At 67.8% G+C, this 50,588-nt stretch carries 33 protein-coding genes; 17 read left to right on the top strand and 16 right to left on the bottom strand.

Going from position 1 to position 50,588, the window contains the following annotated elements; genetic code table 11:
• From trpA to HUV06_RS01200, 3 genes are all read right to left on the bottom strand, one after another.
• Positions 1–731: tryptophan synthase subunit alpha (gene trpA, locus HUV06_RS01190; RefSeq protein ID WP_174299440.1), on the bottom strand; the 731-nt coding region annotated here is incomplete at its 3' end.
• Positions 728–1,966: a tryptophan synthase subunit beta gene (trpB, locus tag HUV06_RS01195; protein ID WP_174299441.1), complete on the bottom strand. Its 1,239-nt coding sequence runs from the start codon at positions 1,964–1,966 to the stop codon at positions 728–730. The genes trpA and trpB, both read right to left, overlap by 4 nt.
• Before the next feature lie 44 nt (positions 1,967–2,010).
• Positions 2,011–2,655 (bottom strand): phosphoribosylanthranilate isomerase, encoded by a 645-nt coding sequence (locus tag HUV06_RS01200; RefSeq protein WP_174299442.1) that lies wholly within the window; start codon positions 2,653–2,655, stop codon positions 2,011–2,013.
• 112 nt (positions 2,656–2,767) lie between these two features.
• On the opposite strand from HUV06_RS01200, the gene HUV06_RS01205 reads away from it, so the two are divergent.
• Both HUV06_RS01205 and HUV06_RS01210 read left to right on the top strand, forming a co-directional pair.
• Positions 2,768–3,016 carry a DUF6356 family protein gene (locus HUV06_RS01205; protein ID WP_174299443.1) on the top strand — a complete coding sequence of 83 codons (249 nt, stop codon included), beginning with the start codon at positions 2,768–2,770 and terminating at the stop codon, positions 3,014–3,016.
• A 122-nt stretch (positions 3,017–3,138) separates the two neighbouring features.
• Positions 3,139–4,152, top strand: a complete 1,014-nt coding sequence (locus HUV06_RS01210) for a hypothetical protein (protein WP_174299444.1) — start codon at positions 3,139–3,141, stop codon at positions 4,150–4,152.
• On the opposite strand, the gene HUV06_RS01215 is transcribed toward HUV06_RS01210, so the two are convergent.
• Complete coding sequence (locus HUV06_RS01215) at positions 4,120–6,153, bottom strand: capsular polysaccharide biosynthesis protein (RefSeq protein ID WP_174299445.1); 2,034 nt, start codon at positions 6,151–6,153, stop codon at positions 4,120–4,122. The two genes, HUV06_RS01210 and HUV06_RS01215, sit on opposite strands and share 33 nt — an antisense overlap.
• Complete coding sequence (locus HUV06_RS01220; RefSeq protein ID WP_217433582.1) at positions 6,150–7,535, bottom strand: hypothetical protein; 1,386 nt, start codon at positions 7,533–7,535, stop codon at positions 6,150–6,152. Before HUV06_RS01220 ends, HUV06_RS01215 begins: the two co-directional genes overlap by 4 nt.
• A gap of 234 nt (positions 7,536–7,769) precedes the next feature.
• Here HUV06_RS01220 and HUV06_RS01225 point away from each other — a divergent pair, with 234 nt between their 5' ends.
• The 5 genes from HUV06_RS01225 (at position 7,770) to HUV06_RS01245 (ending at position 16,130) form a co-directional block, all read left to right on the top strand.
• Positions 7,770–9,425 carry a glycosyltransferase family 2 protein gene (locus HUV06_RS01225; RefSeq protein ID WP_174299447.1) on the top strand — a complete coding sequence of 552 codons (1,656 nt, stop codon included), beginning with the start codon at positions 7,770–7,772 and terminating at the stop codon, positions 9,423–9,425.
• Between the two features lie 98 nt (positions 9,426–9,523).
• Entirely contained in the window at positions 9,524–12,679 is a 3,156-nt protein-coding gene (locus HUV06_RS01230) for a glycosyltransferase family 4 protein (RefSeq protein ID WP_174299448.1), read from the top strand.
• Between the two features lie 2 nt (positions 12,680–12,681).
• Positions 12,682–13,605, top strand: a complete 924-nt coding sequence (locus HUV06_RS01235) for an NAD-dependent epimerase/dehydratase family protein (RefSeq protein ID WP_254600817.1) — start codon at positions 12,682–12,684, stop codon at positions 13,603–13,605.
• Positions 13,606–13,611: 6 nt separating this feature from the next.
• Entirely contained in the window at positions 13,612–14,253 is a 642-nt protein-coding gene (locus HUV06_RS01240) for a hypothetical protein (RefSeq protein WP_174299450.1), read from the top strand.
• Complete coding sequence (locus tag HUV06_RS01245) at positions 14,238–16,130, top strand: glycosyltransferase (protein ID WP_174299451.1); 1,893 nt, start codon at positions 14,238–14,240, stop codon at positions 16,128–16,130. Before HUV06_RS01240 ends, HUV06_RS01245 begins: the two co-directional genes overlap by 16 nt.
• A gap of 26 nt (positions 16,131–16,156) precedes the next feature.
• Here the strand turns inward: HUV06_RS01245 and HUV06_RS01250 are convergent, their stop codons facing one another.
• The 4 genes from HUV06_RS01250 to HUV06_RS01265 all read right to left on the bottom strand — a co-directional run bounded on the left by HUV06_RS01250 (position 16,157) and on the right by HUV06_RS01265 (position 20,896).
• On the bottom strand, positions 16,157–17,632 hold the full coding sequence (locus tag HUV06_RS01250) for an LTA synthase family protein (RefSeq protein ID WP_217433583.1): 1,476 nt from the start codon (positions 17,630–17,632) through the stop codon (positions 16,157–16,159).
• Between the two features lie 17 nt (positions 17,633–17,649).
• The gene (locus tag HUV06_RS01255; RefSeq protein ID WP_254600815.1) at positions 17,650–18,510 is read right to left on the bottom strand and encodes an SDR family oxidoreductase; all 861 of its coding nucleotides are present in this window, start codon (positions 18,508–18,510) and stop codon (positions 17,650–17,652) included.
• Positions 18,447–19,736: a capsule biosynthesis protein gene (locus HUV06_RS01260; protein ID WP_174299454.1), complete on the bottom strand. Its 1,290-nt coding sequence runs from the start codon at positions 19,734–19,736 to the stop codon at positions 18,447–18,449. The genes HUV06_RS01255 and HUV06_RS01260 overlap by 64 nt, the downstream gene beginning before the upstream one ends.
• 62 nt (positions 19,737–19,798) lie before the next feature.
• Positions 19,799–20,896: a hypothetical protein gene (locus HUV06_RS01265; RefSeq protein ID WP_174299455.1), complete on the bottom strand. Its 1,098-nt coding sequence runs from the start codon at positions 20,894–20,896 to the stop codon at positions 19,799–19,801.
• Between the two features lie 145 nt (positions 20,897–21,041).
• Between HUV06_RS01265 and HUV06_RS01270 the strand changes: the two genes are divergently transcribed.
• The 6 genes from HUV06_RS01270 to cysN all read left to right on the top strand — a co-directional run bounded on the left by HUV06_RS01270 (position 21,042) and on the right by cysN (position 34,777).
• A complete protein-coding gene (locus tag HUV06_RS01270; protein ID WP_174299456.1) occupies positions 21,042–28,289 on the top strand; it encodes a type I polyketide synthase in 7,248 nt (2,415 codons plus the stop codon).
• A complete protein-coding gene (locus HUV06_RS01275; RefSeq protein WP_174299457.1) occupies positions 28,286–29,659 on the top strand; it encodes an aminotransferase class I/II-fold pyridoxal phosphate-dependent enzyme in 1,374 nt (457 codons plus the stop codon). Before HUV06_RS01270 ends, HUV06_RS01275 begins: the two co-directional genes overlap by 4 nt.
• 304 nt (positions 29,660–29,963) lie before the next feature.
• Entirely contained in the window at positions 29,964–30,326 is a 363-nt protein-coding gene (locus tag HUV06_RS01280) for a hypothetical protein (protein ID WP_174299458.1), read from the top strand.
• A gap of 65 nt (positions 30,327–30,391) precedes the next feature.
• Complete coding sequence (locus HUV06_RS01285; protein WP_174299459.1) at positions 30,392–31,588, top strand: NAD-dependent epimerase/dehydratase family protein; 1,197 nt, start codon at positions 30,392–30,394, stop codon at positions 31,586–31,588.
• A 292-nt stretch (positions 31,589–31,880) separates the two neighbouring features.
• Positions 31,881–32,816 (top strand): sulfate adenylyltransferase subunit CysD, encoded by a 936-nt coding sequence (gene cysD / locus HUV06_RS01290; protein WP_174299460.1) that lies wholly within the window; start codon positions 31,881–31,883, stop codon positions 32,814–32,816.
• A gap of 26 nt (positions 32,817–32,842) precedes the next feature.
• Positions 32,843–34,777: a sulfate adenylyltransferase subunit CysN gene (cysN, locus tag HUV06_RS01295; RefSeq protein WP_174299471.1), complete on the top strand. Its 1,935-nt coding sequence runs from the start codon at positions 32,843–32,845 to the stop codon at positions 34,775–34,777.
• 86 nt (positions 34,778–34,863) lie between these two features.
• Here cysN and HUV06_RS01300 read toward each other — a convergent pair whose 3' ends face one another.
• From HUV06_RS01300 to HUV06_RS01310, 3 genes are all read right to left on the bottom strand, one after another.
• Positions 34,864–36,255, bottom strand: coding sequence for an APC family permease (locus HUV06_RS01300; RefSeq protein ID WP_174299461.1), 1,392 nt, complete (start codon positions 36,253–36,255; stop codon positions 34,864–34,866).
• Complete coding sequence (locus HUV06_RS01305; protein ID WP_174299462.1) at positions 36,252–37,406, bottom strand: helix-turn-helix transcriptional regulator; 1,155 nt, start codon at positions 37,404–37,406, stop codon at positions 36,252–36,254. The genes HUV06_RS01300 and HUV06_RS01305 overlap by 4 nt, the downstream gene beginning before the upstream one ends.
• 430 nt (positions 37,407–37,836) lie before the next feature.
• Complete coding sequence (locus HUV06_RS01310; RefSeq protein WP_174299463.1) at positions 37,837–38,349, bottom strand: hypothetical protein; 513 nt, start codon at positions 38,347–38,349, stop codon at positions 37,837–37,839.
• 514 nt (positions 38,350–38,863) lie between these two features.
• Between HUV06_RS01310 and rplJ the strand changes: the two genes are divergently transcribed.
• Both rplJ and rplL read left to right on the top strand, forming a co-directional pair.
• The gene (gene rplJ / locus HUV06_RS01315) at positions 38,864–39,403 is read left to right on the top strand and encodes a 50S ribosomal protein L10 (RefSeq protein WP_174299464.1); all 540 of its coding nucleotides are present in this window, start codon (positions 38,864–38,866) and stop codon (positions 39,401–39,403) included.
• Positions 39,404–39,460: 57 nt separating this feature from the next.
• Positions 39,461–39,847, top strand: a complete 387-nt coding sequence (gene rplL, locus HUV06_RS01320) for a 50S ribosomal protein L7/L12 (protein WP_174299465.1) — start codon at positions 39,461–39,463, stop codon at positions 39,845–39,847.
• Between the two features lie 67 nt (positions 39,848–39,914).
• Here rplL and HUV06_RS01325 read toward each other — a convergent pair whose 3' ends face one another.
• Genes HUV06_RS01325 through HUV06_RS01335 form a run of 3 tightly spaced genes read right to left on the bottom strand, consistent with a single transcriptional unit; the run spans position 39,915 to position 41,004 of the window.
• Positions 39,915–40,379 carry a hypothetical protein gene (locus tag HUV06_RS01325; RefSeq protein WP_174299466.1) on the bottom strand — a complete coding sequence of 155 codons (465 nt, stop codon included), beginning with the start codon at positions 40,377–40,379 and terminating at the stop codon, positions 39,915–39,917.
• A gap of 9 nt (positions 40,380–40,388) precedes the next feature.
• A complete protein-coding gene (locus HUV06_RS01330; protein ID WP_254600816.1) occupies positions 40,389–40,748 on the bottom strand; it encodes a DNA-binding transcriptional regulator in 360 nt (119 codons plus the stop codon).
• Positions 40,723–41,004: a BrnT family toxin gene (locus tag HUV06_RS01335; RefSeq protein WP_174299467.1), complete on the bottom strand. Its 282-nt coding sequence runs from the start codon at positions 41,002–41,004 to the stop codon at positions 40,723–40,725. The genes HUV06_RS01330 and HUV06_RS01335 overlap by 26 nt, the downstream gene beginning before the upstream one ends.
• Positions 41,005–41,327: 323 nt before the next feature.
• Here HUV06_RS01335 and rpoB point away from each other — a divergent pair, with 323 nt between their 5' ends.
• Positions 41,328–45,419, top strand: a complete 4,092-nt coding sequence (gene rpoB, locus HUV06_RS01340) for a DNA-directed RNA polymerase subunit beta (protein WP_174299468.1) — start codon at positions 41,328–41,330, stop codon at positions 45,417–45,419.
• A gap of 200 nt (positions 45,420–45,619) precedes the next feature.
• Entirely contained in the window at positions 45,620–49,810 is a 4,191-nt protein-coding gene (rpoC, locus tag HUV06_RS01345) for a DNA-directed RNA polymerase subunit beta' (RefSeq protein ID WP_174299469.1), read from the top strand.
• Between the two features lie 217 nt (positions 49,811–50,027).
• On the opposite strand, the gene HUV06_RS01350 is transcribed toward rpoC, so the two are convergent.
• Positions 50,028–50,267, bottom strand: coding sequence for a hypothetical protein (locus HUV06_RS01350; RefSeq protein ID WP_174299470.1), 240 nt, complete (start codon positions 50,265–50,267; stop codon positions 50,028–50,030).
• Positions 50,268–50,588: the final 321 nt, after the last annotated feature.

Below are 50,588 nucleotides of genomic sequence, written 5' to 3' on the forward strand. Positions count from 1 at the left end.
GCCGCCACGATCTCATCGACCAGGGCGGAGCCCACCACCGCCGCATCCGCCACTCGGGCGATGGCGGCGGCGCGCTCGGGCGTGCGGATGCCGAAGCCCACCGCCACCGGCAGCCCGGTGGCCACGCGCACCCGCTCCACCGCCGGCGCGACGGAGGCCGCGTCCGCCTCCTTGCCCCCGGTTACCCCCGCCACCGAGACATAGTAGACGAAGCCGCCAGTGCGGTGCGCCACCACCTTCAGCCTCTCGGCGTCGGTTGTGGGGGTGGCCAGGCGGATGAGGTGCATCCCCTGCGCCTCCAGGGCGTCGGACAGGGGGTCGGCCTCCTCCGGCGGGCAGTCCACCACGATCAGGCCGTCCACCCCCGCCTCCGCCGCATCGCGGGCGAAGCGGGGGAAGCCATAGGCCTCCAGGTTGTTCAGATAGCCCATCAGCACGATGGGCGTGGCGTTGTCGCCCTGGCGGAAGTCGCGCACCAGCTCGATCGTGCCCCTCAGCCGCATGCCGCCGGCGAGCGCCCTCTGCGCGGCGCGCTGGATGGGGACGCCCTCGGCCATGGGGTCGGAGAAGGGAAAGCCCAGTTCGATGATGTCCGCCCCCGCCCCGGGCAGGCCGCGTAGGATATCCAGCGAGGTCGCGCGGTCCGGGTCGCCCGCCATGACGTAGGCGATGAAGGCGGCGCGCCCCTCACGCCTCAGGGCGGCGAAGCGCACGTCGATGCGGTTGGTCAAATGGTCCGCCCCAACTCGGCGGCGACGGTGAAGATGTCCTTGTCGCCGCGGCCGGAGAGCGACACGGCGATCAGGCCATCCTTCCCCAGCTCCCGCGCCAGATCGCCCAGCTTGGCGATGGCGTGGGCCGTCTCCAGCGCCGGGATGATCCCCTCCAGTTCGGCGCACAGCTTGAACGCCTCCAGCGCCTCGGCGTCGGTGCAGTCGCGGTACTCCGCCCGGCCGACGTCAAACAGGAAGGCGTGCTCGGGCCCAATGCCGGGATAGTCCAGTCCCGCCGAGATCGAGTGCGCGTCGGCGATCTGTCCGTCCTCGTCCTGCAGCAGGTAGGTGCGGTTGCCGTGCAGCACCCCCGGCCGCCCGCCGGTCAGCGAGGCGGCGTGCTTGGCGGTGTGCAGCCCGTGGCCGGACGCCTCCACGCCCACCAGCCGCACGCCCTCGTCGTTCAGGAAGGGGTGGAACATGCCGATGGCGTTGGAGCCGCCGCCCACGCAGGCCACCACCGCATCCGGCAGCCGGCCCTCCGCCTCAAGCATCTGGGCCCGCGTCTCGCTCCCGATCACCGACTGGAAGTCGCGCACCATGGCCGGATAGGGATGGGGGCCCGCGGCGGTGCCGATGATGTAGTAGGTGTCGTGGACGTTGGTCACCCAGTCGCGCATGGCCTCGTTCATGGCGTCCTTCAGGGTCGCCGCCCCGCTGGTCACCGGCGTCACGGTCGCCCCCAGCAGGTTCATGCGGAACACGTTGGGCTTCTGCCGCTCCACGTCGACCGCGCCCATGTAGACGAAGCACGGCAGGCCGAAGCGGGCGCAGACGGTGGCGGTGGCGACACCGTGCTGGCCGGCGCCGGTCTCGGCGATGATGCGCGTCTTGCCCATGCGGAGCGCCAGCAGGATCTGGCCCATGCAGTTGTTGATCTTGTGCGCGCCGGTGTGGTTCAGCTCCTCGCGCTTGAAGTAGATCTTCGCCCCGCCGAAATGCTGCGTCAGTCGCTCGGCGAAGTAGAGCGGGCTGGGGCGCCCGACATAGTGGGTGAGGAAGCCTCGCAGCTCGTCCTGGAAGGCCGGGTCGGTCTTGGCCCGGGCGTATTCGCGCTCCAGCTCCAGCACCAGAGGCATCAGCGTCTCGGCCACGTAGCGGCCGCCGAACTCGCCGAAGCGGCCTCGAGCGTCGGGATAGGCGCTGTAGTCGTTCGGCCGCATCGCAGGCGTGGGCTTGATCGGTGCGTTCATGCTCTTGGGAACCCGCGGGGCCTCCGGGCGATCCGCCGCCGTCCTCAGGCTCTGCGGACGGCCTCCAGGAAGGCCCGGATCAACGCAGGGTCTTTAACGCCCGGAGCGCGCTCCACGCCAGAGGAAACGTCCACCCGGGAGGCCCCCGACGCCGCCACGGCCGCCGCCACGTTGCCCGCCTCCAGCCCCCCCGCCAGGAACCAGGGGCATGCGAAGGTCCACCCAGCGAGGATCGAGGCATCGAATCCTGCCCCGTTGCCCCCGGGCAGGATTGCGTCCGCAGATGGCTTGGCGTCGAACATCAGCTGGTCGGCCACGTCCTCAAACGCCCGCGCGGCCTCCAGGTCGGCGGGCTCCGACACCCGCAGCGCCCGGATCACCCCGACCCCGGTGCGCGCCCGCACCCCGGCCACCCGCGCAGGCGTCTCGTTTCCGTGCAGCTGGATCAACTCGGGCGCGAGCGTGGCCATGATCGCATCCAGCTCGGCGTCCGATGCCTCCACCGTCACCGCGACCGCCTTCACCCCCGCGGCCCGCGCGGGACGGGCGAGTTCGGCCGCCTGTGCGGGCGCGAGGTTGCGCGGGCTCTTGGTGAAGAACACGAACCCCACATAGGCCGCTCCCCCCTCCACAGCCGCCTGGACGTCCTCGGGCGTGGATAGGCCGCAGATCTTGGTGGCGACGGGCATGGGTGGAGTCGGCTTCCTTAAGGACGCGTGCGCCGGCGGCATGCGGCCATCTGTGGGGTCGACTTGCACCACCAGTCGGCTAGTGTTCAACGCAGAATCAAGGAGCCTGGGTTTGGAAAGGCTGTTTCTCTCCCACCCGCGCTCGGTAGGCGAGACCTATTTCGAGCATCAACGGGCGGCGCTCGGGGTGGCGGCGGTCCTCTTGGGGGCCTTTGTGGCCTGCCTGGTCCACGCCATCGTGCCGCATCTGTTCCAGGCCACCGCGAGCGAAAAGATCAACAGGCTCCACCTGCAGCTGTCGGAGCGTCGGCGGTCGGCGCTTCTGGATGCGGGTCCACGCCACGGCGAGCGCATCGTCTGAGCCTCGGCGACGGGGTTGCGGGTCGGCGGGCGGGATTGGACCGCAAATCCGCATCGTCGGCCCCGTATGGGATCGCATCAAGGCTGAGGGCGAGCGGTCGGTCCGCACCCTTCCGCCGTGTGGTGGCGGTCTGCAATGGGCCGAACCCCTCGTTCGACTACTATCTGGCGCCTCGGCTCGCCGCCGCGACTGGACTGGACGTCACGCTGGCCGAGCTTCGGCGGCCCTGGGCGCTGAAGGACGACGCCCTGGACGACGCCCTGGTCCTGTTCTGCCGCTACGTCAGCGCGAGCTGGCTGGGGCGGCTGGAGCGCCGCCCGCCATCCGCCTGCGCCCTGTTCCTGGATGACGACTTGGCAGCCTTGGCCATCGACCCGGCCACGCCCCCCGCCTACCGCCGACGGGTCTGGCGTTGGGGGCCCTCGCAGTGGCCGAGCCTGGCGCGCCGGCTGCACTGCCTGATGGTCTCCACCCCTGTGCTGGCGGAGCGGTTCGCCGGCTGTGGGCCCGTGGTGCTGCCGCCGCTGGCGGGGACTGACGAGCTGCGTCTCCGGTCTTCGGGACACTTCGAGGCGCCGAAATTCGGCTTCCACGCCACAGCCGTCCACGTCGCCGAACACCGATGGCTTGCACCGATCGTTCGGGCGGTCCTGGACGCGACGCCCGGCTTGCAGGTCGAGGTGGTGGCCAACGGTTCGGCGGCTCGGTTTTGGGACCATCCGCGGGTCCACGTGGCGCCCCAGAGGCCTTGGCCCGAATACAAGGCGCGACAGCTGGACGGGGCGCTGGACCTGCTGCTGGCGCCGCTGCTCCCGGGACGCGCCAACCAGGCCCGGGCGGCGGTCAAGCGCATCGACGCGGCGCGGGTGGGGGCCGCCCTGGTCGTGTCTGACGCGGAGATCTATGGCGTGACCCGGGCGGAGCGGGAGGAGGGCATGCACCTGCCCCTGGACGCGAACGCCTGGATCGAAGGGCTGACGGCGCTGGCCGGGTCTCCGGACCGGCTGCGCCGTCTGGCGGCGCTGAACCGCCAAGTGCTGTCGGAGGAAAGGTCGCGGGCCAGGCCCCTGGTGGAGCCCGCCGGAGCGGAAGGTTGGTGGCGGCTATCCTCGCAGGACGAGCCGGGCCCAGCCTAGCAGGCGCCCGGCGTTCCACACGGCCTGCATCTTTGCGGGCGCGCCCTGCTGCAGCAGGTCTACGGCGTCCTCCGCCTCGATCGGCAGGCCCGTCCGGGGATCGACATAGAGCGGATAGAGCAGCAGCGCCGCCGCCACCAGGGCGTCCAGGACCAAGGGCCGCCTGGCGCGCGGCCATGCCAGGCTGTCCTGGGTGAGGCCGAGGCCGGCATAGAAGGGAAGGCCGTAGGTCGCCACCTTGCGCCCTCGCAGCAGCGCTTCGAAGCCCAGGAGAGAGGTGAGGGTGTGGACCTCGTCGGCGACCTGCAGCGCCGCCGATGCGCTCCAGCCGTCCAGGACCATGTCGGCGGCGGCCACGGCGTCCGCACGCGGGACCCGGCCCGGCCGATGGCCGCTCTCCACCTCCGGATGGGGCTTGTAGAGGATGCGCGCATCGGGGTGCGCGGCGCGGACGGCGCGCAGCAGGTCGAGGTTGCGGGAGAGGCCAGGCGCGCTCCATCGGATGGAGCCGTTCGTCTCCACCTGACCTGGAACAAGCACGACACGCCGGCTGTCGGGGATGAAGTCGTGCGCGACGCCGGCCAGGTCGTACTTGCCAGGGCCGGTGTCGACCAGCCGGCCGCGCAGCCGGGCCGCTCGCTCGAGCAGCGCCGGCGTGAACGTCGTCTCCGCCAGGATCCGCTCCAAACGGCTGTCAGCACGGGTGTCGTGATAGATGCCGACATCGTCCAGGACGAAAGACACGGCCTGGCGGAAGTCGGACCCGAGCCCGAGGGATCGAAGGAAGCCGTCCTCCATCCGCAGCAAGGGCAGGCGCAGCCCGCCCGCCCGGTCGGCCAGCCCGGCAGGCTCCCGAGGCGCCCAGACCGCCACCGCCGCGCCAGCCTGCGCCGCCCAGCCGAGGGCGCGCCGCTCCGATCCCTGGAAGCGCACCTCGCGGGCCGCCCGCTGGAGGAAGGGCAGGAGCTGGGGGCGTTTCCAATGCTGCAGTCCGAGCGCCACGATCCGCTCTCGCCCGGGCCTGCGGCGGGCGGCGACCAGGCGGCGCCCCGTGATCAGTCCGTCGCAGGCGACGCCCCGGACGGGATCGAGGTAACGGGGATAGCGATGGTAGGCGGCGGCGAAGACCTGCTCCAGGCTTGGCCGGGCCCGGCGGCGAGCGCTCGCCAGGTGGTCCTGCGTCAGGCCCCAGCCGGCATAGAAGGGCAGGCCGAAGCAGCTTACCGCCGCGCCTGCGACCAGGGCCTCGAAGCCCCCCAGGCTGGTGACGGTATAGACGCGCAACGCCCGGCGAGCCTGCTCGGGCCAGTTCGCCCCCTGCGAGTCGAGCTCCACGCCCCGCCGGTGGGCCAGCTCGGTCAGATAGGCGCGGCGTCGCCCGGCGATGACGTCCGGATGGGTTCGGACGAGCACGCGCGCGCCGGGGTTCTCGGTTATGGCGGCGTCGAGCATGGCCTCGAACGTCTCCACGCCGGCCCCGCCGGCGGAAACGGAGATGTCGCCGCGGGTCTGGTCCAGCACGTACACGGTCGAAGGCGTGGAGGTTTTGCTTCCGCCGTGGAGTGGCGCGTCCTCATTGTACTTGGTCAGCCGCTCGGCGCGCACCAGCTGGAGCAGCTCGAGGGCGTTGGGGCCCGGTTCGAGCCCCGCCTCGATCAGGGCTTCCAGACGGGAGGGCGTGGAGGCGTCGTAATGGACGCCCACGTCGTCGACCAGCAGGCTCCAGGGCTGCGCGCCGGTCACGCCCAGGCCGGCCGAACGCAGGAAGCCGTCCTCAAGCGCCAGATAGGGCAGACCCAGCCGGGCCGCCTCCTTCCGGGCGCGGGACGCGGTGGGGCGATGGCCCCAGCCGGCGATCGCCGCAAGCTCGCCCACGCCGCGTCCGACCATGCCGACCGGTTCGCCCCAGGGCTCCAGGAAAACCGAAAGTCCGGGCGTGCGAAGCAGCTTCCGCGAGAAGACGCCGACCTTGGCCCGTCGCGAGCCCGAAACCGGCGTCACCGCTCCGCGTCCTGCAGGAACTCGGCCCGGAGCGCCATGAGCGTGTCCAGCAGGGCGGAGGCGTCCTCGTGCAGAGCGTAGGGCAGCAATCGTCCGGTGGAGAGCCGGCGCAGCCGGGCGGCGATGGCGCCGATGTCGAAAGCGATGGCGAACAGGCCGTGGCGCAGCACGTGGGTCAGGGTGAACGACCAGGTCTCCGGCCAGATGGCCGGAAAGAAGGTGGCGTGGGGCGCTATCTGGTCCAGCAGCTCGGCCACCTGACCCTCGGCATACCGCCCGTGCACGGCGACGCCTTCGCGGCGCAGGGCGCGTGCGCCCGAACTGTCGCCGAGCAGGGTCAGTCGGATCGGCGCGCCGGTGAGCCGTATGCGGCGGGCGAGCCGAAGCACCACGTCATAGCCCTTGGGCTGGTTGAGGCCGCCGAGAATGACCAGGTGCAGGGCTTCTCCGGCGAGCAGGCGAGGCCTTGCCGGGAGCGTCGCCGGGTCCGCCTCAGGCTCCCAGACCTCGATCGCGACGTCTTTGAAGACGCGCTGCAGGCGAGTCGCCAGATCAGTGCTCGGCGCACTGACCCGCACGGCGCCGGTGAGCAGTTCGTTCGCTCCCGCCCGCCATGACTGCCTCGCCGCGCCTCCCGGGCAACCTGCACAGGCTCGGTCCGGCAGATCGCAGAAGCGGCCTTCCGCATCCACCAGGTTCACGCGCGGACAGGCCAGATAATAGTCGTGCAGCAGGACCTCGTACTCCAGTCCCAGGCCGGACGCCCACGCCTTGGCCCAGGCGAAGGCGCCCGGCGGGAGGTCGATCAGGTGGTTGAACACCACGCGTTCGACGCGAAGGGACGCCATCAGGTCGGCGCTGTCCTTCGACAGCAGTTGAGAGCGCTGCGTCCCGTCTGCGTCGGCGATCACATACAGCGGCCGCCGCGCGCCGATCCGGCGGGTCCGCAGCGGGCGAAAACCCTCCGCGACGAGGCGGGCCGAGTAGTGATCGAGATATCCCGTGCTGCCGCCGCCCCGGGCATGGTCCAGGATCAGGGCCGCCGGCCGATCGGGCGTCCCGACCAGGGCGAGCGAGGGCGCCGGCTCCCGTCCCGCACTGCGACCCGTCCTCAGATAATGCAGGTAGGGCGCTCCCGGCGGGACGCCGCGGCTGGACTGGCGGTAGTGACGCGGATCGAAGTGCAGGGCCGGCGAGAAGCCCTGGCGGTGTCCGAGCAGGAGGTAATGCAAGGCCGGGTCCCGGGCCGCCATTGCGGCGAACCGAGCCTTGTCGAACTGCAGAAGGTAGAAGTCCGGCTCGAAACAAGGCTCCAGCAGGCGAAGGTCGCGCGCGTGGATCGCTCGCAGCCGCGCGCGAAGCCAGGGTGGCCGGCCGAACACCAAGTCCCGAACAAGACCTCGCCACGACCGGACCAGGCGCTGGGTCGCCGGACGGCTCCAGCGGTCCAGTCCCCCTGACCCGCTCGCCCCCATGATCCGACGATGCCGCAGAACCCGCCTCCCCGCGACACACATAGGCTGCGCCTGGAACGGGCTCCAGTGGTACACCGCCGCACGTCGAGTTGGTTCGGGGAAAGCAGGTCCTTGCCGCCGCGCTCCAGAAGTTTCCGCAGCATGGCCGTCCGGTTGCGACGCCTCGTGCCGGTCCTGGCCGAGCGCCTCCGGCGCAAGCGGCCCGCCCTCGCGCGCGCGGGGATCGCCGCGCCGCTGATGCGGAGCCTGGCGGACCGCCTGCTGCGCTCCGGGCTGTTCGACGCTGCAGCCTATGCCCGCTCACTCGCCCGTCCGCAGGCCACTCCCCTGGCCTGCGCGCTCCACTATCTGCGGGAGCCTTCCCCGGCCGTGCAGGCGGCCCAGCCCCGGTTCGACGCCGCGCGCTACCGCGCCGCGAGCGGGCTAGGCGGTCGGGATGACCTGCTGACCTATTTCGCCGTCCGGGGTCGCCACCCGGAGGCGGCGCTGGTCGGGTTCGATCCGGCCGCATACCTGCAGGCCAATCCCGACCTGAGGCTGCAGGGGTGCGACCCCATCCGCCATTACCTGCAGCGGGGCCGCTGGGAGAACCGCTGGTCTGCTGGACCCGAGCTCGAGCTCGAGGGCGATGGCCCGGACCCGAGCTGGATCGCAAGCCTGCAGCCAAAGACCGCCGCCCCTCCGCAGGTCTGGGTGATCGTGCCGGTGCATGACGCCCGAGCGAAGACGCTGCTATGCCTGCGCAGCCTCCTGAGCGCCGCCTGCGAGCTTCCCCACCGGGTTCTGGTGGTGGACGACGCCTCGTCCGACCCGCAGCTTCGGGCGGAACTGGCGGCGCTGGCGCAGATCGCCCGCATCGATCTGGTCACCAGCGACACCAACCTTGGCTTCTCCGCGGCCGTGAACCTCGGTCTGAAAACCTGCGCAGGCTGCGACGTCGTCCTGCTGAACAGTGACACGGAGGTTTTCGACGGCTGGCTGGACCGGCTGCATCGGGTCGCCCGCTCACACGCGCGGGTCGGAACGGTGACGCCCTTGTCCAACTCGGCCACTATCCTCTCCTACCCGATCCAGCTGCGCGACAACCCCGCGCCGCTGGAGCTCGGCTGGGCGGCGCTCGACGGCATCTTCGCGAGCCGGAGCCATGCTCCCCTGGAGGCGCCCACGGCCGTCGGCTTCTGCATGTACATCACCCGGGCCTGCCTGGCGGAGACGGGCGGATTGGACGGCGAGGCTTTTCCGCACGGCTATGGCGAGGAGAACGACTTCTGCCTGCGCGCCGCCGCCGGGGGCTGGCGGCACATGGTCGCCGCCGACACCTTCGTGGCCCATCACGGAGCGGCCAGCTTTGGATCGCGTCGGCCGGGCCTTGTCGCGGCCGGATTGAAGATACTGTCGGCCCGCTATCCCCATTATCGCTCGCAGGTGGACGATTTCATCGCCCGCGATCCCCTGGCCGCGCTCCGCCTCGATGCGGATGTCCTGCGGCAAAAGGCGCGCTACCCAGCTGGAACGGCCCTGCATTGTGTACGGGAGCGGCGCGAAACGGGCGGACTCCAGCTGGTCTTTGATCCCACCCGGGGCGAACTGCTTCTCTTTAGTCCTTCAGCTCCCGTCATGCCCAATCTGCCCGCGCTGGATGTTCTGCGCCGTCCAGCTCAGGCAGCTGAACTCTTGCGCCGACTGGGCGCCACCCGCCTGATGCTGCAGGATCAGCGCTGGATCGGACCTGAACGGACGCGTGCGTTGACCGAGCTCGCCCGCGGCTCAAACCTTGAGATTTCGGCTGATGGCTGAGCACACGATGCAAATTGACGCTGACGCGGCGCTGGGTCGCTGGGGTGGGTCCAAGCAGGTTGCCGCCAGGGCGCGGGCGGCCTAAGCCGGGACTCGCTATGACTGCTTCCATCGATGGTCTCCTTACCGGCGCTGACGCCTCCCATGCGGAGGTCCACGTCAGCGAGCTTGAACGGCTGCTCTGCGCGCCGGACGCCATCGGCTCGATCGACCGGCTCATCCCGCGCGTGGCGGATGCATGGAGCCTGCAGTTTCCGGGCCTCAACTCCTTACCCCGGATGGACGGGGCCTTTCGGCCGCTGCGCATCTGCATCGCCACCGAGGATATCGTCGGCCCTGTCCGCAACGGCGGGATCGGCACCACCTATGCCGCCCTGGCCGAACTCCTGGCGTCGCTCGGCCACGACACCACGATCCTCTATCTCAAGGGAAGGGAGGTGGAGACCGAAAGTATCGAGCACTGGATCAACTACTACGCCGAGAAGGGCGTGCGCTTCGTCCCGGTCCCGAACTACGCCGCCGCCGACCAGTTCCGCACCAGCTCGGACCGGTGGCTCCAGGCGCCCTACAACATGCTCCGTTTTCTGCTCGCGACACCCATGGACGTGGTGCACGTCTCCGAATGGCGGGGTTCGGCCTATCTGAGCCTGCTGGCCAAGCGCCAGGGACTGGCGTTCGCGGAGACGCTGTTCGTGGTGAAGACCTCCTCGCCCTGGATGTGGAACCGGCTCTATGGCTCCCAGCCTCTGGAGCGCATCGAGGACCTCGCCAAGGTGCATGCCGAGCGCCAGAGCGTGGAACTGGCCGACATGGTCATCGGCGGCAGCCTGCACCTGCTGCGCTGGATGGCCAGCCAGGGCTACGACATCCCTCGGCGGCGCACCTTCGTGCAGCCCAACGTGGCCAGCTTCGACAAGCTCTCGCCGCTGATGAGCCATCGCTCGCTCACGCCCGGGCAGCGCACGCCGATCGACGAGATCGTCTTCTTCGGGCGCCTGGAGGCCCGCAAGGGCCTCTTCATCTTCTGCCAGGCGGTGAAGCGGCTGCGGCGCATGGGCGTGGCCCTGCCGCCAAAGATCACCTTCATGGGCAAGCCCGGCGCCAAGCTGACGGCGCGGCCGGACCAGACCATATTGGAATACATCGAAGACGAGACACGCGACTGGCCCGTCGAGATACAGGTGCTGTCGGAATACCAGCAGTACGAAGCCATCGACTACCTGCTCGGTGGCGCGCGGCTGGCGGTCATGCCGTCGGTGATCGAGAACTCCTCCATGGCCATCTACGAGGCCGCCATCTGCCAGGTGCCCTGCGTAGCCACGGCGGTCGGCGGCAATGCGGAGCTGATCGACCGCCGCGACTGGAGCGAGGTGCTCTGCGAGCCCAATCCGCGTTCGCTCGGCGATCAGCTGAAGGTCGCGCTGGAGCGGGGGGGCCACATACCGCGGCCGAGCTTCCACAATGAAGACAACCTGGAGGTCTGGCGTGACTTCCATCGGTCCCTCGGGGGCGGCCTGCTGGAGTGGCTGATCGCCCCCACGCGCCCGCTGGAGCACGAGGAGGCCAGCCCCAAGGTCTCGGTGTGCCTGTACTATACCGGCCGCGACGAGGCCTTGCGCGCAAGCCTGGAGAGCCTCGCCGCCCAGGAAGTCCTGCCATGCGAGGTCAGGATCGCGGTGGATGCGGACGACGCGGCTGCGTTCCAGCGCGCCGAAGCCCTGGCGGCGAACCTGCCCTTCCCGGCCAAGGTGGAGGAAGCCTTCGACCTCGACGCAGGCGGCGCGTTCAATCAGCTGGCTGAAGCGGCCGTAGGCGACTTCCTGCTGTTCCTTTGGGACGGCGCCACCTTGAAGCCGCAGGCGATCGGCGCGCTCGGCAAGGTCGCGGCCTCGAGTTCAGCCAAGGTCCTCAACTACTTCTATCGCGTCGAGCCCGCAGGCGCGGCGGCCGACGGCGGCGGCATACTGAAGGCGCTTGTTCTCGGCAGCACGACCGACGGCTTCTTCCGCAACGATGTCACCCAGCTGCCGCTGTTCGTCGCCCGGCAGACCTTCGCCTCGCTCGGCGGTTTCACGACCGACTATCGCGTGCTTTGCCACGATTACGAATTCGTGCTGAAGGCCCAGCTCTCGGGCGTGGTCTGCGAAACCGCCCTGATCGAGCTGGGCGCGGTTGAGCCCTGGGATCCGGAGTGGCTCAGTCGCAAGGGCTATGATCTGGCCACCAGCCAGTTCAGGGCCATTCGGCCGAAGCTCGCCGCCGCCCCGCTCAGCCTGCGCGACCTGCTTCTGGCCAGCAAGGGCCTGCAGGTGCGAGGCGGTGGTCCGCGGGGCTGGAAGCGACCCAAGGAGACCGAGGCGGTGCGCCAGGTCGACTCCCTGCTCGGGCGGCTGATGTCCACGACCGGCGAGCCCTCCCGGCCGCCGGCCTCCAAGCGGGCCAAGCCTCGCGATGGCGCCGGGCTCATGCGGCTGCTGGATACCGCCGAGGCGCCTCGGGCCGTGGCGCGCAAAGCCCCAGCCGAGGTTCCACCCCCGCCGTGGACCCGGCTGGAAGGTCTCACCGGCGTGGTTCGCGAGGGCAATATGTTCGGCCACTTCCTCGGCCTTCGCGACGACGTCCTCCACGGCTGGGCGTGCGATTTCGGCGCGCTCAACCGTACGCTCAAGGTCGAGGTGGAACTCGACGGGCGCCTCACCACCCAGACCGCCGACCGGCCTCTCTCGGTCATACTGGGGCAGCCGCGCGAGGTGCGGCGGCATGGTTTCGCGATTGCGCTGCCCGAGACCGCCCTCTCCAAGTTCCGTCGCGCGGCGGGTCGGCACGTGGCGCTGCGGGTGGCGGAGTCCGGCCTGGTGCTGGCGGAACTGGATCTGCCCGCGCGCGGGGCGGAACTGGCCCACTCCGAGGTGGAAGGCTATTGCGACGCCAGCGACAACGGCGTGCTCTACGGCTGGGCGTGGCGACCCAGCCAGGCCGACCGTCATGTGGACGTGGCGGTGTTCCTGGATGGCGAGCTGATGGCGCGCTTGCGGGCGGACCGCTATCGGGATGACCTCCGCCATCGTGGGGTCGGCGATGGCGAGCATGGCTTCAACGTCACCTTGCCCAAGGCCGTCACCGCCGAGGGATCGCACCGGATCGACGTGGTGGTCGCCGACAGCGGGCTGCCCCTGCTGCGGTCCCCGGTCTATTCAGAGGGCCGCGTCATCCGCATTTTGGCCTCTCCGAAGAAAAGGCGGTTCATGCTTTGAAGGTGCTCATCACCGGAGGCTGCGGCTTCATCGGCGCCAACCTCCTGCGTCGGCTTGAGGAGCGGGGCGGTGTGGACGTGGTGGTGCTCGACAACGAGACTCTCGGCCGGCGCGAGCACCTCGGCGAGTTCAGCGGCGAGTTCATCCACGGCGACATCCGCGACCTGGACCTGCTAGATCGGGTGCTGCCCGGCGTGGACGCCGTCGTCCACCTGGCCGCCGATACGCGCGTGCTGGACTCCATTGCGGAGCCCGGCCTGAACTTCGACGTCAATGTCCAGGGGACCTTCGGACTGCTCCAGGCGATGCGTCGAGCTGGCGTGCGGCGGCTGATCAATGCCTCCACTGGCGGCGCCATCATCGGCGAGGCCACGCCACCCGTGCACGAGGAGATGGTCGCGCGTCCGATCTCGCCCTACGGAGCCTCCAAGCTGGCGGTAGAGGGCTACTGCTCCGCCTTTGCGGGCAGTTACGGCTTCGACGCGGTCTCGCTGCGCTTCTCCAACGTCTACGGTCCGCGGTCCTTCCACAAGGGAAGCGTGGTGGCGGCCTTCTTCAAGACCATCCTTCGAGGCGAGCCTCTCATCGTCTACGGAGACGGGGAACAGACCCGCGACTTCGTCTATGTCGAGGATCTTTGTGACGGGATCGCGCAGGCCTTGGCCAAGCCCTGTTCGGGCGTCTTCCAGCTGGGGTCCGGCCGCCCGCTCTCGGTCAATGGGCTGATCGCAGCGATGCAGCCGGTGGTCGCGCCGCGATCTATCCCGGTCGATTACCGGCCGGCCCGCTCCGGCGAGGTCCTGAACACCTGGTGCCAGATCAGCCTCGCAGAACGGGTGCTGGGCTTTCGGCCGCAGACGCCGTTGCACGAGGGCCTCGCGCGGACCTGGGCCTGGTTCCTGTCGCAGCCCGCTCCGCCGGCGTGAGGCGTCGTGCCTACGGGTGAGCAGGACCAGCTTGCTCGGGGATGGATCGACGGCCAGCGCGGCGCCTGGCTGGTCGGCTGGGCGTACGATCCGGCGCGACCGCACCGCAGGCTCGCGCTGGAGGTGCGGCGGCCAGGGCTGGCGTCCGTGACGGTGGTCGCGGACCGCTACCGCGCCGACGTCCAGGCGGCGGGCCATGCGGACGGATGCTGCGGGTTCGTGGTCAGGACCGGTTCCGCCGGCGCTCAGGACATGAGCATCGTCGTCCGCGACACGGGTCAGCGGCTTGGCGCCCAGGCGCCTCGCCGGGCGCGGCGCCTGCAACGCCGCCGGCATGGTGTGCTGCTGCATCTGGACTGGCCGACCTCCGGCGATCCGGCGCTGACGGGTTATGCGCTCGCGCTCCGAACGCCACTCCGTCGCCTGCAACTCGGGCTGCGGCTCGACGGCGAGCTCCTGTCGTCCGCTCGCGCCACGCTCCACCGATCCGACGTGCCGAGGTGGCGTGGAGACAGCCTGCATGGCTTTCGCCTCGGCCTCAGGCCGGCGCGGCCGTCGGCCCGCACCCTCTGGGTGGAGGACCTCCAGACCGGGCGGCGCCTGGCCCGGCTCGATGAGCGGTGGAGGCGCGCGTGCGGCTTGGCCTGATCCTGCCGGATACGGACGACCCCTGGCGGGCTTACAACCTGAAGCTCGGGTTCGGAGAGATCGCAAGCCAGGCGGTTCGCGCGGGCTGGGAGGTCGAGACGATCGGGCCTTGGCCGGGCGCCCATGACGCGACGCCGCCGCCGATGGACGGGGTCGGTTCGGTACAGCTCGCCTCGACATCGCCGACCGTCCTGACCGGACCGGGTCCGACCTCGCTGACCCGCTCGCTCTATCTCGGACACCTGCTGTGGCGCCACGTCCGCGACGGGCGATACGATGTGCTGCTGGGGCCCCTGGCGGGCGGGCTTCTGCAGCCTTGCCTCATGAGCCGTGCGCTGGGAGAGGCATTGACCGGCACGGCCATAGGCCTCTGGGGCGATCTTCCCACAACCGCTCGTGTCCGATCCGATGAGACCCTGCTCACCACGATCAGGCCGCTGGTCGATGACGCCCTGGAGCGCAGCTGCCTCGCCCTGGCGGACCTGGTGTTCGCGCCCTCGGAACGGGAGGTGCGGCGGCTCCGGGAGCTGACCCCCAATCCTCCTCGTCCCGCCGTCCTCGCCAGCCTGCCCGCCCCGCCCCGCGAGAGACGTCCGCCCGGCCGCCGGCCGGGACGCAAGCCTAGAGAGCTTGTCTTCGTCGGTCCAGGACTGGACGGCTACGGCGTCCAGCGGCTCCTGGCGTGGATGGACAGGGCCCAGGCCGCGCCGGAAGAGACCGCGCGGGTGGTCTTCGCCGGACCGTGGCGGGACGACGCGCCTGGGCCCAGCAAGGACCTGCTCGGCGTCCGCGCGACAGGATGGCAGGCAGAGTTCGAGCTGCTGTCCACCGAAGACCCCGGCCAGGTGCTGCAGCGCCTGGAGGCGACGAGCGGGACCGCGCTGTTCCTTGGGCCGGACACCGACGACGACGTGCTGCTTCGCCAGACCCTGGCGCGAGGCGTTCCGACCCTCGTCGTCCCGGACCATCGTCTCGCCCCGGCGACCCCGCCGCCGGTCGACGCGGCCGTCAGCCCTGGCCTGGCCGCCCTCGGGGGGTTGGTCCTGCGGGAGGATCATCTGACGAGTTCGGACTGGGTCCCTCACCTGGAGCGCCTCAGCCGCGAGCGACGGACGCCGGTCCTGCAGACGTCCGCCTTGCCGCGGATCAGCGTGTGCCTGACCCATCTCGACCGCCCGGAGGCGCTGCAGCGCGCCGTCGCGAGCATCGGCCGATCTGCGGAAGTCGTTGTCGCGGACGTAGGGAGCCGCAAGCTTGCGGCGGCGGCCGTCCTGGAGACGCTGGAGGCCGAGGGCTGTTCCGTCCTGCGTCTGGGCACGATGGCCCAGGGCGCCGCCTGCGATCGCGCAGCGCTCGCGGCCAGGGGCGAGGTGCTGACCTTCCTGGACGACGACAACGTCTATCAGGCGGAGGGCTGCAGCCGCCTGGCCGCCGCGCTTGTGGCCGGGCCGTTCGACGTCGTCGTGACGAACCTGGCGCTTTACGATGGCGTGCCTGGACGAGGCGCGCCCGCCGCACACCTCGTCTTCCTGGGCGACCCCGGTTCCGCTGGCTTGTTCTTCAACGGATTTGGAGACATCAGCCTAGCCATCCGCCGCGTTGATTTCCTGCGGGCGGGCGGCTTCGGCGACTACGACGGACCGGGGCTCGACTGGGCCTTCCTTGCCCGCGCGCGCAGTCGCGGGCTCAAGATCGGCGTGCTGCAGGAGCCCGCCGTCGGCTATGCCCGCGACATCGAGACCGCCCGCCTGCGATGGCGGAAGCTGGACGGGGAGAGCAGCCGTCGTGAGGTCCTCGAGCGTTACGGAGGCGCGTTCGACGCCGCCCTCGTGGCTCGCTACGCCCAGGCGACATCTTCCGACATCCTGCAGGTCTGAACGCAGCAACGGCGATCACCTTGCAATCAGGCCGACAACTTGTCTGCAGCGCCTTCCACCGCGGGCGCCGGGACGCCGCCCTGGCTCAGCGCGCTGAGCAAAACGCCCCCGAGCGCGAAGGCGGAGGCGTCCTGCTGCACTCGAACGGTCGCCGCGCCGCCACAGACGATGTAGTCGGTGCGAAGGTCATCTCCGGCATCCGTCAGAGCGGGGCCGTGATCGCCGTAAAATCCTAAAACCCCTCCTCGATCCCGCACGACGCAGTCAGCCAGTCTTCCCAGCATGGCGTCGCCCGCGGAGACGCCTTGCACGTAGGTTGCGAGGCTGTCGCCGTCTTTCGAGGCGGCCCATGGACCATGGTTCTCCATGGTGATGACAAAGATGAACAGCGGCTGGCGCGCCTGGTCCAAGAGACGCTGAACGAATTCGGCGACCGCTGCGTCCGTCACGAACCCCCTCCGGGTCTCTGCGCCGGCAAAGGCCTCTATCCCGTAGAAGGCGTCGAAGCCCAGACGCGGAAGGACCCTATGACGGTTGTAGAAGCGACGATCATAGGGGTGCACGCAGACGGTCCGGTACCCCTGCGCGCGCAGGATGAAGGCCACCGAGGGCAGGGGGGCTTGAACGAAGCCGTGATAGGGGTTGAACCGGTCGTAACCCAAAGCCTGGCTGTCAATGCCCGTCAGCACTTCGAACTCGGTGCGAACGGTGTTGGCGCCCCAGGTCGGCGTCGTCAGCCGTCCGCTCCAGGCGCTGCTACAAGCCTCGTCGAAGCGCGGCGAGGCGTCCGCCGTCCCGGCTCGCAGGTGACGCGGATCGGTGAACGACTCGCATTGCACCAGCACGACAGGACCGGTGCAATCGCTGCATGCCGCGGCTTCGAGGGCGGCCTGGGCCTGCGCGCCCGCGCGGGTCGCCCTGGCGCTCCGCTCAGCCCTGGCGATCACGCCGTAGAGGATCAGGCTGACGAGCGGCCCTAAGCGGCTCGAGTCGGCCGCCGGATCGTCGCTGGGATGGAAGCGACGGAGGAGGGTGGCTGAGGCGGGGTTCAAGGGACCTGCCAGCATCCAGATCATGACGACGAAGGTCCCGGCCGACGCCAGGGCGCGCCACGGCGACCAGGCCCAGGCTGCGGGCTCCAGCGCGCATAGCGTTCCCATCAATCCAACGGCCGCGACCGCGCCGGCGATCACCCGCTTGGGCCCGACAAAGGGCAGGTAGAGCTCGGGATGGCGCCCCACCTCGATCAGCTCAGACATGTCGGAGAAGATCACCGGCTCCCGGAGCGTCTCGCGCTTATAGAAGTCGGCGAAGGCCAGGCCGCCGAGCAGCGAGAAGCTGGTCAGCCCGGCGAAGATGGGTTTGGAGGTGGCCCAGGCGAGATAGAGGAACATGCCCAGGGGGCCGCACATGTCCAGCAAGAGGCTGAGCACGCCACTCACGCGCGCGCGCGCCACCCTGCGCCCGATGAGCCAGCCTGCGAGGGCCAAGGCGAGGCCCACGGCTGTCCGCCCGAAGTTCACGGACGCTCGATGTTGAAGTGAAAACCGCGGAAGATGGGATCGGTGATCCAGGTCGGGCCGAGATCGCCGAGCTTCATCCCCAGGATCAGCGGCCAGGGAAAGCCCCAGCGAGGACGGCCTTTGTCAACGGCGGCCTGAAGACCTCGTGCAGTCTTCTCCACGCTGCTCAGGAAGGGCGTAGGCCCGTGCCAGCGATCCGTCATGGGCGTGTCGAAAAACCCCGGGCAGGCGACAGTGACCCGAACGCCGGCCGGGCCGCAGAGGGTGCGGAGCGCTTCACCATAGGCGCGCACTCCAGCCTTGCTGGCGGAGTAGCCGGGGCTGTAGGGCAGTCCCCGCAGCCCGGCCAGCGAGCTTATGAGCGCGATGCGGCCATACCCGCGTTGCAGCATCAAGGGCAGAACCGGCTCGACGGTGTTGATCGCGCCGATGAGGTTCGAGGCGACCTGCAGGGTCGCCAGTTCCGCTCCTTCGCCAAGCTGGCCCGGCGCGACGCCCGCGGATACGCCAGCTGACGCGATCAGAGTTCCAATCGGGGCACGAACGTCCAAGCCGGTCAGCCAATCCGCCAAGGCGCCGGCCTCGCGCACATCGAGCTCAGCGGTTTCAACCTCAGCCCCCCGCCGACGGCATTCGGCGGCGACCGCCGCCAACCGTACGGCGTTACGCCCGGTGAGTCCCATGCGCCGGCCTGGGCAGGCGTAGAGAGGCGCAAGGGCGCCGCCAAGGCCACTTGAGGCGCCGGTGATTACGACGGCGGCGAGAGGTTCAGCCTTGCTCAGGGTATCGCGAGTCACGACGTCAAGGTGAGCGACGGCGCCTCGACGTTCGGCTCGGCGCCCACCTGCGTAGACCATTGGGATGCGACGTCGCGCAGGTCGGTGGCCTGGTCGAGCCGGTCGGCCGCGTTTTGGACCGCCAGTTTCAGGGCGTCCTTCGAGTAAAATCCGCCATTGACCTGGGTTCGCTGGGCCACCACCCGACGGAAGGCGTCGAACGTTTCGAAGCTGGGCGAGGCGGCCTGTGTCCAGAAATCGTCCAGGCCGCCCTGGAACGTCAGCGTGGGCATGTTGTAGATGGCCGGGCCCAGCGCCATCACCGGAAGCCCGTAGCGCAAGGCTAGAAAGCCTGCCGTGCTGTTGATGGTCACCACGCCCTTCGCGCGCTCGTACAACGGTTCTATTTTCGAGTCCGGCAGGTAAACGACGCGGTCCTGTACGCCTTCCCTCATCGCAGCACGACGCGCCACTGCATTCCAGTCTTGCAGGCGGTTATCCAGCGGGTGTTCCTTCAAAACCAATTTGTCGCTCAGGGGGGCTCGATGCGCGAAGGAGGAGATGACCTGCTCGATGGCGGGCGCGAGCCGGCCCAACCAAGAGTGTTCGCGCACCTGCGAGTCGCAGTCGAGTTGGAGCGGAAAGACCCAGAATGACGTATCTGACGCCAGAAGCGCCTCAAGCCGGTTGCGCGATACCCGCTTGTCTATGGGCGAGACGGCGAAGCGGGACAGCCAGCCCGCATACTCCACTGCCGGATGCCAGGGCCGGTGGGTGCGATAGCCCGGATAAAGAGGGCTCATCGCCATCGACGCGACGTTGTAGCAGACGTCCTCAAAGGCACGGCGAGAGAACCGGCTTACGACCCGCTCCCCGTCAGTCCAGGGCGGAGCGGCTCCGGCGGCCTCCCTCACCCAGGTCGGGTCCCGCCTGAGTGAGGAGTAGCCATTGCAGCCGCCCTGCTCCAAGGTCACCCAATTAGGGCGGAGGTAGCCTTCCTCCACTACGTGAACCCGAAGGTCGCGGGCCCTCGCGAGCTTGCGGGCCACCTTGTGAAGGGGCCGGCAATCGCCGAAGAGCACCACATCAGTGATCTCCCATTGCTCGAGATGGCGTTCAAGAAAAGCAGGCCATCGCTTCAGGCCGTCTCGGAAGTCGCTGGCGGGAGTGCAGTTCCAGAACAGGCGGTCCCCGCCGTTCATATTGATGCGACGCACCTCGTGCCCACGGGCCAGAAGTTCACGCCCAAGATGGTCGAAGAACCAGCTCGCCATGCCTTGGAGGAACAAAAAACGCGCCTGCCCCATTTGGCTGCTCCACCGAAGAATGCAGAGTCTAAACTCCGGCCGGGTTAATTAGTCACCACACCTTACCGTGCGCCTGTGGCAAATCGTCTTCTCTTGAGCCGACTTAGGCCTTGTAGACGACGAAGGGTCGTCAGCAGTCCGACTTGCGGCAGAGAGGCGCCTGCAAAGGCGGCGACCACTTGTTCCGGACCACACGGCGCGGAAGACCGAGGGTCCAGGTATCGCGGATAGAGGATCAAGGCCCCCGCCGCCAGCGCCTCCACGCTAAGGTGGCGGCCTCGGCGCGATGTCGAGTTCAGATCCATCGTCAAACCCCAACCCGCGTAGAAGGGCTGGCCGTACGTCGTCACCTTGCATCCGTGCAGGAGGGCTTCAAAGCCGCAGAGCGAGGTGGAGGTGTGCACCTCGTCGTGCGCCTTGATCAGCGCAGGAGCCGAGACGCCACGCACCACTTGATCAGCGAAACGCCGCGCCTCACCGTCGGCGATCGCGCCACGCCGGTGTCCGGCGTCTACATCCGGATGAGGTTTGAAGGTGATCCAGGCGTCGGGACGGGCCGCTCGCACCTTGGCCAACAGGTCTAGGTTCGGCAGCCCTTGGCCGAGCACAAGGGAGCGGTCGTCCTCCACTTGGCCCGGCACCAGGATGCGCCATTGGCCGTTCATGGGCGGCAATCGATAATCGGCCGAACCGACGTTGTATTTGCTGACACCGGTCGCGACGATCTGCGCGATCAGCCGGCGCCCGCGGTCGAGCAACGCCTCGTCGAAGTCGTAGGTCGCCAGGATGTGCTCGAGGTCGCTCGGCTGCCGCGGATCATAATAAATTCCCCGCCGGTCCAAGACCGCGGAGGCGCCCTGAAGGAAGTCGGATCCCAGGCCCAACGAGCGGATGAAGCCATCCTCCATGCGCAGCACGCGCACACCCGCGGCCTCCGCGAGCGGCGCCAGCTGGGGAGGCTCGCGCGTGGCCCAGACAACCAGGTCCGCGCCCTTGCGATGCGCAGACTTCACCGCCCGGTCCGCTCCAGTGCGGAACAGCACCTTAGAAGCGCCCGCCTGGCGCAGGAACACTTCTACGCGGGCCCGCTTCCAAATGCTCATCCCGAGCGCCACGATGAGCTGCGACTCGGCCTGAAGTTCCCTCGTTGGCGCAGCCATGACCACACTCTGCTTGATTTCAAATGATTTTCCCGCAGAGCATATGGCCGCAGCCCGCGAAGGTTGACCTTCAAGGCCTCGACCTTGATGGTCGAACCGCCGGGCCGTCCGCCGGGGCGTCCTCAGTTGAAGTGGGTCTTGATCCATGCCCCAGGCCCTCATCGCCATCATTGGAGTGGCGGCCCGCCTTCCCGGGGCTGAAGACCTGGACGCGTTCTGGCGACTGCTTGTCGAAGGTCGGCATGCGATAACGGAAGTCCCGCAGTCCCGGTGGAGCCACGCACGCTTTGGCCATCCGCGGCGTGTCCCGGGACGCAGCTACACCTTCGCGGCAGGCGTGCTCGACGATGTGGCTGGCTTCGACGCCGACTTCTTCGGCATATCACCGCGCGAAGCGGAGCAGATCGATCCCCAGCAGCGCTGGCTCCTGGAGATGGCTTGGCGCGCGACAGAGGACGCGGGCCTGCGCGCCTCGGACCTGTCGAATTTGGACACCGGCGTCTATGTGGCGTCAGCAGGCGGCGAGTACGGCGCCCTGCGTCAGGGAGATCCGGCCACAGCGGACGCCTATTTCATGACCGGCGTCACCGGTAGCGTTGCGGCCAACCGAATTTCCTACACTTTCGACCTGCACGGTCCGAGTTTCACGGTGGATACCGCCTGCTCCTCCTCCTTGGTCGCGCTGCACCTGGCCTGCGAAGACCTGGCGCGGGGCCGCACCGGAGCCGCGCTGGTGGGCGGCGTGAACAGTCTGCTCTCACCGTATCCGTACATCGGCTTCTCCCAGGCCTCGATGCTGTCGCCGAACGGCCGTTGTTTCGCGTTCGACGCACGCGCCGATGGCTATGTTCGCGCAGAGGGCGCAGTCGTGCTGCTGTTGAAGCGGCTGGACGATGCGCTGACCTCAGGCGACCCGATCCGCGCCGTCATTCGCGGCACTGCCGTCAACTCCGACGGTCGCACCATGGGATTATCGCTGCCCAATCCGGCCGCCCAAGCCAAGCTGTTGCGGTCCGTCTATGCTGAGGCCGGCGTCGAACCCGGCGAGTTGGCGTTCGTGGAAGCTCATGGGACGGGCACCGCCGCGGGGGATCCGATCGAGACCGCGGCGCTTGGTGAAGTGCTTGGTCGCTCGCGCACGCGGCCATTGCCCATCGGTTCGGTGAAGACCAACGTCGGCCACCTGGAGGTGGCGTCCGGCATGGCGGGCCTTCTGAAGGCTATGCTGGCGCTGGACAAGCGCATACTCCCGCCCTCCCTCAATTTCGAAACCCCAAACCCTAACATCGACTTCGAGGCGCTGAACCTCACGGTCGCGTCGAGCGCCTTGCCGCTGCCGTCACAGGCACGGTCCGCAGGCATCAACTCGTTCGGGTTCGGCGGCACCAACGCGCACGTCATCCTGCAGGCGCCCCCGGAGTCGCCGCAGGAGGCGAGCGACGTCTCAGCCCCCGCGCCGCCGCTCGTCGTTTCCGCTCGTTCGGCGGAAGCGCTGGAAGCGTTGTCGCAAGTCTGGGCCGAGCGGCTGCTGGCCTCGCCCGAGCACAAGATCGGCGCGCTGCTGCGCGGCTCCGCCCGGCGTCGCGAGCAGCACCCCTATCGCCGGATCGTCTGGGGCGAGCAGGCCTCTGACTTGGCGGCGGCCCTCGCAGCGCCGTCCCCCCGCCGCAGCGACGGGCGCGCAGTCGGGGGCTCGATGGCCTTCGTGTTTTCCGGCAACGGATGCCAGTGGATGGGCATGGGACGCGCCGCCTACAGGTTCAACGCCGCCTTCCGCGATGGCTTGGCGATGGTGGACGCGGCGTTGGAACCACATATCGGCTGGTCAGCCGTGACGCGCCTGCTCGAGACGGAGGACGAGGCCGAGTTCCATCGAACCGACGTGTCTCAGCCCCTTCTGCTGGCGATCCAGATCGCCAGTGTGAAGGCCCTGCAAGCAGCGGGCGTGCGACCGACTGCGGTTGTGGGCCATAGCGTGGGCGAGATCGCGTCCGCTTGGTGCTCGGGCGCGCTTGACCTTGATCAAGCCTGCCACGTGGTCGCGGTACGCAGCCAACAGCAGCAGCGAACCGCAGACGCCGGCCGCATGGCGGCGCTTGGCCTGGACGTAGAGACGGCCCGGGGCGTCCTGTCCGAACTCGATCCAGAGCTTTGCATAGCGGCCGAGAACGCGAGCCGTTCGGTCACCGTGGCAGGCCCCGGCGCAGCGCTCGCCGCCCTGCGCCGCCGCGCCAAAGCCGAGGATTGGGCCTACAGGGATTTGTCTCTAAATTACGCCTTCCACTCAGCCGCCATGGATCCGGTACGTGAGGATCTGCTGGCGGGGCTGGCGGACCTTGCTCCTGCCGCGCCCGTCCTGCCTCTGTTCTCCTCCGTGACTGGCGAGCGCGTCGTCGAGCGCGACATGGATGCCGCCTACTGGTGGCGAAACATCCGTCAGCCGGTACGTTTCCGCCCGGCGATTTCCAACCTTGTGGCGGAAGGCGGCCGTATCCTGCTCGAGGTCGGGCCGCAGCCGGTATTGCAGTCCTATCTGCGCGATGCGCTGCGCCAGGCCGATGTCGACGGGCGCGTGCTCGCCAGTCTGAACCAGTCGACGCGCGATCCCGCGTTCGATCCCTTCGAAAGCATCGTCGGAGCCGCCTACACCGCCGGTTATGACCTGGAACAGAGCCCGCTCTTCCGCGGGAAGGCCGAGCCGCGCGATCTTCCAGCCCACCCGCTGCGGAGGGACTTCTATTGGACGCGCGCCACGACGGAGGGCGTCTATCCCCACCATCGCATCCAACATCATGCGCTGCTCGGCGACCGCTCCGAACAGAATTCTGGAGAGTGGGAAAACATCCTAGACCTGGTTTCGACGCCGTTTCTGGCTGACCATGCGGTAGGAGGAGTCGGTGTTCTGCCGGGCGCCGCCATCGTGGAGATGGGCTTGGCCGCCGCGCGCTTCTTGTACCCTGAAGCTCGGGCTCAGGAGGTGATCGACCTTCAAATCTTCGCGGGCCTGCCGCTCGAGCTCGGCGCTGCACGTCAGACGCGTTTCGTCGTCGGCGAAGGCGGGCGGTTCCGGCTCGAAAGCCGCGAACGTCTGGTTGAGGCGGGCTGGAGCCTGAACGCCACAGGCGTTCTCGCGGCCTGCACCGCCACCTGCGTGAGCCCGTCGACACCTGACCCTGACTTCACCATTTCGGCGGGCGAAGTCTACGCTGCGGCTCGCAGCCTTGGGCTTCAGTACGGACCCGCCTTCCAGGTGGTCGCCGGTGTGGATGCCCGAGCCTGCGGCGCCGCCCTTGTGCGGCTGGACCTGCCAAGCGGTGAGGTCGAGGGCGGCGATGTGCGCATCGGCGTCACGGCCCTTGACGGCGCCCTGCAGGGTTTCCTGGCCCTGCTTTGCGCGGGCGCCCTACGGCTTGCGGCAGGTGAAAGCCTTCTGCCCGAACGATTTGGACGGGTCCGCGCCTTTGCCGCGGGTCTGCCGGCATCGGCCGCCATACAGGTGGAACGCCGGGGCGTGCGTACAGTGGAAGGCCGCGTCCTGCTCTGTGACGGCCAAGGTAGGGTGCTGCTGGAGGCCACCGGCATCGTGTTCCGCCGCGTGCGGCTTTTCCAGGCGAGTGTCGAGGACCGCATCTTTCACACGGCTCTGACGCCGTCGCCGCTTGGATCGCCTGGTTCGCCGCAGTTTGAGCTCGACGTCGTCTTGGCGGCGGCCGAGGGAGCTGCCTTCAAGAACAGCGATGGTGCGGCTCTCCTCCAGGCCTATCTTCTTTCCGCCGTTCTGGCCGCGCTGCAGCAGATGGCAGGTGGGACATCGTTGTCAGCCGATCTCCTGTTCGTCTCCGGCAAGCTCGCCCCCGATGCGCTCGGACTCTTCAACGCGCTCGCCTCGGAACTGGTCCGCAATCGGCTGCTGTCGGAAGTCTCATCAGGCTTTGCTCCCACGGACGCAGACGGCTTTGGCGACTCGACCGACATTTGGCGCACCGCTCTGGACGAAGCGCCCGAGCTCGGGCTTGAGGCGGCCGTTCTCGCCGAACGCATCCGGGGGCTACCGGACCGGCTGGCTGGAGCCAAGACGGCGGCCAAGCTCCCGCCCGCGGTTGTGGAGCAGATGCTCTATCGGTCCGCCAGTGGTCAGGTGGCGTTAGGAGCACTTTGCGATGCGATAACGGCGTTGACGGCGGGATGGCCCGCCGAGCGGCCATTGCGGGTGCTCGAGTTTGGCGCTGGGGGCGGCGGCGCCACCCATCGCTTGCTCCGCGCCCTAGCTCCGCTCGGCGAGGCGCTGAGCTACACAGCCAGCGACGACTCGGCCGAAGAGTTGGACCGGCTCAAGGCGGTCGTCGGCGGCGGGCCGCAGGTCGTCGTGTCGCCACGGCAGGCCGTGAGCGGGCCTTTCGACCTGGTCATCTCCGCCTATGGCGGAACTCTGCTTGGACCTGCCACGACGACCTGGGCGCTCGACCAACTGGCGCCGGGCGGCGCCTTTCTATCTGTCGAGCCAGAGCCCAGCCTCGCTTGGACCCTGTTCCGCGACGGCGTTGCAGGGCGGCTGGAAGCCGAAGCCGAGCCACGCAGCGGCGCCCGCTGGGTCGACGCCCTCAAGCGTCGCAACCTGGCCGAAGCGTCAGCCGCCGTGGTGCGGGCCCCTCTATGGGCCTACAACCTGATCAGCGGCCGAAGCATGGCCCCGGCAGCGCTCGCCGCGACCGCCGTGTCACCGGGCGCCCTGGTGATAGCCGGAGCAAGTGACCCTGCGCTCAGCCAGGCCTTGGTCCAGACCGGCGCCAGCGTGGAAACGGTGGCCGACCCAGCCGAGCTGCAGGTCTTGGACGTTGCTGACGCCGCGTTCATCCTGATTGCGGACGTCTCGCCGCCTTTGTCGGAACGACTGACGGAGACCGTCGCCTGGATCACCGCGATCGTGGAGAGCGGCTTTCGTGGTCCCGTGCTGGTAATCACCCGAGGGGCCGGTGAAGGCGACATGGAGGCCGCCGCCTTGCGGGGCGCTGCACGCACCCTTGTGAACGAGACGCCAGAGCTCCCGTTGAAACTGCTGGACTTGGACCCAGGGCTGGACAGCAAAGACGCGGCGGCCGCCATCCTCTCCGAGCTGGCGGCTGGCGATGGCGAGATCGAAGTCTCGCAGACATCCTCCGGCCGCTTCGTACCACGCCTGCGTCAAGGTGTGGCGCTTCCCATCGGCAAGGAGCATGTTCTCGAGGTCTTGCAACCCGGGCTCCTGTCGAGCCTTACCTGGTCGGCTCCCCCCGCACGCCCTGCGCCCGCGCCCGGCCAGGTCACGATCGAGGTGGCGGCTGCAGGCCTGAACTTCCGGGACGTCATGTGGGCTCAGGGACTGCTTCCAGAGGCGGCCTTGCAGGACGGTTTCGCCGGTCCGACGCTCGGCCTTGAGTGCGCCGGCCGCGTAAGCGCGGTGGGTGCCGACGTGAAAGGCCTGAAGCCCGGCGATCGAGTGATGGCGATGGCTCCCGCCTCACTGGCCTCGACCGTGGTCACCCGGGCCGACGCGGCGGTCGTCTTGCCCGACCAGGTGAGCTTCGAGCAGGCGGCGACCATCCCGGTCGCCTTCCTTACGGTGCTCTACAGCCTGGACCACCTGGCGCGGCTGGAGGCCGGCGAGCGGGTGCTCATCCACGGCGCAGCCGGCGCAGTGGGTCTGGCCGCCATACGGCTGGCCAAGAGCCGCGGCGCGGAGGTGTACGCGAGCGCCGGCTCGGAGTTCAAGCGAAGCTTCGCTGAAGCATTCGGCGCCGACCACCTGCTCGACTCCCGGTCACTGAGCTTCGCCGACGAGGTGATGCAGCTGACGCACGGCGAAGGTGTGGACGTGGTCCTGAACTCGCTGAATGGCGAGGCCATGATCCGCAGCCTCTCCCTGCTTCGGCCTTTTGGTCGTTTCGTCGAGCTGGGCAAGCGGGACTACTTCGAAGACACGCGTGTTGGTCTGAGGCCGTTCCGGGAGAACATCGCCTACTTCGGCGTGGACGCCGACCGGCTGCTCACCGATCGGCCGGCTCTGGCGAAGCGCCTTTTGAAGCAGGCGGCCGACCTGCTGGCGGAAGGTGCGCTCGGTCCGCTGCCTTATCGCACGTTCGGGCGCGAGGAGGTCTGCGACGCGTTCCGGCTCATGCAGGGTGGGGGCCATATCGGCAAGATCGTCATAAGGCTGGACGACGCCGCGGCCGGGAGCGCCTCTCAGCCGTCCCCGCGATCGTTCTCGGTCAACGGCGAGGGCGTGTACGTGGTGACGGGCGGTCTCACGGGCTTCGGCCTTGAGACGGCGCGCTGGCTTTCCGAGCAAGGTGCGCGCCGTCTGGCGTTGCTTGGCCGTCGCGGGCCGACGACCCCGGACGCTCAGTCCGTCCTGGCGGAGCTACGCCGCGGCGGCTTGCAGGTGGAAGCTGTCAGCTGCGACGTGGCGGATGCAGGCGAACTCGCCCGCACGCTGGAGGCGATCCGGGCGCAGCAAGGCCCGATCGTCGGCGTCATCCACGCGGCCGCCGTTATCGAGGACGGTCTGCTGGCCTCGGTGACGCCGCAGGCGTTCGAACGCGTTTTACGCCCCAAGCTGGATGGGGCCCGCAACCTGGACGCCCTCACCCGCGACGACCAGCTAGAACTCTTCATCCTGTTCTCCTCCGCCACGACTGTTCTGGGAGCGCCGGGACAGGGCGCCTATGTCGCAGCCAACAGCGCGCTGGAAGCCCTGGCTGAGGCGCGTTTCAGGCAGGGCCTGCCCGCTCTGGCGGTGGGCTGGGGGCCGATCGCTGACGTAGGCATGCTGGCGCGAGACAAGGGGGTCGGCGACGCGCTGGCCCGCAGGCTTGCGGTCGAGCCCCTGACTGCGCGCGAGGCCCTGAATGCGCTGCCTGCCATGTGGAGCGCCGGCGTTCCGGTGGTGGCTCAGGCCGCGGTCCGCTGGGGCGCCGCGCGACGGATGTTACGGGTGCTGGCTGGCCCGAAGTTCGAAGCGATAGCCGGGGCCGGGGATGGCTATGAGCCGGAAGAAAGCTTGGCCACGCGCCTGAGCGGGCTCGCACCTGAGCAGGCCCAGGAGGTCGTTGCAAGCTTGCTGCGCGGCGAACTCGCGAAGATTCTTGCCTGCGCGCCAGAACGGGTCGAACTCGATCGTCCCCTGCCTGAACTCGGCATGGACTCTCTCATGCTCGTCGAGCTTCGCCTGGTGTTAGAGGAGCGTTTGGGCGTGGAGACGCCGCTGCTGGCGATTTCCGGAGCCACGACGCTAAACGCCTTGGCCGTCCGCGTGGTACGCATCGCCCTGGGCAGCGGGTCTGTATCGCTATTGGACGTGGCGCTGCGCCATGAAGGCAGCATCGTGCCAAATATGCAGTCCATTCCCGGCGAATGAGCGAAATCCCTCCCAACCGCCTGGGCGAGGCGGACAGGAACCGCCTCCTCCGCCGTATGGCCGCCGCACCTGTTCCCAGCCATGACAAGCCCGTCGAACTCGAGGCGGCTGCCCTCCCAAAGGTGGATCTGGCGACCCTCGACTTCTTCGCCGAAAGCCAGCTGATCCGGCGAGTGGGCGAGATGTTCGGTATCGCCAACCCCTTCATGCGACCCCACGAGGCGACGCCGGGTGCGACCATTCAGACCGACGGAACGACCTGCATAAACTTCTCGAGCTACAACTATCTCGGCTTGAACGGTCATCCGCAGGTGGTGCAGGCGGCCAAGGCTGCAATCGATCGATACGGCACGTCCGCCTCGGCCAGCCGCATGGTGGGAGGCGAGATATCGCTACATGGCGAGTTGGAGCGCGAACTTGCGGCGCTGCATGACGCGCAGGCCGCCCTTGTGCTGGTGAGCGGCCACGCCACGAACGTCACCATCATCGGCCACCTGCTGGGACCGCCGGATGCCGTGTTTCACGACGCGCTGATCCACAACAGCGTGCTCGAAGGCGCGCGTTTGTCACGGGCCAAGCGCTTCAGCTTCGTCCACAATGATGTGCAGGACCTGGAGCGACAGCTGAAAGCGCAAGCGAGCGCGCATCGACGCCTCATGGTGGTCGTTGAAAGCCACTACAGCATGGATGGCGATGTCGCGCCGCTGCCGGCCATCGCGGAGGCCGCGAGCCGGTACGGCGCTTGGCTCATGGTTGACGAGGCCCATGGCGTCGGCGTGCTGGGCGGAACCGGCCGAGGCGCGGCTGAGCATTTCGGTCTGGCCGCCGACGCCGTGGACATCTGGATGGGCACACTGTCGAAGTCACTGGCCGGCTGCGGCGGCTATGTCGCCGGGTCCGAGCGACTGATCGAGTATCTCAAGGTCTCAGCACCCGGTTTCATCTATTCCGTCGGCTTGTCGCCGCCGCTTGCGGCCGCTTCCTTGGCGGCGCTGCAAGTCATGAAGCATGAACCATGGCGCGTGGCGAAGCTCAACGCCAACGCTAAGCGATTCCGCAACGCCCTCCGCGAGGGGGGACTCAACACGGGAAGCTCGGAGGGTTTCAGTATCGTCCCGGTGATCACCGGCAGCTCGATACAGGCGGCCCGATTGTCACATGCTCTGGGCGAGTTGGGGGTGAGCGTCAATCCTATCCTGTTCCCGGCCGTGCCGGAGGGTTCCGCAAGGCTGCGCTTCTTTGTTTCCAGCTTGCATTCCGAGCAGCAGGTCGACGAAGCGGCAGCCGTGCTCCTGCGCCAGATTGGCAGGCTGGAAGTCGACGCGCCAGACTACTCCGTCCTCATGGCCCAACTCACCGCGGCTTCATAGGCCGAGAAGGAGAGCGACGAAGTCGAAATGCGCCTGCCAGGTGTGAGGTCGCCAAAAGCTCAGGCGCCCGGCATGTGGACGAGGTTACGACCCCATCATCGGCGAGATGCGCTATCTCCGGCGGCATGAAGGCGAGCATCGTGCGGTATTTCAGCGCGATGGCTTGCGTCCGCCTGGTCCTGGTCTTCCGCTTCGCGCGGATGAACGGTTGAAATCTGCTGCAATTGCAGGCTGCGATAGACATTTCGCCACGGCGCCTTCCGGCGCCTTGACGGACCCGCTCCATGGCGTAAGGGCTTTTAACATGCTGGTTTTCGTCGACGAACCCAAGAACATCAAGATCGTGCGTACCGCGCCTGAAGAGGGTACACGCACTAATCTGGGCAAGATCAACAAGTCCGTCTTGGAGATCCCTGCCGAGCTTCGAGAGAAACTGGATGAGGTCGAGATCTCTGAAACTGAGCAGATCGTCGAGCTTATGCGACGCGCAAGTGACGCCAGACTCCTCGCGGAAGTCGGTGACTTCCCCGCGATCTGCCAGCGTATGTACGAGTACTACGAACATACAGCCGATCCCGTCGAACGGCGCTGGATTTTAGGCTCGGTTCTCGAGATACTAAGGCGTGTTCGGCGTCTTGAACGACAGCAGGCGGGCGGCGGCGAGTAGATCGGCCCGAGTAGGTCGGCCCGAGTAAGTCGGCTTCAGACATCGACATCTTGGAGGGACAGATCATGGCTCATATCCTGGTTCTGGGCGGAGACGGTTTCTGCGGCTGGCCGACGGCGCTGCATCTCTCCAATCTTGGCTACGAGGTGACGATCGTCGACAACCTTTCACGTCGCAAGATCGACGTGGACCTCGAGGCTTCGTCGCTGACGCCGATCGCGCCGATCGGGACACGCCTGCAGGCCTGGCGCGAGATCAGCGGCAAGACGATCAATTTCGTCAATCTCACGCTCGGCGAGGACTATGATCTGTTCGTCGATCTCATCCGCGAGACCCGGCCCAAGGCCATCGTCCACTTCGCCGAGCAGCGCGCGGCGCCGTATTCGATGAAGGGACCGCGCGAGCGGCGCTATACGGTCAACAACAACCTGAACTCGACGCACGATGTATTGTCCGCCATCGTGGAAAGCGGGCTGGACGTCCACCTCGCCCATCTCGGCACCATGGGCGTATACGGCTACGGCACGGCGGGCATGACCATCCCCGAGGGTTATCTGCCGATCGAGGTCGATACGCCGGAAGGCCGCAAGGCGGTGGAGATCCTGTACCCGGCCAATCCGGGCAGCATTTACCACATGACCAAGTCGCAGGACGCGCTGTTCTTCTGGTACTACAACCGCAACTATCGCACCCGCGTCACCGACCTGCACCAGGGCATCGTCTGGGGCACCCAGACGCCGCAGACCAAGCTGGACGAGCGGCTGATCAACCGCTTCGATTATGACGGCGACTACGGCACGGTCCTGAACCGCTTCCTGATGCAGGCGGCCATCGGCTATCCGATGACCGTGCACGGCACCGGCGGCCAGACCCGCGCCTTCATCCACATCACCGACACGGTGCGCTGTGTCGAGCTGGCCATCGCCCATCCGCCGGCGCCCGGCGCCCGGGTGGCGATCATGAACCAGATGACCGAGACCCACCGTCTGATCGAGCTCGCCGAAATGATCAAGACGATGACGGGGGCGCCCTACCACCTGACCGCCAACCCTCGGAACGAGGCGGCGGAGAACCAGCTCGTGGTCTGCAACGACAGCTTCGTGAAGCTGGGCCTTCGCCCCACCCGCCTGCAGCAGGGCCTGATGGAAGAGGTGACGGAGATCGCTACCAAGTACGCAGATCGTTGCGACCGGAGCAAAATCCCGTGCGTGTCGAACTGGACGCCGCAGCACGAGGTGGTCAGCGTCGCGAAGGTGGCCTGAGGACGGCCGCATCGCGCCACCGCAGGCGCACGCTCTGCACCGACTCCGCCTCAGCGATCACCGAGTCCATGCGCGTCGGCCTGATCCAGGGGCGACGTCGGCGCGCCGCAAGCGGCGGCGGGGAGCCCGGCCACCAGCTCCGGCCGGGATCGCTGAGAGAGCGCCGCGACTAGGCAGCTCAGTGCTGTCGCTGACATCCGCTCTGCGATAACAACCGCGCATCTTCGGGATTTGAGGCCGGGGAGGGCGAGCCCGCTTGAGTGCCGCTCAGGCTATCGAGCAAGACAGGATCATGTCCGCGTCACCCCACACCGCCGCCTCCAGCCCGCTCGTGCTGACCCATCTCCAGCGGCTCGAAGCAGAGAGCATCCACATCCTGCGGGAGGTGGTGGCCGAGGCCGAGCGTCCGGTGATGCTCTATTCGGTGGGCAAGGACAGCGCCGTCATGCTGCACCTGGCGCGCAAGGCCTTCCATCCTTCCCCGCCACCGTTCCCTCTGCTGCACGTGGACACCACCTGGAAGTTCAAGGCGATGTACGAGCTGCGCGACCGCGCCGCCCGCGCGGCCGGAATGGAGCTCCTGGTCTACCAGAACCCCGAAGCCGCCGAACGCGGGATCAACCCGTTCGATCACGGCTCCCTGCACACCGACATGTGGAAGACCGAGGGGCTGAAGCAGGCGCTGGACAAGTACGGCTTCGACGCGGCCTTCGGCGGCGCGCGCCGCGACGAGGAGAAATCCCGGGCCAAGGAGCGCGTCTTCTCCTTCCGCGCCGCCAACCACCGGTGGGACCCCAAGAGCCAGCGCCCCGAGCTGTGGAACCTCTACAACGCCCGTAAGGCCAAGGGGGAGAGCATCCGCGTGTTCCCGATATCCAACTGGACCGAGCTGGACATCTGGCAGTACATCCATCTGAACGACATCGAGATCGTGCCGCTCTACTTCTCGGCTCCCCGGCCCACGGTCGAGCGCGACGGTCTGCTGCTGATGGTCGACGACGAGCGGTTCCGGCTGAAGCCGGGTGAGGTCCCGGTCCAACGCTCGATCCGCTTCCGCACGCTGGGCTGCTATCCGCTCACGGGCGCCGTGGAGAGCGAAGCCCAGACCCTGCCGCAGGTGATCCAGGAGATGCTGCTCACCACGACCTCCGAGCGCCAAGGCCGCGCCATCGACAAGGACGCCGGCGATGCCAGCATGGAGAAGAAGAAGCAGGAGGGCTACTTCTGATGGCTGAAGATGCGACCCTCACCGACATGGCCGTGACCCAGGCCGTCCAGCCCTCCACCTACCAGGTGGAGAGCCTGATCGCCGAAGACATCGACGCCTACCTGGAGTTCCACCAGCACAAGTCGCTCCTGCGCTTCATCACCTGCGGCTCGGTGGACGATGGAAAGTCAACCCTGATCGGGCGGCTGCTCTACGATGCGAAGATGATCTTCGAGGACCAGCTGGCGACGCTGGAGGCCGACTCCAGGCGCGTCGGCACGCAAGGCGGTGAGATCGACTTCGCCCTGCTGGTCGACGGTCTGGCGGCCGAGCGGGAGCAGGGCATCACCATTGACGTCGCCTACCGCTTCTTCGCCACCGAGAAGCGCAAGTTCATCGTCGCCGACACCCCCGGCCACGAGCAGTACACCCGCAACATGGTCACCGGGGCCTCCACCGCCGACCTCGCCGTGATCCTGATCGACGCCAGGAAGGGCGTGCTGACCCAGACCCGGCGGCACAGCTACCTGGCGCACCTGATCGGCATCCGCAACATCGTGCTGGCCGTCAACAAGATGGACCTGGTCGGCTACGACCAAGCGACCTTCGACGCCATCGTCGCCGACTATCGCGCCTTCGCCGAGCAGATCGGGATCACCGACTTCCTGCCCATGCCGATCTCCGGCTTCAAGGGCGACAACATCACGGCGCTGAGCGCCAACACGCCCTGGTACGCGGGCCCGACGCTGATCGGCCATCTGGAGGCGGTGGAGCTCGACGTCACCTCCGCCCAGACGAGGCCGCTGCGCATGCCGGTGCAGTGGGTCAACCGGCCCAACCTGGACTTCCGCGGCTTCTCCGGCCTGATCGCCAGCGGCTCGGTCCAACCGGGCGATGCGGTGCGGGTGCTGCCTTCGGGCAAGACCTCCACGGTCGCGCGCATCGTCACCTTCGACGGCGACCTCGAGACGGCGGTGGCGGGCCAGTCGGTCACCCTGACGCTCGCCGACGAGATCGACTGCTCACGCGGCGACGTGATCGCCATAGCCGACGACCCGCCCCAGGCCGCCGACCAGTTCGAAGCCACCCTCGTGTGGATGGCTGACGAGGAGATGCTGGCGGGGCGTCCCTACTGGCTGAAGATGGGCGCCCAGACCACCAGCGCCACGATCCACGCCCCCAAGTACCAGGTCAACGTCAACACCTTGGAGCACTTGGCGGTCAAGACGCTGGAGCTGAACGCCATAGGCGTGACCAACCTGACCACCGACCGGCCGATCGTGTTCGAGCCCTATGTCGACACCAGCACGGCCCCCAGCAAGACGTTGGGCGGCTTCATCCTGATCGACAAGATCACCAACGCCACGGTGGCCGCGGGCATGATCCACTTCGCACTTCGCCGAAGCCAGAACGTCCACTGGCAAGCCACCGACGTCGGCCGCGACAAGCACGCCAGCCTGAAGAACCAGACGGCGGCGGTGCTGTGGCTCACCGGGCTCTCGGGTGCTGGCAAGTCCACCATCGCCAATCTGGTGGAGCGCAAGCTGGTGCGCATGAACCGCCATACCTTCCTGCTCGACGGCGACAACGTCCGCCACGGGCTGAACAAGGACCTGGGCTTCACCGACGCCGATCGAATCGAGAACGTCCGCCGGGTCGGCGAGGTGGCCCGGCTGATGACCGACGCCGGCCTGATCGTCATCACCGCCTTCATCTCGCCCTTCCGCGCGGAACGCGAGATGGTGCGCCAGATGATGGCGCCTGGCGAGTTCATCGAGGTGCATGTCGACACCACCCTGGCCGAGGCCGAGCGTCGCGACGTGAAGGGTCTCTACGCCAAGGCGCGCAGCGGCCAGCTGAAGAACTTCACCGGAATCGACAGTCCCTACGAGGCCCCGGAGCACCCCGAGATCCACATCGACACCACCGCGATGAGCGCGGACCAAGCCGCCGAATTCATCATCGCCAAGCTGATCCCTTGACCCCGCAGGTCGCAAGGCGCGCGTCTGGAGCGGCCTTGCCCGGCGCCTGACCGCCCGATGGAGCACGCCTCTCGAGCATCGGCAGGCTAGCCCGACCGGTGGGAAGCGGCGGCTCTGCGGCGGTTCAGGTGGTGATACAAGGCGGCCGAGGCGGCGACCCCCGCCAGGAGGCACAGGCTGGGTCGGCCGGCTGTCGGGTCGCGCCAGTCGGCGGCGAAGAATGCGGCGACGATCACGAAGCCGATCATTGGCAGGAGCGGGAAGAGGGGCGAGCGAAAGCTGGTGACGCCTGTCAGGCGCCGTCGTCGGCCCACCAGGACCGAGGCCGCCACCAGGGTCGCGGTGAACACCTCGCCCGACAGCACGACCAGCAGGCCGCGCTCACCCACCAGACAGAGGAGGCCCGCCACCAGGACGAGGGCGAGGGAGGCCAGCCATGGAGAGCCGAAGCGGGAGTGCAATTCCGACGCCCAGGTGCTGAGCTGCCGGGGCCATGCGCGGTCCCGGCCGGTGGAGTAGAGAAACCGGCTGAAGGCCAGCATGGAAGCGATGATGTTGTTCAGGATGGCTGTGGCGACGACCAGAGAGGTGGCGTAGGCGACAGGCGGCCCGGCGGTCGCGGAGAGGTAGGCCGCGATGGGCGCCTCCGCGGCAAGGATGGAGTCGAGATGCGCCGCGCTGGTCGTAAGCCACACCAAGGGGGCGATGACGACCGCCGCCGCGATCACGCCCACCCAGGCCACCACGCCCCCGATACGGGTGGACGGTCCGCGCATGTCTTCGGCGAAGTAGATCGCCATCCCTGATCCGGCGCAGGCATAGGCGCCGGAGATCGTCGCCAGCAGGAGGGTCCAGCCCGGTGTGGGCGTCAGCTGGTGCAGCGGCCCCAGCATCACGGGATGGAGGAGCACCTCTCCCAGCCCGCGCACCGGATGCAGTGCGGCCGCCAGGGTCAGCACGAGCAGGACCAGAAGCTCGGCCGCCAGGAAGGCGCCCGTGACCCAGGCGCCGACACCTATGTTCAACATGCATATCAGGCCCGCCCCGCCAAGGGCCGTGAAGGCGAGAGCCAGCCTGGGCAGGCCGGGCGCGAGCACCCGAAGATAGTCGGCCAGTCCCAGGGCGGCGAACGCCAGGGTCGCCGGGGCCGTGATCAACCCGAGCGTAATGGCCACGAAGCCCGCGCCCGGACCGAGCACCTGGGTGATGCCGGGATAGACGCCGCCCGCCCGGGGGAAGGCCGCGCCCAGCTCGGCGTAGAGCAGCGAGGCCAGGACCACCACGCCGCCGCCGAGAAGCAGGGCCGCCGCCGCCCCGGTGCCGGCCAGGTGCAGCACCGCCGATCCGGTGATGTAGACCGACGCGGCCGGGGAAAGCCCGGAGAGGGTCAGCACCACCACCTGCTTGACGCTCAAGCTACGCCGAAGCGCCTGCGCCGCCACCGGCTTGTCCGCCTGCAAGGTGACGTCGGAAGTCATCGCGGCGAGGGCCCGCCCGACTTCATCCCGTCATGAGCCGCCATCAATCGTACCAGATCGGCTTGGCGGTGGGTCTGCGTCTTGGCGAAGACGCTCGAGAGCTGCGCCCGCGCCGTGTTGATGCTTATGCCATGGCGGATGGAGGCGTCACGCAGGGTCAGGCCATCATAGAGGGCTTCGGCCAGCCGCGCCTCGGCCGCCGTCAGGGTGAACAGCTCGGCGAGCTTGACACCGACAGGCGCCGAACCGCCGAGCGGATCGGCCACGCGCACCAGCACCGCCGGCCCTCTCGCGAACACCGACACGTCTTCCAGCCGCAGCGGTGCGGCCGTGACCTTGAGCGAAAGCCGCCTGCCTTTCACCTGCACGGACAGCGAGCCCGCGCTTCGCTGCTCCCAGTCGTTCGAGCCTGCGCGTGCGATCAGGTTCGCCAGCGGCTGCACCGAGGCGGTGTCGGCCGCACACAGGCGGCCCGCCAGGGAGACCAGGGCGTCGCCGGACGTGAGGAGACGTTCCGCCGCCCCGTTGGCGTGAAGGATGCGGGCGTCCTCGTGCACCAGGAACATGGCCGACGGGTGATCGTCGAGCGCCTCGGCCAACCCTGTCTTGAAGCCATGCAGGGACTGGAAGCGCTCGCTGAGCGCATAGGCGCGGATCAGGTGCGGATGCAGCCGCTCCATGGCGGCGACCTCGGGAGCCTCGAACCGCCCATATCTGAAGCCACGGCCGATGCTGATCGTGGCCAGATCCAGCCCGCGCAGTCCCAGGCGGATAGCCAGCCCCCACTCGACCGACAGGGGACGCAGGAAGTCGTTGTAGTATTCCGAACGCTCGAAGCTCTCGCGCGGCATCCAGTCCTCATCCAGCAGCACCCTGGGCTGCCATCCGGCGATGTAGGAGGAGGGGTCGGGGACCAGCTGAAAGGGGTTGATGCTCGAATAGTGGGCGAAGTAGAGGTCCACGGTCGACGTGTCGCCGTTGGCGATCTTGGCCGCACCCTTGCCGTCGACGATGTCCGTGCGCATCATCACACCGCCTTCGCCGCCGATCATGGACATGAGCCGTTGCATCACGTCGACCCACAGGGAGGGCTGGACAGCCGCACCGTAGATCAGGTCCAGGGTTTCCTCGGGTGACGCGGTACGTCTCAAGATGTTCTCGTCAGCTACACGTAAACCGAAGGCTGAACGGACGCTTACATGGAACCCGCCGGGCTGAAGCCCAGCTCAGACTTGACCCGATATCGAAAGGTGAGCAACCGGCTTGACGCTTGGACATAGTGCGTTTGCATGATTACTCCGCAAGTAAGGACACGCAAGGCGGGAAAGGTCCTCGACCTTCAAGCCGGCGCGCCGAGTGCAACCCGTTCCACCGCGTCTGCCTCCGCTGGGGCAGAGCAGCCCTGCGCCCGCAGGCACGGTCGGCGCTGATCCCTCGCGCCCTTCCTGGCGACAACCCGTGAGGGCGCGACCTTCGTCCGGGCGAGGCTGGAAACCGCCAGCGCCGGCATCCCAGCCGCCGGCCCAAGCCGCAGGATCTGTGCGCCAGCCGGGGGAGCAGAGTCTCCCCCCGTCCGACACTTCAGAGCGTGATGCTACCGAGCACGCAGGAGGCGGCGCCGTCGGTGAGGCCCACGGCGGTCACCGCGCCGCTGATTGGCCTCGCGACGCCCCTCCAACCGACCGCCGGCGTCTTCACCTCCGACATCGCCGCCATCACATCCTGGCGAGGATTCCCGACCGTGGCGCCGCCGACGATGCGGTCGGCCTGGTCGGTGAACACGATCTTGGCCAGAGGCCTGTGCTGCGTCTCGTTCCAGGCCCAGCCTTCGATCTCGGATCCGGGGTGAGCGCCCGTATGTTTTGCCGAGACGACGTCGATGACGCCCTTGCAGGTCACAGCGCCTGGGCTGACCTGCTTCACGTCCTTGCCCAGCATCGCGGTCGCCCAGGCGGGATAGGGAGGGGCAGGGCTGGTGGTCGAAGCCGCGCCCGAAGCACTTTGTCCGGTGTCCTCCGGCTTGCCGCTGCAGCCCACAAGCCCCGCCGCAAGCATGAGGCCAAGACCGATCCGCCAAGGGTTGAACTCGAACATGGGACAGCTCCAAGACCCGCCCGTCGGCAATGCAACGGGGGCGCGGAAGGGTCAAGGAGGTGAGTGTTTCGAGCCGGGTCGAGACCTTGTCGTGCAACCGCCTTGGCGGAGCGGCCTGTCTTCCGACGGCGGACGGTTCGGCGATCAGGCGTCCCGACCACACTTCGCGGCGATCCGCAGCGCCCGGCTTGCGCATCCTCATCGGCCTATTGAGTCGGCTCCCGCCTTCACGTATGTGTCCCCGCTCACGGCGGCGGGTTTGCCCGGCGCCGTCCTGTCCGAGAACTGCGGGATGCCCTACCAAGCGATTGGGCGGGTGTCTTAATCCAAACGGCCGCGGGGAGACGGGGAAGCAAGGTTGTACACGATCCGCGCATGCGCGGGCGGGGTCGGCCACACGCATCCTCGGGATAGGTCTATCCGCACGCGCGCTTCCCGCGAGGGGAGGGCGTGCGCGGCGTTTGCGGTCGTCGGATGGTCCGGCGGCTGAAGCTGCAAGTGCAACGGAGACCGTATGGACCGCGCACAGAAGGCCGAGTCGATCGAGGAGCTGAAGAGCGTCTTCGCGACCTCCGGCGCTGTCATCGTGACCCACTATCTGGGCCTCACCGTTGCGGAAATGACCGACCTGCGCATCCGCCTCCGCAAGGAGGGCGCGACGCTCAAGGTGGTCAAGAACCGCTTGGCCCAGAAGGCCATGGACGGTTCGGGCGGCGCGTCCGCGGACGCGCTGTTCAAGGGGCCAGTGGCGATCGCCTTCGCCAAGGACCCCGTGGCCGCCGCCAAGGTCGCCACCCAGTACGCCAAGGACAACGACAAGTTCACCGTCGTCGGCGCCGTGCTGGGGGCGAGCGTGCTGAACGCGGAGGGGGTGAAGTCGCTCGCGACCCTGCCCTCGCTGGATCAGCTACGCGGCACGCTCATCGGGCTGATCCAGGCGCCTGCGACCAAGGTCGCCGCCGTCCTGGCCGCGCCCGCGGGCCAGCTCGCCCGCGTTTTCAACGCCTATGCGACGAAGGACGACGCGAAGCCGGACGAAGCCGAAGCCGCCTAGGCCGCCTCATTTCCGCGGACCCGACTCAACCTCAAACCCATCCCAAGGAAGAACCCAATGGCCGACCTGTCCAAGATCGTCGAGGACCTGTCCTCCCTGACCGTGCTCGAAGCCGCCGAGCTATCCAAGCTGCTCGAAGAGAAGTGGGGCGTCAGCGCCGCTGCGCCGATGGCCTTCGCCGCTCCGGCGGCCGCTGGTGGCGGCGAAGCCGCCGCTCCGGTGGAAGAGCAGACCGAGTTCACCGTCATGCTGATGTCCGGCGGCGACAAGAAGATCAACGTCATCAAGGAAGTCCGCTCCATCCGCTCCGACCTCGGGCTGAAGGAAGCCAAGGACCTGGTGGAAGGCGCGCCGCTTCCGGTGAAGGAGAACATCTCCAAGCAGGACGCCGAAGAGATCAAGAAGAAGCTGGAAGACGCCGGCGCCAAGGTCGAGATCAAGTAAGACCGACCACGTCAGGTTCGACGTCTGCGAGCGGGCTCGGGGGGTGACCTCCGGGCCCGTTTCTACGTCAGAGACAGGGATTCATCACCGGCGTTCGCGGTATGGAGAGCAGATCGTCAATATCCTTCTGCAGCGTAGCTGATCTTGCCCGTTCAGCCGCATAAAATTTGCCAGCCTCGGAGCTGCAAAATCCCGGCGCCTTCGACTCTGCGACCGCCTGTGACTCCCACCGGCTTACGTAGCTCTGGTCGACATGGCCGTTACGCTTGATGAAGTCCTCTATCCGTTTGATGCCACGGTTTAAATCTGCTTTAAACGCGTCGTCTTGGCCGGGGAAGCAACGCTCACCGGCCGCCTGGGCAGTGAGATAGATGGTCCAGCTACAAAGGACCGCTCTGTGCTTCAGGTCATCTGGATTGGGCCTTTGCACTGGTTCGGGAACGATGGATTGCGCGGCGGCTGATGTGGACAGCGTCATGCCGGCCCAGGCAACCAAAAACGCCAGTCCAACACCCTTCCTGCATTTCAGCATCTCTTTTCCTCATGCCGCTGTGAGCGCACGATCCACGGCCTCGCGCTCTCGCCCGATCACCGTAAGGTAGGCGAGAAGCGTGGTATCGGAACCAACGCGGCCCTGCTCCAGGTCGCTGAGACGGGTGACATCGATATGATAGCGCTCGGCGAACGCGGTCTGCGTCAGGCCGGTCGCCGCGCGTACCCGTTTGGCCAACCGCGCTGCGCGCATCCGCAGCAGTTCTTCGTCTGTCAGCGGGGGGTTATCCGGATCGCTCTCGGCGGCCACGGTGATGTCCTCGTCCGTCATGGCGTCGAGCCTGGCCCACTCCTCGACCGACATGGTCTCGGGGTTCGTGGGATCATGCGTGTAGCAAACGATCGCCATAGCTGCGGCTCTCCTTCATGTTGGCGCGCCGGGCGGAAATGATCCGCACCACCTCGCCTCGTCCGACATATACCACAGCGATCAGCCGGCCTTCGATCGAGCCGATAGCCTTGCGGCGGCTTTCGCCATCTGCTTCCCGGCTGGCGTCGCTATCCTGATGGTTCGGATCGTCGAAAACGCGCGCCGCGAGGCTGAAGCCAACGCCATGCTTGGCGAGATTGCTCTGTGCCTTCGCGTTGTCCCACTCGAACTGCATGCCGGACGAGTGTGTCGGGCCGGTTCCGGAGAGTCGAGCGGGAGCGGACTGCAAAAAGTTCCCGCAAGCCTTCCCTCCGCCGCAAAAGCGGTTATATGTCGCCTCTTGCCGATTCCTTCATAATCGCGCTCCAGCGCCGAGGCTCGATCCGCCGCCCTCCGATCGAGCGAAGGCGCGTCTTCGCGTTCTGCGCGAAGGCCCAGCTAGCGTCCGTCAGGCCCGCAGGCCTGATCCGAGGGTGGACGCAGCACATATTCTCGGTGCGCCGTCACGCGCCTTGATATCAGATCCGCGCGGACTGACCCCCCGCGCCAGGGAGCACCATGGCTCAGCTTAATACCGACGCCCTGTCCTTCACGGGCAAGAAGCGCATCAGGAAGTCCTTCGGCCGCATCCCCGAGGCGGTGCAGATGCCCAACCTGATCGAGGTGCAGCGCTCCTCCTACGAGCAGTTCCTGCAGCGCGAGACCCGCGCGCCCGAGCGCCGGGACGAGGGCGTCGAGGCGGTGTTCAAGTCGGTTTTCCCGATCAAGGACTTCAACGAGCGCGCGGTGCTCGAATACGTCTCCTACGAGTTCGAGGACCCCAAGTACGACGTCGAGGAGTGCATCCAGCGCGACATGACGTTCGCCGCGCCGCTGAAGGTCAAGCTGCGCCTGATCGTGTTCGAGAACGACGAGGACACTGGCGCCCGCTCCGTCAAGGACATCAAGGAGCAGGATGTCTACATGGGCGACATCCCGCTGATGACGGAGAAGGGCACCTTCATCGTCAACGGCACCGAGCGGGTGATCGTCAGCCAGATGCACCGCTCGCCGGGCGTCTTCTTCGATCATGACAAGGGCAAGACCCACGCGTCGGGCAAGCTGCTGTTCGCCGCCCGAGTGATCCCTTACCGCGGCTCCTGGCTCGACTTCGAGTTCGACGCCAAGGACATCGTCTATGTCCGCATCGACCGCAGGCGCAAGCTGCCGGCCACCGCCTTCCTGATGGCGCTGGGCATGGACGGCGAGGAAATTCTGAAGACCTTCTACAAGGTCATCCCGTTCGAGAAGCGCGAGGCCGGCTGGGCCACGCCCTACAACCCGGAGCGCTGGAGGGGCGTGAAGCCCGACTTCGCCCTGGTGAACGCCGAGACGGGCGAGGAGATCGCGCCCGCCGGGGTCAAGATCAGCGCCCGCAACGCCAAGAAGTTCGCCGATAGCGGGGTCACGACCCTGCTGGTCGCGCCGGACGCCCTGATCGGCCGCTTCCTTGCCGCGGACGCGGTGAACATGGAAACTGGCGAGATCTACGCCGAGGCCGGCGACGAGCTGGACGCAGTGGCCATCCAGGCGTTGGAGGACCAGGGCTTCTCCACCATCGAGGTGCTGGACATCGACCACGTCACGGTCGGCGCTTACATGCGCAACACCATCCGGGTGGATAAGAGCAGCAACCGTGAGGACGCGCTGTTCGACATCTACCGCGTCATGCGCCCGGGCGAGCCGCCGACGGTGGAGGCCGCGGAGAACATGTTCCGCGGGCTGTTCTTCGACGCCGAGCGCTACGACCTGTCGGCCGTCGGTCGCGTGAAGATGAACATGCGGCTGGAGGACGACGTCTCCGACGAGATCCGGGTGCTGCGCAAGGAAGACGTGCTGGCGGTGCTGAAGCTGCTGGTCGGCCTGCGCGACGGCCGCGGCGAGATCGACGACATCGACAACCTGGGCAACCGCCGGGTCCGTTCGGTGGGCGAGCTGCTGGAGAACCAGTACCGCGTCGGCCTGCTCCGCATGGAGCGGGCGATCAAGGAGCGCATGTCCTCGGTCGATATCGACACGGTCATGCCGCACGACCTGATCAACGCCAAGCCGGCGGCGGCCGCGGTGCGGGAGTTCTTCGGCTCCTCCCAGCTCAGCCAGTTCATGGACCAGACCAATCCGCTGTCGGAGATCACCCACAAGCGCCGCCTCTCGGCGCTCGGCCCGGGCGGCCTGACGCGGGAGCGGGCGGGCTTCGAGGTGCGCGACGTGCACCCCACCCACTACGGCCGCATCTGCCCGATCGAGACGCCGGAAGGGCCCAATATCGGCCTGATCAACAGCCTCGCCACCCACGCCCGGGTGAACAAGTACGGCTTCATCGAGAGCCCCTACCGCCGCGTGAACAACGGCTCGCCCGACGGCGAGGTCGTCTACATGTCGGCCATGGAGGAGTCCAAGCACACCATCGGCCAAGCCAACCTGAAGGTCGACGGCCAGGGCAAGGTGACTGACGAGCTGGTGCAGGTCCGCATCAACGGGGACGTCACCGTCGCCCCGTCCGATCAGGTCGACTACATGGACGTGTCGGCCAAGCAGGTGGTGTCGGTGGCCGCGGCCCTGATCCCGTTCCTCGAGAACGACGACGCCAACCGCGCGCTGATGGGCTCCAACATGCAGCGCCAGGCGGTGCCGCTGGTGAAGTCCGACGCGCCGCTGGTCGGCACGGGCATGGAGGGCGTGGTGGCCCGCGACAGCGGCGCCACCGTGATCGCCCGCCGCACGGGCGTCGTGGAGCAGATGGACGGCAACCGCATCGTGGTGCGCGCGACCGAGGAGACCGATCCGGCCAAGCCCGGCGTCGACATCTTCCGCCTGTCGAAGTTCCAGCGCTCCAACCAGAACACCTGCATCAACCAGCGCCCGCTGGTGAAGGTGGGCGACAAGGTGAATCCCGGCGACATCATCGCCGACGGCCCCTCCACCGACTTGGGCGAGCTGGCGCTGGGGCGCAATGCGCTGGTCGCCTTCATGCCCTGGAACGGCTACAACTTTGAAGACAGCATCCTGATCTCCGAGCGGATCGTGTCGGACGACGTCTTCACCTCGATCCACATCGAGGAGTTCGAGGTCGCGGCCCGCGACACCAAGCTCGGCCCCGAGGAGATCACCCGCGACATCCCCAACGTCGGCGAGGAGGCGCTCCGCAACCTCGACGAGGCCGGGATCGTGGCCATCGGCGCGGAAGTGCAGCCGGGCGACATCCTGGTCGGCAAGGTGACGCCCAAGGGCGAGAGCCCGATGACGCCGGAGGAGAAGCTGCTCCGCGCCATCTTCGGCGAGAAGGCGTCCGACGTTCGCGACACCTCGCTCCGTCTGCCGCCGGGCGTCACCGGCACCATCGTGGAGGTGCGCGTCTTCAACCGCCACGGGGTGGACAAGGATGAGCGGGCCATGGCCATCGAGCGGTCGGAGATCGACCGCCTCGGCAAGGACCGCGACGACGAGTTCGCCATCCTGAACAGGAACATGCAGGCGCGCCTGCGCGAGCTGTTCGTGGGCAAGGTCGCCGTCTCCGGGCCCAAGGGCCTTGGCCGCGGCGAGATCACGACCGAGAAGCTGGGCGAGGTCGCTCCCGGCCTCTGGTGGCAGATCGCGCTCGAGGACGAGCCGGCCATGGGCGAGCTGGAGGCGCTGCGCCGCCAGTTCGACGAGGCCCGCAAGCGCCTGGACCGCCGCTTCGAGGACAAGGTCGACAAGCTGCAGCGGGGCGACGAACTGCCCCCTGGCGTGATGAAGATGGTCAAGGTCTTCGTCGCGGTGAAGCGCAAGCTCCAGCCCGGCGACAAGATGGCCGGCCGCCACGGCAACAAGGGCGTGATCTCAAGGATCCTCCCCATCGAGGACATGCCCTTCCTGGAGGACGGCACCCACGTGGACGTGGTGCTCAATCCGCTCGGTGTGCCGTCGCGCATGAACGTCGGCCAGATCTTCGAGACGCACCTGGGCTGGGCCTCGGCCGGGCTTGGCAAGCAGATCACCAAGCTGCTCGACGCCTGGCAGGACGGCGGCCAACGCGCAGCGTTGGTCGAGAAGCTGTCGGACATCTACGGCCCCGACATCCCGCTCCCCGACGATGAAGGCGAGCTGGTCGAGCTGGCCCGCAACCTCGGCAAGGGCGTGCCGATGGCCACCCCCGTGTTCGACGGGGCGCATATCGGCGACATCGAGGACCTGCTGGAGAAGGCGGGCCTGTCTCGCACCGGCCAGAGCCAGCTCTATGACGGCCAGACCGGCGAGGCGTTCAAGCGCCCCGTCACCGTGGGCTACATCTACATGCTGAAGCTTCACCACCTGGTGGACGACAAGATCCACGCTCGCTCCATCGGCCCCTACTCCCTGGTCACCCAGCAGCCCCTGGGCGGCAAGGCGCAGTTCGGCGGCCAGCGCTTCGGGGAGATGGAGGTGTGGGCGCTCGAAGCCTACGGCGCCGCCTACACCCTGCAGGAGATGCTGACGGTGAAGTCCGACGACGTGGCTGGCCGCACCAAGGTCTACGAGGCGATCGTCCGCGGCGACGACAGCTTCGAAGCGGGCATCCCCGAGAGCTTCAACGTGCTCGTCAAGGAGATGCGCTCGCTTGGCCTGAACGTGGAGCTGGAGAACAGCTGACCGCTCTTGATCTCCCCCTAAAGGGTGGAGGGGACCAGACGAAGTCTGGTGAGGGGGCGCTGGCCCCCTCCACCACGCTTTGCGCGGTCCCCCTCCCCCAATGGGGGAGGATCGAAGGCGGCTCACCTCCTCAAGCCCACATCCCTTTTCACGGCCTTGACGCCCAACGGCGCTAGGCCCGCAGACGAACTGGAAGCACAATGAACCAGGAAGTCCTCAATATCTTCAACCCGGTGGTCGCGGCCCCGACCTTCGACCAGATCCGCATCTCCCTGGCCTCGCCGGAGAAGATCCGCTCCTGGTCGTTCGGCGAGATCAAGAAGCCGGAGACCATCAACTACCGGACGTTTAAGCCGGAGCGTGACGGGCTGTTCTGCGCCCGTATCTTCGGGCCGACCAAGGACTACGAGTGCCTGTGCGGCAAGTACAAGCGCATGAAGTACAAGGGCATCATCTGCGAGAAGTGCGGCGTGGAGGTGACCTTGGCCCGCGTGCGGCGCGAGCGGATGGGCCATATCGAACTGGCCTCGCCAGTCGCCCACATCTGGTTCCTGAAGAGCCTGCCGAGCCGCATCGCCCTGATGCTCGACATGCCGCTGAAGGACATCGAGCGGGTCCTCTACTTCGAGAACTACATCGTCACCGAGCCGGGCCTCACGCCTCTGAAGCAGCACCAGCTGCTCTCGGAAGACGACTTCATGCGCTACCAGGACGAGTTCGGCGACGACAGCTTCACCGCCGAGATCGGCGCCGAGGCCGTGCGCAACCTGCTCATGGCGATCGATCTGGAGAAGGACGCCGAGCGCCACCGCGGCGAACTGGCCGACAGCCCCAGTGAGATGAAGGCCAAGAAGGCCTCCAAGCGACTGAAGATCCTCGAGGCCTTCATGGAGTCCGGCAACAAGCCGGAGTGGATGATCCTGACCGTCGTGCCGGTGATCCCGCCGGAGCTGCGCCCGCTGGTTCCCCTCGACGGTGGCCGCTTCGCCACGTCGGACCTGAACGACCTCTACCGCCGGGTGATCAACCGCAACAACCGCCTCAAGCGCCTGATCGAGCTCCGCGCGCCCGACATCATCATCCGCAACGAGAAGCGGATGCTGCAGGAGGCGGTGGACGCCCTGTTCGACAACGGCCGTCGCGGCCGGGTCATCACTGGCGCCAACAAGCGGCCGCTGAAGTCGCTGGCCGACATGCTGAAGGGCAAGCAGGGGCGCTTCCGCCAGAACCTGCTCGGCAAGCGCGTGGACTATTCCGGCCGCTCGGTCATCACCGTCGGCCCGGACCTGAAGCTGCACGAGTGCGGCCTGCCGAAGAAGATGGCGTTGGAGCTGTTCAAGCCGTTCATCTATGCGCGGCTGGACGCCAAAGGGCTGTCCGGCACCGTCAAGCAGTCCAAGCGCATGGTCGAGCGCGAGCAGGGCCAGGTCTGGGACGTGCTGGAGGAGGTGATCCGGGAACATCCGGTGATGCTGAACCGCGCGCCGACGCTGCACCGCCTGGGCATCCAGGCCTTCGAGCCCAAGCTGATCGAGGGCAAGGCCATCCAGCTGCACCCGCTGGTCTGCGCCGCCTTCAACGCCGACTTCGACGGCGACCAGATGGCCGTGCACGTGCCGCTGTCGCTCGAAGCCCAGTTGGAAGCGCGCGTGCTGATGATGTCCACCAACAACATCCTCAGCCCCGCCAATGGCCGCCCGATCATCGTGCCGTCGCAGGATATCGTGCTGGGTCTCTACTACCTGTCGCTGGCGCGTGAGAACGAGCCGGGCCAGGGCAAGCTGATGGCGAACCTGGGTGAGATCGATGCGGCGCTCGATGCCGGCGTGGTCACCCTGCACACCAAGATCAAGGCGCGCTTCCAGGAGATGAACCCGGAGGGCAAGCTGGTCACCAAGGTGATCGACACCACGCCGGGCCGGATGAAGCTGGCGGCGCTCCTGCCGCATCACCCCCAGATCGGCCACCGCCTGGTCGCCAAACCCATGACCAAGAAGGAGATCGGCAACCTGATCGACGCCGTCTATCGCCACACCGGCCAGAAGGCGACGGTCATCTTCGCCGACCAGGTCATGGGGCTGGGCTTCCGCGAGGCGGCCAAGGCCGGCATCAGCTTCGGCAAGGACGACATCGTCATCCCCGCCAAGAAGAAGCAGCTGGTGCAGGACACCCGCGACCTCGCCAAGGAATACGAGCAGCAGTACGCCGACGGCCTGATCACCCGCGGCGAGAAGTACAACAAGGTCGTCGACGCCTGGGCCAAGGCCACCGACAAGGTCGCCGACGAGATGATGGGCGAGATCAGCCAGGCCCCGACCGACGCCAACGGCCGGGAGCTGGAGATCAACTCCATCTACATGATGGCCCATTCCGGCGCCCGGGGCTCCCAGGCCCAGATGAAGCAGCTCGGCGGTATGCGCGGCCTGATGGCCAAGCCGTCGGGCGAGATCATCGAGACGCCGATCATCTCCAACTTCAAGGAAGGCCTGACCGTGCTGGAGTACTTCAACTCCACCCACGGCGCCCGCAAGGGCCTGGCCGACACCGCCCTGAAGACGGCGAACTCGGGCTATCTGACCCGTCGCCTGGTGGACGTGGCGCAGGACTGCATCATCACCGAGGAGGACTGCGGCACCACCCGCGGCATCACCATCCGCGCGGTGGTGGAGGGCGGCGACGTGCTGGTCTCGCTGGGCCAGCGCGTGCTGGGCCGTTCCGCGGCCGAGGACGTGAAGGACCCGAACGGGGAGCTGGTCTGCCCGGCGGACACCTATTTCGACGAGGTGATGATCGACAAGGTCGAGCGCGCCGGCGTGCAGTCGATCAAGGTCCGCTCGGTCCTGACCTGCGAGGCCGAGATCGGGGCCTGCGGCGCCTGCTACGGTCGCGACCTGGCGCGGGGCACACGGGTGAACATCGGCGAGGCGGTCGGCGTCATCGCCGCCCAGTCCATTGGCGAGCCCGGCACCCAGCTGACCATGCGCACCTTCCACATCGGCGGCACCGCCCAGGTGGCCGAGCAGTCCTTCTTCGAGGCCACTAACGAAGGCACGATCAAGTTCGCCATGGGCTCCACGGTGCGGGGCGTCGCCGGCGATCTGATCGCCATGAACCGCAACATGCAAGTGGTGGTCCAGGTCGACGGCAAGGACCGTGAATCCTACAAGGTCCCCTATGGCGCCAGGTTGAAAGTGGCCGAGGGGGATGTCGTCAAGCGCGGCCAGCGCCTGGCGGACTGGGACCCCTACACCACCCCGATCATCACCGAGGTGGGCGGCAAGGTGCGCACCGAAGACCTGGTGGACGGCTTCTCCATCCGCGAGGAGACGGACGAGGCGACCGGCATCGCCAACCGCGTGGTGGCCGACTGGCGGGCGAGCCCGCGGGGCTCCGACCTGCGTCCGGCCATGAGCGTGGTGGACGCCGACGGGGCCTATATGAAGCTCGCCAACGGCGGCGATGCCCGCTACCTGCTGCCCGCAGGCGCCGTGCTCTCCGTCGGCGACGGCGACGAGGTGAAGCCCGGCGACGTCATGGCCCGCCTGCCCACGGAGTCAGCCAAGACCCGCGACATCACCGGCGGCCTGCCGCGGGTGGCGGAGCTGTTCGAGGCGAGGCGTCCCAAGGACTGCGCCATCATCGCCGAGATGAGCGGCAAAGTGGAATTCGGCAAGGACTACAAGAACAAGCGCCGCATCAAGATCACTCCGGAAGACGGTGATACGGTCGAGTTCCTGATCCCCAAGGGCAAGCACATCTCGGTGCACGACGGCGACTTCGTCACCCGTGGCGAATACATCATCGACGGCAACCCGGATCCGCACGACATCCTGCGCATCCTGGGCATCGAGGCGCTGGCCGAGTATCTGGTCAACGAGATCCAGGAGGTCTACCGCCTGCAGGGCGTGCCGATCAACGACAAGCATATCGAAGTGATCGTGCGCCAGATGCTGCAGAAGGTCGAGATCATGGAGCCGGGCGATACGGGGCTCATCAAGTCCGACCACCTGGACAAGACCGAGGTCGACGTCGAGAACGCCAAGGCCGAGAAGCGTGGGGGCCGTCCGGCCGTCACCCAGCCGGTCCTGCTCGGCATCACCAAGGCCTCGCTGCAGACCAAGTCCTTCATCTCTGCGGCCTCTTTCCAGGAGACCACCCGCGTGCTCACCGACGCCTCGGTCAACGGCAAGGTGGATACGCTGGAGGGCCTGAAGGAGAACGTGATCGTCGGCCGCCTGATCCCGGCGGGCACCGGCTCCTATCTCCGCGGCCTCCAGCGCATCGCCGCCCAGCGCGACGAGCAGCTCACCGCCCAGCGCGAGGAGGCCCTGGAAGCCTTCCCGGCCGAGCTGGAGTTCTCGCCGAGCGACGAGGCCGTGCCGGCGGAGTGATCGGCGGGCGACATCGTTAAATGGACGGCCCGGGAGAGCGATCTCCCGGGCCGTTTTTCATCTCCCCCTGCGCAGCGGGGGGAGGGGACCAGGCGAAGCCTGGTGAGGGGGGCTCGCTGGCCGCCACGGCGGAGATGGCGCCGCTCGGTCAGCTCCCTCCACCACGCTATGCGTGGTCCCCCTTCCCCGCTAGGCGGGGGAGGAACACGGCACTCCCTCAGTACGGCTCGTCCTCCGGATGCTTGCTGGTCATGTTGATGCAGCCGCGCTCGAGGTTCGAGCCCGGCCCGGTGCAGGGCACGAACAGGTCCTTCATCGGCCCTGTGCGGTCGGCGCGCCGGCGCTCCTGCGCCTCGGCCGCCGCGATGAAGCTGGCGATCCGGTCGGCCGGGATGCCGATGCTGCGCGCCTCCTGCCCGATGCGGCGATCGCAGGCGCTGCGCTCCTGCTCGTCCAACGCGACATAGTCTGCGTGTGAACATCCCACCGTGGCTCGCAGGAACTTGCGGACGCCGTCTTCGCCCTCGTCCTCCCCCTGTACCGCCCAACGACCACGGCTTTGCTGCCCGCTCCTTTGCGCCGTGCCCAAGCTGGCGGCGGCTGCGGGAATGGAAGCCGAGGCATGGGAAGGCGGCGCGGCGGGTGCAGTCGGCGCGCGCGGCGGAGTGGGCCTCGCGACCTGAACAGTTGGCGGCGCGGTCTGCGCAGGCCGTGGACGCGGCGACGTCTCCTTCGTCCAGCCCGGGGGTGCGGCGGCAGGCGGCTTCGGACGCGATGG

The organism is Caulobacter sp. S45 (genome assembly GCF_903642205.1).
Lineage (GTDB): Bacteria > Pseudomonadota > Alphaproteobacteria > Caulobacterales > Caulobacteraceae > CAHJWH01.

Bases quoted from the DNA above. Each gene is read 5' to 3' on its own strand.
- HUV06_RS01270 (WP_174299456.1), top strand. From the start codon at position 21,042: ATGCCCCAGGCCCTCATCGCCATCATTGGAGTGGCGGCCCGCCTTCCC.
- cysN (WP_174299471.1), top strand. From the start codon at position 32,843: ATGGCCGTGACCCAGGCCGTCCAGCCCTCCACCTACCAGGTGGAGAGC.
- rpoB (WP_174299468.1), top strand. From the start codon at position 41,328: ATGGCTCAGCTTAATACCGACGCCCTGTCCTTCACGGGCAAGAAGCGC.
- HUV06_RS01255 (WP_254600815.1), bottom strand. From the start codon at position 18,510: ATGGTCTACGCAGGTGGGCGCCGAGCCGAACGTCGAGGCGCCGTCGCT.
- HUV06_RS01325 (WP_174299466.1), bottom strand. From the start codon at position 40,379: ATGCTGAAATGCAGGAAGGGTGTTGGACTGGCGTTTTTGGTTGCCTGG.
- trpB (WP_174299441.1), bottom strand. From the start codon at position 1,966: ATGAACGCACCGATCAAGCCCACGCCTGCGATGCGGCCGAACGACTAC.
- HUV06_RS01260 (WP_174299454.1), bottom strand. From the start codon at position 19,736: ATGGGGCAGGCGCGTTTTTTGTTCCTCCAAGGCATGGCGAGCTGGTTC.
- HUV06_RS01225 (WP_174299447.1), top strand. From the start codon at position 7,770: ATGGCCGTCCGGTTGCGACGCCTCGTGCCGGTCCTGGCCGAGCGCCTC.
- rplL (WP_174299465.1), top strand. From the start codon at position 39,461: ATGGCCGACCTGTCCAAGATCGTCGAGGACCTGTCCTCCCTGACCGTG.
- HUV06_RS01275 (WP_174299457.1), top strand. From the start codon at position 28,286: ATGAGCGAAATCCCTCCCAACCGCCTGGGCGAGGCGGACAGGAACCGC.
- rplJ (WP_174299464.1), top strand. From the start codon at position 38,864: ATGGACCGCGCACAGAAGGCCGAGTCGATCGAGGAGCTGAAGAGCGTC.
- HUV06_RS01265 (WP_174299455.1), bottom strand. From the start codon at position 20,896: ATGGCTGCGCCAACGAGGGAACTTCAGGCCGAGTCGCAGCTCATCGTG.
- HUV06_RS01330 (WP_254600816.1), bottom strand. From the start codon at position 40,748: ATGGCGATCGTTTGCTACACGCATGATCCCACGAACCCCGAGACCATG.
- HUV06_RS01285 (WP_174299459.1), top strand. From the start codon at position 30,392: ATGGCTCATATCCTGGTTCTGGGCGGAGACGGTTTCTGCGGCTGGCCG.
- HUV06_RS01335 (WP_174299467.1), bottom strand. From the start codon at position 41,004: ATGCAGTTCGAGTGGGACAACGCGAAGGCACAGAGCAATCTCGCCAAG.
- HUV06_RS01200 (WP_174299442.1), bottom strand. From the start codon at position 2,655: ATGCCCGTCGCCACCAAGATCTGCGGCCTATCCACGCCCGAGGACGTC.
- HUV06_RS01310 (WP_174299463.1), bottom strand. From the start codon at position 38,349: ATGTTCGAGTTCAACCCTTGGCGGATCGGTCTTGGCCTCATGCTTGCG.
- cysD (WP_174299460.1), top strand. From the start codon at position 31,881: ATGTCCGCGTCACCCCACACCGCCGCCTCCAGCCCGCTCGTGCTGACC.
- HUV06_RS01230 (WP_174299448.1), top strand. From the start codon at position 9,524: ATGACTGCTTCCATCGATGGTCTCCTTACCGGCGCTGACGCCTCCCAT.
- rpoC (WP_174299469.1), top strand. From the start codon at position 45,620: ATGAACCAGGAAGTCCTCAATATCTTCAACCCGGTGGTCGCGGCCCCG.
- HUV06_RS01280 (WP_174299458.1), top strand. From the start codon at position 29,964: ATGCTGGTTTTCGTCGACGAACCCAAGAACATCAAGATCGTGCGTACC.
- HUV06_RS01300 (WP_174299461.1), bottom strand. From the start codon at position 36,255: ATGACTTCCGACGTCACCTTGCAGGCGGACAAGCCGGTGGCGGCGCAG.